This is a genomic window from Fontibacter flavus (assembly GCF_042432905.1).
GTDB classification, from domain to species: Bacteria; Bacteroidota; Bacteroidia; order Cytophagales; family Cyclobacteriaceae; genus Fontibacter; species Fontibacter flavus.
Genome location: NZ_JBHLWI010000055.1, coordinates 1 through 52,493 on the forward strand (window position 1 = coordinate 1; position 52,493 = coordinate 52,493).

General features: G+C 38.5%; 39 protein-coding genes. 22 read left to right on the top strand and 17 right to left on the bottom strand.

Annotated features, from left to right (window positions below; genetic code table 11):
* Positions 1 to 149 precede the first annotated feature (149 nt).
* Complete coding sequence (locus ACFFIP_RS17300; RefSeq protein ID WP_382389001.1) at positions 150 to 1,346, bottom strand: esterase; 1,197 nt, start codon at positions 1,344 to 1,346, stop codon at positions 150 to 152.
* A gap of 177 nt (positions 1,347 to 1,523) precedes the next feature.
* On the opposite strand from ACFFIP_RS17300, the gene ACFFIP_RS17305 reads away from it, so the two are divergent.
* Together ACFFIP_RS17305 and ACFFIP_RS17310 are read left to right on the top strand one after the other, a co-directional pair.
* A complete protein-coding gene (locus ACFFIP_RS17305; RefSeq protein ID WP_382389002.1) occupies positions 1,524 to 2,639 on the top strand; it encodes a site-2 protease family protein in 1,116 nt (371 codons plus the stop codon).
* Between the two features lie 38 nt (positions 2,640 to 2,677).
* The gene (locus ACFFIP_RS17310) at positions 2,678 to 4,000 is read left to right on the top strand and encodes a DEAD/DEAH box helicase (protein ID WP_382389003.1); all 1,323 of its coding nucleotides are present in this window, start codon (positions 2,678 to 2,680) and stop codon (positions 3,998 to 4,000) included.
* On the opposite strand, the gene ACFFIP_RS17315 is transcribed toward ACFFIP_RS17310, so the two are convergent.
* From ACFFIP_RS17315 to ACFFIP_RS17325, 3 genes are read right to left on the bottom strand one after another with little or no spacing between them, the layout of a single operon-like run.
* Complete coding sequence (locus tag ACFFIP_RS17315) at positions 3,993 to 4,571, bottom strand: SRPBCC family protein (protein WP_382389005.1); 579 nt, start codon at positions 4,569 to 4,571, stop codon at positions 3,993 to 3,995. The genes ACFFIP_RS17310 and ACFFIP_RS17315 overlap by 8 nt on opposite strands.
* Before the next feature lie 35 nt (positions 4,572 to 4,606).
* Complete coding sequence (locus tag ACFFIP_RS17320; protein ID WP_382389006.1) at positions 4,607 to 5,953, bottom strand: TolC family protein; 1,347 nt, start codon at positions 5,951 to 5,953, stop codon at positions 4,607 to 4,609.
* Entirely contained in the window at positions 5,950 to 6,627 is a 678-nt protein-coding gene (locus ACFFIP_RS17325; protein WP_382389007.1) for an ABC transporter ATP-binding protein, read from the bottom strand. The genes ACFFIP_RS17320 and ACFFIP_RS17325 overlap by 4 nt, the downstream gene beginning before the upstream one ends.
* Positions 6,628 to 7,173: 546 nt before the next feature.
* Here ACFFIP_RS17325 and ACFFIP_RS17330 point away from each other — a divergent pair.
* Genes ACFFIP_RS17330 through ACFFIP_RS17340 form a run of 3 tightly spaced genes read left to right on the top strand, consistent with a single transcriptional unit; the run spans position 7,174 to position 9,442 of the window.
* Positions 7,174 to 7,695, top strand: a complete 522-nt coding sequence (locus tag ACFFIP_RS17330) for a GAF domain-containing protein (protein ID WP_382389009.1) — start codon at positions 7,174 to 7,176, stop codon at positions 7,693 to 7,695.
* Between the two features lie 56 nt (positions 7,696 to 7,751).
* Entirely contained in the window at positions 7,752 to 8,558 is an 807-nt protein-coding gene (locus tag ACFFIP_RS17335) for a PAS domain-containing protein (RefSeq protein WP_382389010.1), read from the top strand.
* 11 nt (positions 8,559 to 8,569) lie between these two features.
* Positions 8,570 to 9,442 carry a PAS domain-containing protein gene (locus ACFFIP_RS17340; RefSeq protein WP_382389011.1) on the top strand — a complete coding sequence of 291 codons (873 nt, stop codon included), beginning with the start codon at positions 8,570 to 8,572 and terminating at the stop codon, positions 9,440 to 9,442.
* A 287-nt stretch (positions 9,443 to 9,729) separates the two neighbouring features.
* Here ACFFIP_RS17340 and ACFFIP_RS17345 read toward each other — a convergent pair whose 3' ends face one another.
* The 4 genes from ACFFIP_RS17345 to ACFFIP_RS17360 form a co-directional block, all read right to left on the bottom strand.
* Positions 9,730 to 10,056, bottom strand: a complete 327-nt coding sequence (locus ACFFIP_RS17345) for a DMT family transporter (protein WP_382389012.1) — start codon at positions 10,054 to 10,056, stop codon at positions 9,730 to 9,732.
* Positions 10,057 to 10,097: 41 nt separating this feature from the next.
* Positions 10,098 to 11,054: a calcium/sodium antiporter gene (locus ACFFIP_RS17350; RefSeq protein ID WP_382389013.1), complete on the bottom strand. Its 957-nt coding sequence runs from the start codon at positions 11,052 to 11,054 to the stop codon at positions 10,098 to 10,100.
* 128 nt (positions 11,055 to 11,182) lie between these two features.
* Complete coding sequence (locus ACFFIP_RS17355; protein ID WP_382389014.1) at positions 11,183 to 13,609, bottom strand: ABC transporter permease; 2,427 nt, start codon at positions 13,607 to 13,609, stop codon at positions 11,183 to 11,185.
* 54 nt (positions 13,610 to 13,663) lie between these two features.
* The gene (locus tag ACFFIP_RS17360; RefSeq protein WP_382389015.1) at positions 13,664 to 16,066 is read right to left on the bottom strand and encodes an ABC transporter permease; all 2,403 of its coding nucleotides are present in this window, start codon (positions 16,064 to 16,066) and stop codon (positions 13,664 to 13,666) included.
* A gap of 897 nt (positions 16,067 to 16,963) precedes the next feature.
* Between ACFFIP_RS17360 and ACFFIP_RS17365 the strand changes: the two genes are divergently transcribed.
* The 10 genes from ACFFIP_RS17365 to ACFFIP_RS17410 all read left to right on the top strand — a co-directional run bounded on the left by ACFFIP_RS17365 (position 16,964) and on the right by ACFFIP_RS17410 (position 35,426).
* Entirely contained in the window at positions 16,964 to 19,597 is a 2,634-nt protein-coding gene (locus ACFFIP_RS17365) for a ligand-binding sensor domain-containing protein (RefSeq protein ID WP_382389017.1), read from the top strand.
* Position 19,598: 1 nt separating this feature from the next.
* Complete coding sequence (locus tag ACFFIP_RS17370; RefSeq protein WP_382389018.1) at positions 19,599 to 19,997, top strand: response regulator; 399 nt, start codon at positions 19,599 to 19,601, stop codon at positions 19,995 to 19,997.
* Between the two features lie 472 nt (positions 19,998 to 20,469).
* On the top strand, positions 20,470 to 23,625 hold the full coding sequence (locus tag ACFFIP_RS17375) for a VPS10 domain-containing protein (RefSeq protein ID WP_382389019.1): 3,156 nt from the start codon (positions 20,470 to 20,472) through the stop codon (positions 23,623 to 23,625).
* A 27-nt stretch (positions 23,626 to 23,652) separates the two neighbouring features.
* Positions 23,653 to 24,939, top strand: a complete 1,287-nt coding sequence (locus tag ACFFIP_RS17380; RefSeq protein ID WP_382389020.1) for a M24 family metallopeptidase — start codon at positions 23,653 to 23,655, stop codon at positions 24,937 to 24,939.
* Positions 24,940 to 25,205: 266 nt separating this feature from the next.
* Positions 25,206 to 28,250 carry a SusC/RagA family TonB-linked outer membrane protein gene (locus ACFFIP_RS17385; protein WP_382389021.1) on the top strand — a complete coding sequence of 1,015 codons (3,045 nt, stop codon included), beginning with the start codon at positions 25,206 to 25,208 and terminating at the stop codon, positions 28,248 to 28,250.
* Between the two features lie 11 nt (positions 28,251 to 28,261).
* Positions 28,262 to 29,677 carry a RagB/SusD family nutrient uptake outer membrane protein gene (locus ACFFIP_RS17390; protein WP_382389022.1) on the top strand — a complete coding sequence of 472 codons (1,416 nt, stop codon included), beginning with the start codon at positions 28,262 to 28,264 and terminating at the stop codon, positions 29,675 to 29,677.
* 3 nt (positions 29,678 to 29,680) lie between these two features.
* Positions 29,681 to 31,204: a S10 family peptidase gene (locus ACFFIP_RS17395; protein WP_382389023.1), complete on the top strand. Its 1,524-nt coding sequence runs from the start codon at positions 29,681 to 29,683 to the stop codon at positions 31,202 to 31,204.
* 183 nt (positions 31,205 to 31,387) lie between these two features.
* Positions 31,388 to 32,575, top strand: coding sequence for a proline dehydrogenase family protein (locus ACFFIP_RS17400; RefSeq protein WP_382389024.1), 1,188 nt, complete (start codon positions 31,388 to 31,390; stop codon positions 32,573 to 32,575).
* 223 nt (positions 32,576 to 32,798) lie between these two features.
* Positions 32,799 to 34,181 (top strand): M48 family metalloprotease, encoded by a 1,383-nt coding sequence (locus ACFFIP_RS17405; RefSeq protein ID WP_382389025.1) that lies wholly within the window; start codon positions 32,799 to 32,801, stop codon positions 34,179 to 34,181.
* A gap of 249 nt (positions 34,182 to 34,430) precedes the next feature.
* Positions 34,431 to 35,426 (top strand): bestrophin family protein, encoded by a 996-nt coding sequence (locus ACFFIP_RS17410; RefSeq protein WP_382389026.1) that lies wholly within the window; start codon positions 34,431 to 34,433, stop codon positions 35,424 to 35,426.
* Positions 35,427 to 35,515: 89 nt separating this feature from the next.
* Here the strand turns inward: ACFFIP_RS17410 and ACFFIP_RS17415 are convergent, their stop codons facing one another.
* The 4 genes from ACFFIP_RS17415 to ACFFIP_RS17430 all read right to left on the bottom strand — a co-directional run bounded on the left by ACFFIP_RS17415 (position 35,516) and on the right by ACFFIP_RS17430 (position 40,971).
* Positions 35,516 to 37,882 (bottom strand): ABC transporter permease, encoded by a 2,367-nt coding sequence (locus ACFFIP_RS17415; RefSeq protein ID WP_382389027.1) that lies wholly within the window; start codon positions 37,880 to 37,882, stop codon positions 35,516 to 35,518.
* Between the two features lie 273 nt (positions 37,883 to 38,155).
* On the bottom strand, positions 38,156 to 38,854 hold the full coding sequence (locus tag ACFFIP_RS17420; protein ID WP_382389028.1) for an ABC transporter ATP-binding protein: 699 nt from the start codon (positions 38,852 to 38,854) through the stop codon (positions 38,156 to 38,158).
* A gap of 216 nt (positions 38,855 to 39,070) precedes the next feature.
* Entirely contained in the window at positions 39,071 to 39,424 is a 354-nt protein-coding gene (locus ACFFIP_RS17425; protein WP_382389029.1) for a four helix bundle protein, read from the bottom strand.
* 245 nt (positions 39,425 to 39,669) lie between these two features.
* Positions 39,670 to 40,971 (bottom strand): efflux RND transporter periplasmic adaptor subunit, encoded by a 1,302-nt coding sequence (locus ACFFIP_RS17430; RefSeq protein WP_382389030.1) that lies wholly within the window; start codon positions 40,969 to 40,971, stop codon positions 39,670 to 39,672.
* A gap of 289 nt (positions 40,972 to 41,260) precedes the next feature.
* On the opposite strand from ACFFIP_RS17430, the gene ACFFIP_RS17435 reads away from it, so the two are divergent.
* The 3 genes from ACFFIP_RS17435 (at position 41,261) to ACFFIP_RS17445 (ending at position 44,596) form a co-directional block, all read left to right on the top strand.
* Positions 41,261 to 42,649 (top strand): sigma-54-dependent transcriptional regulator, encoded by a 1,389-nt coding sequence (locus tag ACFFIP_RS17435; RefSeq protein WP_382389031.1) that lies wholly within the window; start codon positions 41,261 to 41,263, stop codon positions 42,647 to 42,649.
* A 34-nt stretch (positions 42,650 to 42,683) separates the two neighbouring features.
* Positions 42,684 to 43,994 (top strand): sensor histidine kinase, encoded by a 1,311-nt coding sequence (locus tag ACFFIP_RS17440; protein ID WP_382389032.1) that lies wholly within the window; start codon positions 42,684 to 42,686, stop codon positions 43,992 to 43,994.
* Between the two features lie 197 nt (positions 43,995 to 44,191).
* Positions 44,192 to 44,596, top strand: coding sequence for a GNAT family N-acetyltransferase (locus ACFFIP_RS17445; RefSeq protein ID WP_382389034.1), 405 nt, complete (start codon positions 44,192 to 44,194; stop codon positions 44,594 to 44,596).
* A gap of 54 nt (positions 44,597 to 44,650) precedes the next feature.
* On the opposite strand, the gene ACFFIP_RS17450 is transcribed toward ACFFIP_RS17445, so the two are convergent.
* The 3 genes from ACFFIP_RS17450 to ACFFIP_RS17460 all read right to left on the bottom strand — a co-directional run bounded on the left by ACFFIP_RS17450 (position 44,651) and on the right by ACFFIP_RS17460 (position 48,091).
* Positions 44,651 to 46,378 (bottom strand): tetratricopeptide repeat protein, encoded by a 1,728-nt coding sequence (locus ACFFIP_RS17450; protein WP_382389035.1) that lies wholly within the window; start codon positions 46,376 to 46,378, stop codon positions 44,651 to 44,653.
* Between the two features lie 94 nt (positions 46,379 to 46,472).
* Entirely contained in the window at positions 46,473 to 47,591 is a 1,119-nt protein-coding gene (locus ACFFIP_RS17455) for a class I SAM-dependent methyltransferase (protein ID WP_382389036.1), read from the bottom strand.
* A 5-nt stretch (positions 47,592 to 47,596) separates the two neighbouring features.
* Positions 47,597 to 48,091, bottom strand: coding sequence for a hypothetical protein (locus ACFFIP_RS17460; RefSeq protein ID WP_382389038.1), 495 nt, complete (start codon positions 48,089 to 48,091; stop codon positions 47,597 to 47,599).
* A gap of 254 nt (positions 48,092 to 48,345) precedes the next feature.
* Here ACFFIP_RS17460 and ACFFIP_RS17465 point away from each other — a divergent pair, with 254 nt between their 5' ends.
* On the top strand, positions 48,346 to 48,510 hold the full coding sequence (locus tag ACFFIP_RS17465) for a hypothetical protein (protein WP_382389040.1): 165 nt from the start codon (positions 48,346 to 48,348) through the stop codon (positions 48,508 to 48,510).
* Positions 48,511 to 48,733: 223 nt separating this feature from the next.
* Here the strand turns inward: ACFFIP_RS17465 and ACFFIP_RS17470 are convergent, their stop codons facing one another.
* Together ACFFIP_RS17470 and ACFFIP_RS17475 are read right to left on the bottom strand one after the other, a co-directional pair.
* Positions 48,734 to 49,597, bottom strand: coding sequence for a phosphate/phosphite/phosphonate ABC transporter substrate-binding protein (locus ACFFIP_RS17470; RefSeq protein ID WP_382389041.1), 864 nt, complete (start codon positions 49,595 to 49,597; stop codon positions 48,734 to 48,736).
* A gap of 91 nt (positions 49,598 to 49,688) precedes the next feature.
* Positions 49,689 to 49,985 carry a hemerythrin domain-containing protein gene (locus tag ACFFIP_RS17475; RefSeq protein WP_382389042.1) on the bottom strand — a complete coding sequence of 99 codons (297 nt, stop codon included), beginning with the start codon at positions 49,983 to 49,985 and terminating at the stop codon, positions 49,689 to 49,691.
* Between the two features lie 161 nt (positions 49,986 to 50,146).
* Here ACFFIP_RS17475 and ACFFIP_RS17480 point away from each other — a divergent pair, with 161 nt between their 5' ends.
* The 3 genes from ACFFIP_RS17480 to ACFFIP_RS17490 are packed head-to-tail and all read left to right on the top strand — an operon-like array spanning position 50,147 to position 52,343.
* Entirely contained in the window at positions 50,147 to 50,842 is a 696-nt protein-coding gene (locus tag ACFFIP_RS17480; protein WP_382389044.1) for a hypothetical protein, read from the top strand.
* Between the two features lie 27 nt (positions 50,843 to 50,869).
* Entirely contained in the window at positions 50,870 to 51,877 is a 1,008-nt protein-coding gene (locus ACFFIP_RS17485) for an FAD:protein FMN transferase (protein WP_382389045.1), read from the top strand.
* A 28-nt stretch (positions 51,878 to 51,905) separates the two neighbouring features.
* The gene (locus ACFFIP_RS17490; protein WP_382389046.1) at positions 51,906 to 52,343 is read left to right on the top strand and encodes a DUF4345 domain-containing protein; all 438 of its coding nucleotides are present in this window, start codon (positions 51,906 to 51,908) and stop codon (positions 52,341 to 52,343) included.
* Positions 52,344 to 52,493: the final 150 nt, after the last annotated feature.

Below are 52,493 nucleotides of genomic sequence, written 5' to 3' on the forward strand. Positions count from 1 at the left end.
CATTAGTCGACCAGTATTATACGTGTCAAGGAAAAAATCTAATCAAAAATCCCCAATCATGACTTTAGATTTTCAAAATCAAAAAATTGCAGCATAAAAAAGGCTGCCCTTTTCGGACAGCCCCTTAAATCCCGGTAAAACTTTCCCACTTATTGGAAAAGTTTAGGTGCAAAATCGGAAAGGTATACCCTCCAATTTCTCCAAGTATGTCCCCCTTCAGATTCGACATACTCATATTTCATACCCATACCATCCAATTTTTCCCGGTATTCGACATTGGCATCGTAAAGGAAATCCGTTTTTCCAATGGCTATCCAGTATAATTTATAGCCATTTTCCATCTGGGTTTTCAATGTCCCGTCTATATCACTGTAGACTTTTCCGGTCGCATCCTCTCTGGGCATAATGGCTGCAGAGAACAATCCCATATAATTGAAAGTATTGGGAAAATACCTGGAAACATGCATGGTATGATAGCCACCCATGGAAAGCCCTGCAATGGCTCGGTTGTCCTTGTTGGCTTTTACCCGGTAATTGCTTTCAACAAATTTGATGATATCCATAAAATTGGCTTCATAAGTTCCATCCATGGTCTTTGGCACCATAAATTGGGGTTTATAATAACCCAAACTTCCTTCACCCGGAGCTGCATCCTGGATCACATTGCCATTCGGCATCACTATAATCATGGGCTTGGCTTTTCCTTGGGCAATCAAATTGTCCATAATCTGAGCGGCTCGTCCAAGAGAAATCCATGCTTCTTCATCCCCTCCTGCACCATGTAAAAGATAAAGTACAGGATATTTTTCAGAGGAGCTTTCATACCCTGGCGGGGTGTAAACAGTGATCCTACGGTCCATGCCCAATCCAGGAGAATCATACCAACGGCGGGCAACAGTCCCATGTGGAATATCATTTGTTTTGTACAAATCTGCATGTCCTCCCCCAATGATAAAAATATTGGTGACCGAGGCCACGTCCCTAATTAAAAAAGGATTGTTGGGATCGATGGTGGTAAAACCATCAATGATAAAAGAGTAATTATATAATTCCGGTCCAAGAGCTTGGCTTTTAAACTCCCAAACTCCCTTATCATTCTTTATGAAGTCTGCTTTACCAGGCCCATCCATCTCACCCATAGGGGTATCAATTTTCACTGTGGGTAAAAAATCCCCCGTCACCTGCACAGATTTAGCTTCAGGTGCTAATAATCTGAAAGTAACTGTATTGTCCTCATGGATCTCAGGTGAAATGATTTGTTGTGCCCGAAAAAGGGCTTCCTGGGCCTGAGAGGATAATCCTAAAAAGGCCAGGAAAAGAATGGAAAGTATTAGTCTTTTTCTCATAAATAATTTTTTAATTCTCAATATGTAATTATAACATAAAGAAATTATATTTCCTAAAAAATTAAACCTGATAGGGAACATTGAATTAAAGCAAATGAAAAAACAAAACATCAGGATTTTTCCTGATTTGAAGAATTTAAGCATATTTGGTAATATATTTAGAGCTAAATCCACCATATGTATACAAGAAGAGAATTTCTCATTCATGGGCTCTTATTGGTTTTCACGATCATTGCCACGACTTTAGCTGGCGGTGAGTGGCTATTTGGTAGATCTATTCTTGCCAGTGAAGAACATTTTTTGACATTGGAATACTTTCTGAAATCCACACATTTCTCCATACCATTTATTGGAATTTTGTTTGTACACGAAATGGGACATTTATTGACTTCCATTCGCCATCAGGTGAAGTCATCATTGCCTTATTTTATTCCTGCCTGGCTTGGTTTTTTAGGAGCTCCATCTATTGGTACTTTTGGAGCTATAATCCAAATGAAAAGCTTTGTAAACAGTAGGAAAAAGTTTTTTGACATTGGAGTTGCAGGTCCTTTGGCTGGATTTATAGTTGCATTTGGGGTACTCTGGTATGGTTTTACGCACCTGCCAGAAGCGGATTACATTTATCAAATACATCCGGAATATTTGGATCCCGATTTCAAAGGTCATTCTGAAGAAGAAGGTTATATCAACTTGGAGATGGGGTATAATCTCCTTTTTTATGGGATGGAAAAGGTCTTAGCAGATCCCGAGAAAATGCCCAATATGTCCGAGATCATTCATTTTCCTTATCTTTTTGCCGGCTACTTGGCCCTTTTCTTCACAGCACTAAATCTTTTGCCCATAGGACAACTAGACGGTGGCCATGTGATATTTGGTTTGTTTCCGAAACACCACAAAAAGATTTCACTAATTGCCTTTACCGCTTTCGTGTTTTATGCCGGTCTTGGTATAATCAATCCATTCCAAGACATTGACCGACTATTGATTTCAATTCCCCTGTACATTGGATTTCTTTATATCATTTATAGGCGAGCAAACCTTTCTAATCAAACCAAATGGTCAATCATCTTATTGCTTGCTGCTAGCCAATATGCATTATTATTGTTTTTCCCATTGATAGAAGGATATTCCGGATGGCTTTTTTTTGCATTCCTTTTGGGAAGGGTAATGGGTTTGGAACATCCTGAGGTTAGAGGGGTTCAGGAAATGGATAAACTTAGAAAAATTACCGCTTGGATAGCAATATTCATTTTTATTTTATGCTTTACACCACAACCTTTCATTTTTGCATGATTTAGTCACTAGCACATTTATTTGACTACCTTTGTAGCATGTCAAATACAATAATTAACTACAACAATTTTTTAGCAAAGCTCGGTTTTCAGGAATTCAACAAAATCCAGCTCGATTTTTTCAATGAGGTTGATCATCATCAAAACCTGATTTTGCTTGCCCCAACCGGTTCTGGTAAAACGCTTGCATTTCTGCTTCCCTTGATCAGATCATTAGGGGAAAACAAAAAACATGTTCAGGGCTTGGTGATAGTCCCAACAAGAGAACTTGCCCTTCAAATTGAGCAGGTTTTCAAATCACTGAAAACAAACTTCAAATCAACTTTATGCTATGGGGGTCATTCCATGAGGACTGAACAAAACAGTTTGGCTGAAGGAGCTACGATAGTGATCGGGACTCCGGGTAGATTAGCCGACCATATCCAAAGAGGATCTTTAGAGCTTTCAGAAGTAAAAACAGTAGTTTTGGATGAGTTTGATAAATCATTGGAACTGGGTTTCCATGATCAAATTGAGTCAATATTCGAATCTATCATCGGAAATCCAAAGCACTTCCTTACCTCTGCCACTGACTTGAAGAAATGGCCGGACTTTTTGCCTTTTGAATATCCCCATGAAATCAATTACCTGGATAACACAGTAAAGTCTAATTTAGAACTCAAAGTGCTGTATACCAGTCACAAGGAAAAAGGCGAGAATTTATTGAGGTTACTTTCCAAATTTGATCAGGAGTCCTCTATTGTTTTCTGCAACCACCGAGAAGCCGTGGACAGGTTAAGTATTTTGATGAAGGATTATGATTTTGAGCATGCTGTCCTACATGGAGGCATGGACCAATTGGACAGGGAAAAGAACCTGATCAAATTCAGAAGTGGCACAGTGAATATCCTTGTGGCTACTGACCTGGCATCAAGAGGCCTGGATATCCCTGAAATCAAACATGTCATCCATTACCAACTCCCCCATAAAGAGGAGGCATTTGTCCACAGAAATGGACGAACAGCAAGAATGCATGCGGAGGGGATCAGTTATTTGGTAATTGCGGATGATGAATACGTGCCGGATTACATTGAACAGGAAATTCAAGAGATTTCAGTTGAAGAGGATTTTTCTGCCCCAGCCCCATCCGAATATGCATGTATTTATTTCAGTGCCGGGAAAAAGCACAAAATCAGTAAAGGTGATATTGTAGGGTTACTGACCAAAAAAGGAGGACTTGAAGGTAAAGATATTGGCTTGATCACTATTCTGGATACATCCACTTATGCTGCTGTGAACCGTCACCAATCAAAGAGAGTCATAGAAAAACTCCATAATGAAAAACTGAAAAAAGTGAAAGTGAAAGTAGAAGAAGCTAATTGAGGTTTTTACTTTCAGTAAATGATTTTTCAGCAGCGGATTTAAGTTCCTTTAAGTTTGTAACTAATCCTTTGTCAAGATTATTCTGGAAATAGCTACTAAACAGTTTCGGTAAAACACCTTGAAGACTTTCTTCAACTTTGACGATGGTTCTATTGCCTTTTTCTTCAAAAAACCAATTATGGATGGCCAAAGCTCCAATAGTGGAACCTGTCCAACCAAACTTTGACTTAGTATTAGATGTGTGAATTTCTGATTTAAATGAAAGCCCTCCAGCCTTCCAATCAAATCTTGTCCCTTCCTTTACCTCATCGTAAACATATGTCTCGGTTACATTTTCTTGCCAAGATGGCCAATCATTTATCCGTGTCAAAGTTTCCCAAACCGTCTCAACTGGAGCCTCAATTTCAATCTGATCTTTTGAAATAACTGGAGCTTTTTCATTTACAGGTATATTCATGTCGTCTTTTTGAGGTAAACTTTCAGTGTATTGACTAAACAAGTAATTTTCATGGTAAAAGAAAAAACTGAAGGTCAATACCAATCCCAGCAAAATGTAAATTAGAATCTTCATTTGATTAATTTTTGAATTTCTTACAATAGTTGAATTTAATTATCCATTGATAAATCTAAGTCCAACTCCCCCAAGGCAAACCTTAACATAATCTCTTGAAAATAAAGCGTATACTTAGCCTGAGCGGCGGCAGATTGTGCAGTAACCAATTGTTGATTGGCCTGTGCCAGATCCACGAAATTACTCACCCCAAGTCTGAATCTTTCCGAAATGGCGGTTTGGGCTTCCCTTGCTGCTTCCAACTGTATCCGTGTAGCCTCTCCCCTCTTTACTGAGGCCTGGTAGTTTTCATAAGCCAATTTGACTTCTTGTAAAATCTTTCTTTCTAAAGCTGATTTATCCAATTGTTGATTGTAAAACTGCATTTTTGACCTTGCTACAGTAGCCTTATTATCAAAATTGTTGAAAATCGGTAAGCTCAAACTGAATCCTACTGTTCTTTGTGGGTAAATAGTGAAAAACTGATTGCTAAAAGTTCTTTCATCCAATGTGGTAAAAAAAGTATTGTAATTGAAAAAGGCATTTAACTGGGGAAAATAAGAAGCTTTTGCCGCCATCAATAATTTGTGATTGCCTGACTCCATTAATTGCTGCTCTTTAAGATCCTTTCTATGCATCTTTGCCGTGGCATACAACTCATCCAATGGCATTGTTAATAACTCATGATACACCTTCTCAAGAGAAACCGGTTCAAGTTCAGGTACAGCATTAGGCCCTAATTGCAGGAATTCAGCCAAAGTCCAAAGGTCGGTTTCCCATTGAATCTTGGCATCCAAGGCTACAGTCTCCAATCTTGCTACTTCTGCCTGCTGATTATACAGATCAGATAAGGTTCTTAACCCTGCCTCTACAAAGCCTTCAATTTGTTCCAGTTGATTTTGTTGGTTGATAAGGTTCTGCTCTGCTATAAGGTACAGTTGCTCATCAAGCAGGACCTGAAGATATGATTGGGCTACATTGAACATAACTGTTTCTTTCGCTCTTCCTAAGGCTTGACTACCCGCATCTTCGAGAAGCTTACCCGCCTGTGTGGCATTGATTCTCCTAAGGCCATTGAAGATCGGCATAGTCGCATTGAGCCTGCCGGATACGATATTATTGACCTGATTGGTGACAATCAATTCCCCTTCTACCTGTTGGAATTGTTGCCCAATTTGCCTGAAATTATCATTTGTGAGGTTTACCTTTGGCAAGTGAGACATTTGGGCATTAAGCCTTTCAATCCTCAGCACCTCCTGTTGGTTTTCTAATTTCTTGTAATCAATGTTCTGCCTCAGTCCAATTTGTACAGCTTCTTGAAAATTTAACTTCAGCGTATCCTGTGCATTCAAACTGTCGAAAGCAAAGGTCAATATGCTGCATATTATCAATAACTTTTTCATCTTAACGTAATGTCATTTATGATTTTTCCGTCCACCATCTCAATCAGACGATTACCATATTCCGCATTTTCTCTGGCATGGGTAGCCTGAACGATAGTTGTACCTTCCTGATTGAGTTCTTTGAATATTTGCATGATTTCCTTAGCTTGAGCTGAATGGAGATTGCCGGTAGGCTCATCTGCCAATAATAGTCTCGGCCTTCCTGCTATTGCCCGTGCTATGCCGACCAATTGCTGTTGCCCTCCTGATAACTGTTCAGGAAACAGGTCTTTTTTAGCCACCATATTGAACCGGTCCAAAAGATCTGCAATAATGCTCTTGCGCTCGCTCCCAGATACTTTCCTGTAGAGTAAAGGCGTTTCGATATTTTCATAAACAGTAAGTTCGTCTATCAGGTGGTAGGCTTGAAAAATGTACCCAAACTCGGATTTATGCAACTGTGACTTTTGCTTTTCTTTCATACCATTGACAGATTGGCCATCAAAAAGATACTGCCCTTCAAAATCTTCATCCAGTAAACCGATAATATTCAATAATGTGGATTTACCCACACCGGAAGGCCCCATCAAGGTTAAAAATTCCCCCTGCTCAATATTCAGGTCAATGCCCTTGAGGATGAATACCCGATGGAACCTCGATTCAATAAATTTATCAATATTGCTGAGCTGTATCATATCTTATTCAATAAGTCCGATTTACCTTTAAACTGAAGATGATGTAAGATTTTTTTGTAATGGATTTACTTGGCATTCTCCTACATCCATCTTTCGAAATCCCACTTTAGAACTCCGAAATAATTAATCCCCTTACTCCCTTTTCTTAACTCTATTCCCATGCCATTAAAAAAAGCCCCAAATCACATTTTTGGGGCCTTTTGACTGAAATGAATCACCTTTGATCCGAACAACATTGTTCGCTTGCGGACGAAATTGAATTTTAAAATTAGTATTGGGATAATTTCAAATTCATACCCTTTACATATTCAGTTTGAAAATTCGGAAAAGGTTGAATAAATAATTAAAAATAACTGATTTATGAATTCTGCCACTAATCAATCAAACTTAGGGTTTTATCCAAATAGAGATTATTAGTGCCTATCATTTATTGATATTTGATTGGTAATTTAGGTATGATAAAAAATGATTCCATCTTAAAAGGTTTGGGCCGATCATTTAAAAATATTGAACCAAATAAATGAATTTTGTGCTAGCTTCCGACCAATGATTATCCCGCCTATTCCCCCTTTTGAAAACGAAAGATTAAAACATCTAAGGTCTTTTAAGATTCTTGACACCATTCCAGAATTGGATTATGATTCCATTACTGAATTGGCATCAACCATTTGTCAAACTAAAGTTTCCTTGATTACATTTATAGAAACTGACCGACAGTGGTTTAAATCAAAAGTAGGCATCGAAATAGAAAATGCCCCGAGGGAACATTCATTTTGTGCCCACGCCATCCTCCAACCTCAGGAAATTTCAGTTTTTGACAATTTGAACTTAGATCAAAGATTCAAAGACAATCCTTATGTTAAAACGGGACCAAAATTCAATTTTTATGCAGGAGTCCCTTTGGTAACAGATGACAACCTTCCTCTTGGAACGCTATGTGTTTTGGACTATGAGCACAAACAACTTTCTGACCAAAAGCTTGAGGCATTAAAAAAATTAGCAAGGCAGGTAATGTCTCTCGTTAATTTAAGAAAAACCAAAATTGCACTTGAGGAAAACAAAAGATAATAGAAAATCAACTCGCCTATCAAAATTCAATTTTTCATGCCATCCCGGGCATATTAATGGTGGTGGATTTAGATGGAAATTATTTAGAAGTTATATCTGGCAAAAATGAAGATTTACTTTTTCCACCAGAACTCTTTTTACATAAAAATTTCAAGGATATTCTTCCAAAGGATATTGCTGAAGAATCTCTTTCCATTTTGGTAAAATTAAAGCAAGGAGAAACTTTTGGCTTGATGGAGTATGCGTTAAAAACAATTGGAGGCAAAAAAGATTTTATTGCTCGGTTTTCAAAATTTGGAAAGGACAAAGCTATCATTCTAATCAGCAATATGACTGACTTAAAAGATGCTGAAAGAGAGCTGATCAGAACTAAAGATGTCCTTCAGGAAGCAGGGATAATGTCAAGAATCGGGGGATGGGAAGTAAACTTTATTGATAACACTCAGACTTGGACCGAAATAACCAAAGAAATATTGGAGTTCGAAGGTGAAACAATACCTCCGATAGAAGAAAGTATTAAACTATATGATTCAAGTGAAAGTCTTGAAAAAATAACAAGAGGTTATAATGATGCCATACAAAATGGCAAAAGCTATGACTTAGAACTTTTAGTCAAAACATTCGCTGGAAATAAAAAATGGGTAAGAACTATCGGCAAGCCCATATTTGAAAATGGAAATTGTTTAAAAATTTTCGGGACCTTTCAGGATATTTCTGACCGAAAGGAATATGAAAATCAAATCATATCCCGCTCAGCTGAATTTGAAAACCTCTTCAATACAATGGCCCAAGGGGTAGTTTATCATGATAGTGAAGGGAAAATAATAAGAGCTAATCCAGCAGCTGAGAAAATTCTTGGTTAAGCCTGGACCAAATGCACGGAAGAACATCTGTTGATCCACGTTGGCATGCTATTTATCTAGATGGTAGCCCATTCCCAGGGAATGAACACCCTGCTATGGTCACCTTACGCACTGGTAAGATGATCAAAAACCAGATTATGGGTGTTTTTGCCCCCGAAATCGATGCATACAGATGGATTCTTATCGACTCGGTACCAGAATTTAAAATAGGTGAAAAAAAACCATTTAGGGTCTTTGCATCATTTCATGATATCACCCCTATCAAAGAAATTGAAAATCAACTTAAAGAGAACCGTGCTAATCTTAATCTGATCATTGAAAGTTCCAAAGAATGCATCTGGTCTTTAGATAAAGATTTTAATATAGTTTATGCAAACAAAATGTCTCAAAGACTTTTTAATGAATATTTAGGTCTTCATTTAGAAAAAGATGACAATTTTTTGGCGCCACTTCCAATAGAAAGAAAAGAATTTTGGAGAAATAATTTCAAAAAGGTTTTTGATGGTGAGTCCATCAATTTAAATTTTAACTATGATTATGAGAATTTTAAAAAGTATTTCGAAGTAAGTATCACACCAATTAATGTCGAGGGAAAAATCATAGGCGCCGCAGCTCTTGCATTTGACAAGACTGAAACGACAAAATACTTGATGGCAATTGAAGAGCAAAATACCAGGCTAAGGGAAATTGCATGGATTCAATCACACGTGGTCAGAGCACCTCTTGCACGGCTAATGGGGTTAGTCAACCTCTTACAGGATGAACAATTAGAAACCCTAGAAGCAAACTTCTTTCTCCAGTCAATCTATACTTCTGCTTTGGAGTTGGATGATGTCATCAGACAGACTGTAAATAAAACTGATCGTTTATCTAAAGAATTATAATTCTGGAACTTCAAATATCGTCCAACATTGTCATATGCTTTCTTTATGCATCTTTGTACTGCTTCATCCATAGCTTCAATTCCAGCAATATTTATTTTATGAGAGCACAATGAATTCGGTTTATCTGACTCTAACTTACCTTATAGTTGCTGTTCTTTTAAATTAATTGCAACTCCTTATTATAATTGAAAATCAATCAAAGGGACTATCACATTTTCCAAATATATCATCTATAAAAGTCTGCTTGAAAAACTCAACTTATAATATGGTAAAAAACAGCTGGATAATCAATTAGAAACAGCCTTAAGCCCGATAATTGAACCTATTAATGCAGTAATAAATAATATCCTTAAAAATGTTGCTGGTTCTTTGAACACAAAAATCCCAACCAATACTGTTCCCACTGCTCCAATACCTGTCCAAACAGCATAGGCTGTTCCAATAGGTAATGATTGGGTTGCTTTAATTAAAAGTCCCATGCTGATGCTAAGAGTCACAACGAACCCTGCATACCAAAAATACATGTCAATTCCAAAACTCGATTTAGCCTTTCCTAGGCAAAAAGCAAAGGCCACCTCAAATAAACCAGCAATGATTAAAAGAACCCAATTCATTTATTTTCAATAATTTTTTGATTTTGGAAGTATTAGGCTTTTTACATTTCCAGACCCACCAAATAACCTGTATATAACAAATAAAAGCTGAGTAGAACAAATGCCTGCCAACGGTCCAATCGGTGTTTTTTACCAATGAACATGGCTAAAAAGAGAAACAAGGTCCCTCCCATTATCAGGTAAATATCAGTATTGAATGAAGATTGAAAGTTCAAAGGTCGAATTAATCCGCTAACCCCAAGAATAAGGAAAATATTGAAAATATTGGAACCAACGATATTTCCAATAGCAATATCTGCATTACGTTTCATGGCCGCTACAACTGAAGTCGCCAGTTCAGGTAAAGAGGTACCTGCAGCAACAATGGTAAGACCAATTATTTTTTCACTGACTCCAAGTGACTGTGCCATAGCGACGGCATTATCCACCACTAGTTTTCCTCCGAGCACTAAACCTCCTAAACCTGCAAATATCAAAACCCATATTTTCAATGTGGTATAATCTTTAGCTACTACCACTTCAATATTGGGGTCAGTTTTCAGTTGCGTCGCTACATATACGAGAAAAGCAATGAAAAAGACCAAAAGCAATGCCGCATCATATCTTGAAAGCAATCCTGAGGATCCGAAAAAATAGTTATTGACTAAGAATAATAAGAATAAGGCCGCTAAAAATGAAAAGGGGATTTCCTTCCATACAGTACTTGATTGTACATATAGTGGAGTGATGATGCCGGCAATTCCCAAAATGACAAAAAGATTGAAGTTGTTCGAACCTATTATGTTCCCAAAAACTATATCTGAATAACCTTCTGATGCAGCAACCACGTTAACCACAAGCTCTGGAGCAGATGTCCCAAAAGCCACTATAGTCAAACCAATAGCAAGATCAGAGACCTTGTTTTTCTTCGCCAGTACAGAGGCGCCATCTACCAACCAATCAGCACCTTTGACCAATAGTACAAGACCTCCTGCAAGAAGTAATAATTGAAGAACCATAGCTGATTTAATATTGAAAAGCAGCTATAAAGTTGGTGATTTATCTGTGAATAATTGTGATTTGAATTAATAAATCTCAAAATTAAATTTACAATTTATAACTCCATAAATCATTGATCCAGCTCCTCCTACTCCACCTTAAACGCATCCACCGGATTGATCATAGCAGCACGGATAGATTGAGAACTTACAGTCACTGCAGCAATAATGGTGGCTACCAATCCCGCGAAGAAGAAAACAGACCAGGAAATGGAAATTTTATAGGCAAAATTAGCCAACCAGCTATTCATCCCGAAATACGCGAGGGGAATAGCCAAAATAAAACCTATCAATACCAATTTCAGAAAATCCCTACCCAACAAACTCACTATCCCCCATATACTGGCACCCATTACCTTCCTGATACCGATTTCTTTCACCCTTCTTTCTGTGGCATAGGCTGAAAGACCAAATAAGCCCAAAACAGAAATCAGAATGGCCAATCCTGCGAAGAAACCGAAAACTGTTCCCACTTTTTCCTCTGCTTCATACTGTTGATTAAAACGGTCTGCCACAAAATAATAATTAAAAGGAAAATCAGGTTTCATTGCCTGCCATTCTGCTTTTAGAAACTCTAAAGTCTCTTCTTTTGATTCTGATCTGATTTTTATGGCAACCTCATTGAATCGGTCCTGAGGAATCAAAAAAACCATGGGGCTTATGGGCTGATGTAAGCTTTCAAAATGGAAATCCTTCACTATGCCCACTACATATCCTCTCCGGTTACCGTACAGGAACTGTTTGTCTATGGCCTCTTCTTCATTTTCCCAACCTATAGCCCGGACAGCAGACTGATTCAGAATAAAAGCCTCAGTGGAATCGCTTGCCATATTATAGTCAAAATCTCTTCCTGCCACAATTTTCATTTCAAAAGTCTTAAAAAAGGAATGGCTCACATGTATATCTGCAATCCTCACATCAATAGGAGAAAGCTCACCCCTGACTTCTGCCTGTGCCCCCTGAGCGTCAAGAAGACGACCCGATGGCAACCTGCTGCCTAATGACACTTCTGAAACTCCCGAATTAGAAATCAGCCTTTCCCTCAACATTTCATAATTATCTGTAAACTCTACGTATGCGGGCAAGACTACAATCTCTTCTTTCTCAAAACCCAAATCTTTATCCTTCATAAAATCAAGCTGCTGAATGACAACGAGTACAGCTACGATCAGTACGATTGAAATGGCAAATTGACCAATGACCAGAAAAGACCTGAGTTTTTCATGAATGGAACCTATCTTATAGGTACCCTTCAGTACTTTGACAGGTTGAAACCCTGATAAAAAAAGTGAAGGATAACTTCCTGAAATCAGGCCAACGGCAATTACTAAAAACAATAAAGCTAAGATATAATAAGGACTATCTAAAAAATTTATTTCCAATTGTTTATTAGTAAAATCTCCAAAAGAATTTATACTCAAGGCCACCATGACTAAAGCAAGCAAAAGTGCAATAAAAGTCATGAATATTGTTTCACTCATGAACTGCTTCACTAACAGTGGCCTATCTGCGCCAAGAACTTTTCTAAGCCCTACCTCCATCGCACGCTTGGCAGACCTTGCGGTCGCTAAATTCATAAAATTGATACAGGCTATCAACAATATGAACACTGCAATTGCACTATAGATATAAACATATTCTATACTACCGTTAGGTTCTATTTCTGAATCTAAATTGGAATAAAGATGTATATCCCTCAATGGCCACAAAAAGAGCTTGGTGCCCATCGAAGCTGAAAAACCTTGGGCACTTGGCGGTATATGTCTGTCAATAAAAGCTGGCAACTCAGCTTCTAAATCCTCGGCATCAATTCCCTCTTCCAAAAGCAAATAGGTTGAAAAACTGTTACTGCCAAAATTTTTCATGACGGCTTCATATCCTCCGTAAAACTCTACAACGGGTTCCATGGAAGCCAAGAAATCCAATTGGAAATGAGAATTATCGGGAACATCTTCCATGATCCCACGAACCTGCATATCCATAGACGCAGAGCCAATTTTGACTTCCATATATTCTCCCATAGCAGATTGATCCCCGAAATATTTCTTTGCCATGGATTGAGTCAAAACCAAACCATCAGGAAATGTAAGGGCTGTCGATGGATCTCCTTCTACTAATTTCCAAGAGAACACCTTGAATACTTCAGGGTCAGAAAAAAAGAACTTGCTTTCTTCAAATACATCATCCCCTTCTTTGACGACAAGCTTGACATTCATCAATCTTACTGCTTCCTCAATCTTTCCTTGAAAATCCGATTTCAGCAATGGTCCGAAAGGAGGCGCTGCATGACCCAAATGAAGATTAGCTTCGCCATTTGGGTTAAACCATGCACGGGAAACCCTGAAAATCCTATCACCATGCTGATGATAATTATCATAGCTTAGCTCATGCTGGACAAAAATGAAAATCAAAATACTTGCCGCCATACCGACAGACAAACCCAAAATATTGATCAAAATATAAACTGGGTTTTTCTTAAGGTTTCGGATGAAAATTTTCAGATAATTGAACAACATGATTGTGGGGTTTATTGAAGTTATGCTCTTTGAGTGAATTTAAGATTCCTGACTCTAGTCATCTTTCAAAGTCTTGGCAGGATTTTGTATATATACTTTGACAGTTCTGAATCCAATGGTCATAAAGGAAATCGCCGCAACAATGAAGATTGCAGATAAGTAAACCCAGGCCGGTACATCTGAATGATAAGCAAAGCCCTTTGCCCACTCTTTACTGAACCATATCCCAAAAGCAACAGCCAGAATGGCTGATACAGCCAAGAGTGCAAAAAAATCAGCGGCAAGCACCTTTAATACATCTTCGAACTTTGCCCCAAGCACCTTTCGGATGCTGATTTCTCTTGTTCGCCTTAATGCCACATAAGAAACCAGGCCAAACAAACCCATGATGGCTATAAACACTGCTATTCCTGCAAATACAGTAAAGATCGCCCCAACTCTTTCCTCTGATCGGTACATGCGTGCATATTCTTGATCCACAAACTTGTAATTGAAAGGTCTGTCAGGATATTGACTGGACCATAAAACTTCTAGTTTACTGAGATTTTCAGACGGATTTCCTTTTGGCAATTTTGCGAGAATGACATTTGCTTGTTCAGGGTCAACAACTATGGCTAGAGGCCCTACATGATGGTGCAGGGAATTGAAGTAGAAATCCTCAACTACTGCCTTAATGCCTGAAAGTCCTTCTTCTCCCAAACTCACTTTTCTACCTATTGCATCTTCAGGGGTCCAACCAAGTTCTTTAGCTGCAGATTCATTTAATATCAAAGAAAAATCAAACCCTTTTTCATATGCCTCTGTACGGCTGATATCATTTTCTGAAAAATCCTCACCAGCCAGGATAGTCAGGCCCAGAGTTTTGACTATATCCTGGTCTACCGAATAACCAGTAATCATGATTTCTTTATCATTATCACCTCCTGGGAATATTTTATAGCCAGCTTTTATATGGATAGGCATATCAGCTGCCAATGCTACCTGGCTTGCTACACCTGTTCTCAACATTTCAGATTTAAAGCTCTTAATGGAATTTCTCATGTTGTAATGATAGGATAATGCCACCACTTCCTCCCTGTCATATCCAAGATTAATGGTCTGCATGTAATCCAATTGATTTTTAACTACAATGGTCGATATCAATAGACCGATGGAGACAAAAAACTGAAACACCACCAAAGACTTCCTTAACCAAGCTCCTCCTCCCATTTTGATGTTTTTTCCCAGGGCCTTCAAAGGCTCCATATTGGATAAAATCAGAGCCGGATAAAAACCAGACAAAAGACTGACCAAAATCAGGATAATGGCCATGACAAATACTCCCAATGGCGAAAAAAGCACGTTAAAATCAAAAGGAACTCCTGTTAAGGATTCAAAATTGGATGCTAGAATAAAAAGAGCCAATAAACTGAACAACAAACTGCTGGCAGTCAGTAAAAAGGATTCAGAGATGAACTGACCAAAAAGCTGGGAACGACCCGCTCCCAAAACTTTCCGCAGTCCAACTTCCTTATTCCGTTCTGTAGCTTCAGCCGTTGCCAGATTAACATAATTGATGATGCCGATGAAAATCAACAGTATTCCAACCAGTCCAAAAACATACAGGTAACGGATATCCGTCGTCGGTTTGATTGTTGAAATGGCACTATCCGAAACATGAATAGTGGTTACAGGCTGTAGATGAAAACTGGTTGTAAAACCATATGCTTTCATGGCTTCACCAAAATATTTGTCAGAAATTTGGTCTATTTTCCCCTTTATCTCAGACAGATTGAATCCTTCCTGAAATTTCACATAGGAATAATAATTGGAAGGTGACCATTCGGGGTTTCTTCCATGTCTGTGTGTCTTAAAAGATGCCAAAAAATCAAAATCTATATGACTATTGGAAGGAAAATCCTGCATAACACCAGTCACTAGGTAATCTGCACCATCCACTTTTAGGCTTTTCCCTGTTGCCTCTGCAGCTGAATTAAAGTACCTTTTGGCTGTCGATTCGGTCAAAACTATCTGATCAGGCTCATTCAAAACCAATGAAGGGTTTCCGGTAAGCAGAGTCAAGTCAAACACTTTGAAAAAATTATGATCTGCATAGGCAAATTTGTTTTCTTCCTGATTGCCCAACCCGGCATCCACTAAAACAGAAGAAAATATACTCAGGTCAAAAACCAAGGTTCCTGTCTCCACCTCAGGCACCTCTTCTAGTAAAGTTGGTACCAAGCTGGAAGGTGTTGTACTCACCATTTGACCTTCAGCACCGGAAACAAATTCCTGATTGATCTTATATATCCTGTCATAATCCGAATACATTCGATCATAACTCCATTCATGATGAATGTAAAGGGAGATTGCCAAAAAACTTACTATGGCTATCGTAAGCCCTAAAATATTGATCCCTGAATAGAGCTTCCGCTTACTTAGGTTTCGCAATGAGACTTTTAAATAATTTTTCCACATAAGAAATCAGACTAATAAATGGTTTAAACAGTGATGGACCTACTTACTTGAAAGGCACTTAGCAATCAATCTCAGACCTTACAAAACAAGTAGGTAAGAAACTATAAGATTTATAGGTACTTACCCAGTATTATGCCAAGTACATAACCTTAAAAAAAGCAGCAAAAGGGCATTTTTGTTGATTTTATATATTAAAACACGGACAGTATTGTTCGCTCGCGGTCAATGATCTTTATTATGAAGGCTAAATGAATTTTACTATTACCTGAAGTCTTTAATCCATCTTGGGATCATACTGTGTTACTTTCAAGACTATAAATTACTTCAAATTTCCGGAGGCATTTAAGAGATGTTGGATTGAACGTAATTTGAACTTTATCAAAAAACATGAAGCTCTGAAATATTTTAAAACTTAAAAAATTACTCTTGACAAGCACATAAATGCAGGTTTTTTTTCAACATTAATTTCCTGAATTTTTGTATTTGGAAAATTAGCTTATTGACGCTTTATTACAGATTGTTTCATAAAAATGTTTTATTATTTTCTAAAGGGCATATGACGTCAAATGAAAAACATTTCCCTTTCAATGAAAGGGAAATTGCAATAAATACTTGTTTAACAGCAGATTTTCGACAAAAGAAAAACTTGACTCTCCAAATCTGATCCTCTTCATGTGTTAATATTAGCCATAAATGGCACTTAATTTGTAAAAAGAATTTGAAACACCTGATAAATAGACACTTAACTTAATGAAAAGCAATTGTTTATAGTGAAATTCTCCCTCAAAAACTCGATTTGAATCAATGTGATTTTGTTCACTTAATCTCCAAAAACCAACTACTTCTAAGATTTTGAAAGTTACATTCAATATATTTTCCTACACTTTATACTTGTTAATGGTTTTCCAAAGCCTGGATAGCCTGGCCGACGAAGGCTCAGAGCAGTTAAAGGACAATTTGAAAAAAGACTCTCAAGAATATGTAATCCGATTCTGGAATAACACCAATGGGCTTCCGCACAATACCGTTTATGCCTTGGAAAAAGGCCCTTTAGGTTTTATCTGGATGGCGACGGAAGAAGGACTGACTAGGTTTGATGGCTCTGATATTGAAGTTTTCAATAAAGACAATGTGCCAGAATTAATTGAAAATTCATTCTATGGATTTTTCCTGGTAGAAGGAAAGGGAATTTGGGCTGCAGGAGATTATAGTCTAGCCTTCATTTATAAGAATATCGTCAAAGTAGTGGACTGCCATGAAATCACCACTGATTCCTGGATTACCGCTGTGACAGAGGATCATCAAGGCAATTTATGGGTAGGCACAAAAAACGGCCAATTATTTCAATTGATTGATGACAAATTTGCTCAAGTCCCAAATTGGCTTCCAAAAGAAGATGTTAGCATTCAAAGCCTTTATAATTCAGGCAATCAAATGTTTATTGGAACTGACGAAGGTTTATATTCAATGAACCTTGACTCTTTTGAATACAACAGGATAGGACCAAAAGACCTAAATACCAGGATTATTTTCACTGTAAAGGATCAAGTTTATATTGGAGCGCCTAAGACAGGGGTTTTAAGTTTAGACAAGTCAGAGAACTTGACCACAATCATTCCTGACAAGGATCTTGCATTTCTTGATTACAGGAATCTTAGAGTGGATGATAAGGGAAATATTTGGGGGGGTACTGAAAAAGGCGAACTTCTGATTATAGAAGATGGTAAAGTCAGTAAAATACCTTTGTTAGAAATAAGCGATATTTCTATCAGGAAATTATGGGTAGATGAGGATATGATATTCATTGGAACCCAAGGAAAAGGATTGGCCGTTGTAAGAAAATCAACGATCCAAAAACTTGATCATGCCCTACTATCCAAGCAAAACATCAGACCAATATTCATTTCCCCAAATGGTACGAAATGGATTGGAACAAAAAGCAATGGTCTTTTCAAGCTAGATGGAGAAAAGACCATATCATTCACTACCAAAACCGGATTACAAAGTGATGCTATTGTGACTATTGGCGGTGATGATGAAAAGATTTATGTTGGCACAAGAAACGGCATGCATCTAATCAATGCAAAAAACAATAAAATAGAGCGTAACTACTATGCTGAGAACGGTTTTCCCGGTGAGCATGTCAATACCATTTTTCAAGCTTCAGATGGCAAAGTTTGGTTTTCCATTGCCAATAAGGGCATATACTACCTTGATGATAAAGGGGAAGCAGTAAAAGTCAATTTACCAGAAAAGCTACAAGCTGTCAGTTACATTACTGTTCAGGAAACAAAATCAGGTGAACTCCTTTATGGTTCAATCAGTAAAGGTCTGGTCAGGATAAAAGGAGGCGTATTTCAGGAGCATATTGATCTGCCATTGACCCCAGGTGAAAATATTATTTACAGTATTTTTGAGGATCATGACGGATCTCTTTGGCTGGGTACTCAAGGTGGTCTTTTGTGGTACAATAATAAATCTTTCAAACACCTGACAAAAAACAATGGCCTAAACGCCAACGGCATTTACTCCATCATGGAGGATCATCATGGCAAGATTTGGCTAAGCAGTAATTTTGGCTTACAGAGGATTGCGAAAGAGGAACTTACCAAATTTAAATCATCCGATGATCAATTTTTTTATGTAACTTCTAATTTTTATGGCCATGAAAATGGAATGAGTAATGAAGAAACCAACAGCCTTATTTATCCAAGTGCAACAATGGATAAAAATGGGACGATTTGGTATCCTACTATTGAAGGTATCAGTATAGCTGATCCAGGATCTATTCAAGAAGATCGCTCCCAATTAAAATTTCATTGGGACATACTTAGATTAGGTAATAGTTTTAAAAATATACTACCTGGTCAAGATGTGATTGAAGTTCCAGCTGACATTGATTACTTTGGCATAACATTCAGTAATATCAATTACCATAATCCTGAACAAGTGGCTTTTTATTACAGAGTCAAGAATCTTTCCGAAGACTGGATTTACCTAAGTGATAGAAAAGAGCTAATCTTTAACAGTTTGAAGCCCGGTAATTATTCCCTGGAAATTAAGACAATTGAATTGGGCAATATTGAATCAGTCCATAGCTTAAATATTAAGGTATTACCTTTATTTTACGAGACATATACCTTTAAATTGATATTGGTTGTGATTGGATTATTATTGGCCATGTTTTTGGTACAATATTATTTAAAAGTCCGTATTGGAAAAGATCTGGAAAGAATGGTAGAGCAAAGGACCCATGACTTAAATGATACCAATCAAAAACTTGAGAGTGCCATGTTGGAAATAGCAGCACAAAATGAAACTTTGAAAAATATTACATGGCAACAGTCACATACCGTAAGAGGGCCTCTTTCAAAAGCGATGGCAATTGTTCAGATGTTGATGAATTATTCAAAGTATCACGAACTACAAATGAGTAAGGAGAAGCTATTCTTGGAACTTGAAAAAACGCTTGAGGAATTGGATAAAATGATCAGAGAAATCAATAAGAAATTTGAAGGTTTGAGGAAGTAAGATGGCAGCGAAAGTTTTGATAATAGATGATGATCCGGTTGTTCTTCTTTTACATAAAGTCATTTTAAAAGAAGATTGCGGTGCTGATATGATCGCATGTTTTTCCGAGCCAGTTAAAGCATTGGAACATATTATTACCCATCAAGAAGAGATTGATAAATTCGTAATCTTATTGGACATCAACATGCCGGTTATGAGCGGATGGGAATTAATGGATGCACTTTATAAAGAATTAGACCACTCCCAGCTTCATGTGATTATCGTCTCCTCATCAGTCAGTATTGAAGACAAAGAAAAGGCAAAAACATATCCATCCATAATGGATTATTGGGAAAAACCCATTTCTAAGAATAATTGTATTTCATTAAAACAAATATTAGAATCCCTAAATGCCTGTTAATGGAAGCTTAAAACTTTTCTGGTAAAGTAAATGTAAAGGCATTCAAAATGCTGACATCTTTTGCTTTTCTTTCACTTTTCGGCTCAAAAGTAAATCTGTTAAAAAACCCCGGTTTTTTCTGAAAGAATGTCTTCATATAAAACCATTTCAGAATAATTAATTGTATTTAATTGAAAACATAAAACACTATAGAGCTAAAACAAAGTATTTAATTTTATATTTAGTTACAAATGAATATTTTTTAGAATATTATTTCGGTCAATCGGGTATTAATCTAAAAAACAAAATATAATTTGGTTACACTTAAACAAATATCGGACCGCTATAACCGAAATTCATGCCGTTAAAAGATTATTTTTTTATTTAAAAATTATCATTTCATATCTTCATTTGAGCTCACGATACCTATTCAAGAATTTCTAGCCTTTATTCTTAAATAGTAATCAATAACATTTACCCAGTCACTATTGATATGAAAAAAATCTATCAGATTTTAAGTCTATTATTGGTTTTCAGTATTAGCACTTTTGCCCAACAACAAGTAAATGGTTCCTATTTTAACCAACTTGATTTTAGATTTATTGGTCCAGATGGAAACCGAACCATTGCAGTCAGAGGAGAACCCGGCAATAATATGGTCATGTATGTTGGTATGGCTTCAGGAGGCTTGTTCAAAACCGAAGACGGGGGCGGTACCTGGAATTCCATTTTTGATGATCAGGATATCTCTTCAGTTTCCGCCTTGGCACTGGCACCAAGCGATCCCAACCAGGTTTGGGTAGGTACAGGTGAAACATTCCTGATCAGGCCTGCACATGCCATGGGGAACGGTATTTATAAATCCACTGATGCCGGTAAAACATTCCAGAACATGGGATTAAAAGAAACTGCAAGGATAGGGCAAATTGAAGTTGATCCGAGAAATCCAGATGTGGTTTATGTAGCGGGTTTGGGCCATACTTATGGCAAACAAAAAGACAGAGGTGTATATAAAACAATTGATGGCGGAAAAACCTGGGAAAATGTACTTTTCGTCGATGAAGGAACTGGAGCTGTTGACCTGGCTATGAATCCCAAAAATCCCGATATTGTATTTGCAGCATTTTGGTCAATAGATATCAAAACATGGGGTCTTAACAGTGGAGGACCAGGAGGAGGAATTTACAGAACAAAAGATGGGGGAAAAACCTGGGAATCAATGAAAAACAACGGCCTGCCCGGTGGTGACAAAAACCCTGTTGGCAAGTCCTCTGTTGCCATTTCCTACAGCAATCCTAACGTGGTTTATGCCCTTTTTGAAATGGACAGTCCTCAATTATGGAAATCCACAGATGGTGGTGACTCTTGGGAACTGACCATGATCAACCATACCATCAATGAAAGAGCACCTTATTATACAAGGCTAAGAGTTTCCACAGACGATCCTGATGAAATCTATTTCGCATCTGTAAGGTTCAGTACTTCAAAAGACGGAGGAAAAACCCTCGCTCAAGCAGGATACCGTGCTGGTGGTGACAACCATGACATTTGGGTTGATCCTTTGAATGCCAACAGAATACTGGTAGCGCACGATGGTGGAATGGGCATGACCTGGAACAAACAGCAGACCTATAAGCAATTTGTCTTCCCAAATGCACAGATGTACCATGTATGGACTGATAATCAAGTGCCTTACAATGTTTACGGAAACAGGCAGGACGGATATTCTTACAGAGGTCCGAGCAACAGTAGACAGGGAAGTATTCCATTGGGCCTTTGGCATGCTGTAGGCGGTTGCGAAAGCGGATGGGCTATTCCGGATCCTGTGGACAATAATATTGTCTGGTCGGGCTGCTATGACGGTGGTCTCCAGGTGTATGATTTGAGAACAGGTCATGCAAGAGATGTAAGGGTATGGCCTGAAGCAGGCTATGGCTGGGCTCCTGCTGACCTCAAATACAGATGGCATTGGTCCTTCCCTATTTTCATCAGCCCACATTTCCATAAGCGAGTTTATGTGGGAAGCCAATTTGTCCATATGACAGAAGATTATGGACAAAGCTGGAAAATCATAAGCCCTGACCTCACCAGAAATGATAAAAGCCATCAACAATCATCCGGCGGTATCGCTACTGATAATCTTATGACTTTTGATGCATCAGTCCTATTTGCTATTGCAGAATCACATTTGGAAGATGGCTTGATCTGGGTCGGATCTAATGATGGATTGATGCACATCACCAGAGATGGTGGTAAAAACTGGGAAAACATCACTGCCAACATTCCAGGCAAGCCGGAATTGGGCACTATTTCCAGTATAGAACCTTCAAGACATCGGGCAGGAACAGCTTATGTAACAGTTGATGCCCACCAATTGGGTGATTTTGACCCTTATGTCTACAAGACATCGGATTATGGCAAGACCTGGGTGAAAATATCTGATGGCATAGAAAAATCAGAATCCTCATTTGTACACGTAACCAGAGAAGACCCTAAGGTTCCAGGTTTGTTATACACTGGTACCGACAAAGGGCTTTATATCTCTAAAGACGACGGCAAAACCTGGTTCAGATTAAGGAACAACCTACCTCCAGTTCCGATTTATTGGCTTACCATTCAGGAAGAATTTAATGATATGGTCATTGGAACTTATGGTAGAGGATTCTACATCTTAGATGATATCACTCCTATCAGGGAATTATCAGCCGAAATTCTTTCTAAAGACATGCATTTATTCAGCCAAAGACCAGCATACAGGTTCCAGGAGGTTCAGGGCATCAAGACCGAAGGAAGGTCTATGACCACGGGAAGCAACCCGCCTTATGGCATGGATATTAACTACTACCTCAAATCACCTGCTAAAGAGGTGAAGATAGAAATATTGAAAAAAGACGGAACACTAATCCGCACCATTTCAGGCAAAAAAGAAGCTGGGGTCAATAGAGTATGGTGGGATTTGAGACATGAACCGACTTTGCAGCCTAAGTTATTGGTAGCTCCGCCTGACAAGCCTTGGGTTAAACTGGAAGGCAGAGAATTCAGACCATTGGTGACTTGGGACCTAGATCTCTACAGAGGTCAATTTGGACCAAGAGTAGTACCTGGCGATTATGTCGTAAGGGTAACCGTTGACGGGAAAACTGAATTACAAAATGTCACCGTACTCAAAGATCCAAATACAGCAGGAACATTGGATGATATTGAAAAACAAGTGTCCTTCTCCCTGAATTTGAATGCAGCTATGAATGAAGTGGTAACCACCATCAATGAAATTGAGGAAATACGTAAAGAATTGGAAGAGCTTGTAGTTTCAAAAGATGATCGTGAACTCCAAAATAAAATCAAAGAACTGGAAGCTAAAATCCTAAAAGTAGAGGGCGAGCTCTTTGACATCAACCTGACAGGTGCAAGAGAGGATGCTTTCAGAGCTCCAATGAAACTCTACGGAAGAATCAGTGCCCTTGCCAGTGATGCCGGAGGCTTCGGTGCAGACTTCAAGCCAACCAATCAGCAAGTTGAGGTATACAATGTCTTCAGAAAGCAACTGGATGACATTCAGGTCCAATATAAGAAGTTGATCAATGAAGAAATCCCGTTATTCAATCAGTACCTGATTTCCAAAGACCTGGAGTTAAGACTTAAAAAATAAAAATAACCACCAACCATAAAACACATCATGAAATTTAACAGAAGATCCTTTATCAAGGCAGCTTCACTGGCTCCTGCCTTAACCCTGCCATTTGTCTCCTGCAGGTCTTCAGAAGATAACAAAGGAACTACTGGGACAAGTGAATTACCTGATGCATTCAAAGGCCTCAGCAACATGACCCAAGGAGTAGTTCCAATATCTAGAGAAGAAAGGATGGGAAGAATTGCCAAGGCTCAGGAACTCATGAAGCAGGCCAAAATCGATGCGCTTTTCTTGGAACCTGGAACCAGCATGAAATATTTCCTAGATTTTGATTTCTTTCTCTCAGAAAGGATGGTAGCAGCTGTTATTCCCGCCAATGGAGACATCATGTACATCTGTCCAAAATTTGAGGAAGATAAAGTCAGCGAACTGGTAAAGTTTGGCAGTGAAGTGAGGACATGGGAAGAACATGAAAGTCCATACGCAGTTGTCAAAACCATTTTAGTAGACAAAATTGGCCGTACCGGTACTTTGGGAATTGAAGAAAGATGCAGGTTTTTCTTGTATGAAGGAATCAAAAGTGAAGCCAGTAGCTTTAATTATGTTTTGGCTGATAACATCACTGCCGGTTGCAGGATGTACAAATCGGATGCTGAAATCGCCTTGATGAAAAAAGCGAATGAAATCACCATCGCTGCATACCAAGCACTTTTCAATTCTCTTAAGGAAGGCATGACCCAGGATGATTTCAGAAAAATCGCATCTCAAGCACATCAGGCACTAGGAGCTACAGGATCTATAGGCGCCAATTTCGGTGAATGGTCTGCTTTCCCTCATGGCAGCAGCACTCCTCAAACTTTAAAAGAAGGTGATATCATCTTAGCAGATGGTGGCTGTACCATTGAAGGCTATAAATCAGATATCAGCCGCACCATTGTTTTTGGCACACCAACTGAAAGACAAAGACAAGTATGGGATTTGGCCAAAGAGGCACAGTTTGCTGCATTTGAACTGGCAAAAAAAGAAGGCACAACTTGTGAGGATTTAGATGCTGTGGCCAGAAAAGTCATCAGTGATGGCGGTTTTGGTCCGGACTATAAATATTTCTCCCACAGATTGGGGCATGGCATTGGCATGGACGGTCACGAATGGACAAACCTTGTACGAGGAAATAAAACACCTCTTCAAAAAGGAATGTGCTTCAGCAATGAACCAGGTATTTATATCGTGGGAGAATTTGGAGTTAGGGTTGAAGACTGTATGTACATTTCAGACAATGGACCGGTTTATTTCTCTACACCTGGATCCGCTATAGACAGTCCATTTTCTTAAAAAATCAGCCTTAGGGATATAAAACTTTATATCCCTAAGGCCTACTCATTTTAAAAATTATTGATCAAATTTTTCAAACTAATTATACTATTTCATTTTTATTTTTAAATTTTCCATAGTTATTATAACTATATTTAATTTATAATATTTTAAATAAAATTTATCCGATTTATTTTTACACCTATTGTATTATCCTGTGATAAACGGCTTTGATTCAGGTATATTAATCAGGATCTTGGTATCAGATTAACCAAAAAAATTCCATTATGAAGAAAAATTTACTTATGGCTTTTATAGTCCTGCTCCATGCGGCGACTGTTTTTGCCCAGTCACGGACCGTAACAGGAAGAGTGACTTCAGCCGATGAACCTGACGGAATCCCAGGTGTCAACGTATTAGTGAAAGGTACCAGCATCGGTACAGCAACGGATTTGGATGGCAGGTATTCCATTGCTGTCAATTCTCCAAGTGATGTTTTAGTGTTTTCTTTCGTTGGTTATTTGAACCAGGAAGTAAGAGTGGACAACCAATCCATGATCAACATTACACTACAAAGCGATACTAAAAACCTTTCGGAAATCGTCGTGGTAGGGTATGGTGAGCAGGATAGAAAAACACTGACCAGTTCCATTTCTTCTATTAGTGGTAATACAGCTGAAAACCTACCGATCATTTCTCCTGATCAGCTGATCCAAGGTAGGGCTGCCGGAGTGGTTGCCAGTTCAGAATCCGGAGAACCAGGCGGTGGCATGAACATCAGGATCAGAGGAACGACCTCCATTACTGGTAGCTCTGACCCACTGTATGTGATTGATGGTGTGCCTATTGTAACATCAAATATTGCTGCTACAACTTTTGGTCAGCCAGCAAACCCGCTTGCAGATTTGAACCCAGGTGACATTGAATCTCTTGAAATTCTGAAGGATGCTTCTGCCACGGCAATTTACGGTGCCAGAGCTGCAAATGGTGTGGTTTTGATCACAACCAAAAGAGGTAAAAAAGGTAAACCAACTGTTAATGTCAGTATGTATGGAGGTATTTCCAAACCTTGGAAAAGTCCAAACGACTTGAGAGTTGATGGCCCTACATTTGAAAGACTGCAGAATGAGTCTGCTGCCAACAACTGGATAGACAGATATGGATCTCTAACAGCGCTAGACGGTCAAGGCAGGCCTTATACACCAAGATTTGCAAACCCTGATCAGGCAATTGATACCAATTGGTTTGATGAGATATTCCAGACTGGCGGCGTTCGTAATTTGGATGCCTCTATTGCAGGCGGTGACGATAAAATCAAATATTTCCTTTCAGGAAACAACTTCTCTCAAGAAGGTTTGGTTAAACCGGCTTCCTTTGACCGAAACAGTGCCAGGTTGAACCTTGACTTTATGGTTTCTCCTAGATTAAAAATTGGTACGAGTTCCACTTATTCCGTAAGTACCAGAAATAGATCCCTAAATGGTAACGCTATTGAAGGTGGTCTTTCCACTGCCTTCTTCTATCCAAGTAACTATCCAATTTATAATCAAGATGGCAGTTATTACAGACCATTCTGGGAAAACCCTGTGGCAGTTGCAAACGAAACTGATTACTTGATGAAAACCACAAGATTCATTGCCAGTGTGTATGCAGATTGGGAAATCACAGACGGATTGGTATTCAAAAGTACCTGGAGTATTGACAATAACCTCGTAGAAGAAGATAGATATTTCAACACATTCCTTGCTGCAGGAAATGCCATCAAAGGATCTGCTCAGGATTTTGTAACAACCAGCAATAACTGGATTAACGAAAACGTGCTTACTTATCAATTTACTAAAGGAAGCAGCGACTTCAATATTTTGTTGGGAAATACGCTACAAGAAAACTCTTTTAATCGAACCCAGGCATTTGGACAGGGTTTCCCTTCCAATTCCTTCAAAGAGATCGCTTCTGCAGCGGTTAAAAACGCAAGCAGTACATCCAGCGCATGGGGTATCGCATCCTTCTTTACCAGAGTAAATTATGGGTACAAAGGTAAATACTTATTAACTGCTAACATGAGAGCTGATGCCTCTTCAAGATTTGGTGCAGACAACAGATGGGGGTATTTCCCTTCTATTGCCGGTGCTTGGAGAATGATAGAAGAAGATTTCATGAAAGATCTGAATACGATTTCTGATTTGAAATTTAGAGCAAGTTATGGTATCACGGGTAACCAAGGTGGTATCGGAGATTTCCAAGCATTAGGTCTTTGGGGTGGCATGAGAGGCGGACTTAACCTTGGCGGTATCGGTCAGCCAGGTGGAGCGGCTTCTTATGTGGATGCTCCAGGTATCACACCGAACCAATTGGCCAACCCTAACCTGAAATGGGAAACTACCGCACAGTTGAACATTGGTTTTGATTTAGGCCTATGGTCTGATAGATTGACCATGACCTTTGATTACTACAATAAGCAAACCAAGGATCTTCTTCTTGACGTACCGGTTCCTAAAACTTTGGGCTATAGCATCTTGACCCAAAACTTTGGAGAAATGGAAAACAAAGGTTTTGAATTAGGAATCAATGGTACAATCGTGGACAAAAAAGACCTGACTTGGACTGCCAGCTTCAATGTATCAAGAAACAACAACTTGGTTAAAAAACTTGCTTTCCCATTCACTACTTTCACAAGGGATTATGTTAGGGTTGAGGAGGGTTATCCGATGAACTCCTTCTATGTTCACGTAGAAAAAGGTGTAGATCCACAAACCGGTAACATCATCTGGGATACCATGGGTGACGAAACATTCAATCCTAACATCCACAGACAGATTTACGGCAGTGCAATTCCAAGATATGTGGGTGGATTTACCAACAACATCAACTACAAGAACTTCGATTTGATGGTATTCTTCCAATTCAGTGAAGGTAATGAAATCCTGAATTATGGAAGATTCTTCTTCGAACATGGTGGGGAAAGAACTACGGGTTATTCTGCACAGCAATTAGGAAGATGGCAACAACCAGGTGATATCACTGATATCCCAAGAATGGCTTCCATTAACTATAGTGCTGATTTGAGGCCTTCCAGACACGTAGAAGACGGTTCATACCTAAGATTGAAAAACATCAGCTTGGGCTATTCAATTCCAAACTCACTAACTTCCAGAATTGGAGCTAGCAGGGCAAGAATTTATGTAGCGGCACAAAACCTTTTGACTTTCACCAATTACACAGGTTTGGATCCAGAAGTAAGTACGAGCCCTTCAAATTTAGTATCAGGAGTGGACATCGCAGTTATGCCACAGCCAAGAACAATCACAGCTGGTGTTAACTTGACATTCTAATTATGACAATCATGAAAAATCTTAAATATAAATCTATTTCCATGGCCGTCCTGCTTTCTGTAGGTATTGGTTTTGGATGTAATGTACTGGATCAGCAGCCTCAGTTCCAGATTGCAACAAGTGAGGCTTTCTCTAACCCAATCAATGCTGAAGCTACCCTAAACGGTCTTTATAATGAAGCGCAGTTGGTGTATAACTGGAGAGTTCAGACCATCGGAGATCTAGCCTCAGATTTGGTTCAAAGTATCGATACTTGGGATAACTTCAACGTCATCGATGAGTTCCGTCAGACGCCTGACAATACAGAGATTGATGATATGTATACCCAAATATACAGGACCATCGATTTGGCGAATAACATTATTGCATTTGCGCCAACAGTGCCAGGATTAGAGCAAAGCCGTATAGATGATATGCTTGGTCAGGCCTATACCTTCAGAGGTATGATGTACTTTGAATTGGCTAAATATTTCGGTGGAATTCCTAATAAGTACGGTGAACTTGGTGTGGTAATTGAAACTGAACCATCAGCTGGTGTTAATGAGAACTCTTATAAATCAAGAGCTTCTCTTCAGGCTACTTGGGATCAAATAAAAAGCGATTTGGAAGCGGGCGAAAGACTTTTGCCACCCACTAGAGCAAGTAACTTCTTAACCAGATCACGTTTGGTAAAAGCTGCCGCAACTGGAATGTTGGCCAGATACTACCTTTACATCGATCAATGGGCGCAAGCTGAAACTTATGCCTCACAAGTAATTTCTCAGGGAAACTACACTTTAACTAAGCCATTTTCCAATATTTTCAGAACTGAGTTCTCCAGCGAATCAGTTTTCGAAATGGATTATAATGTGGTGGATTTCAGTGGTCTGAGACAGTGGTATTATCCTGCCAGCTTAAATGGCCGTGGAGGTCTTTCCTTCCATCAACCATTTGCCGCAGAATTGTTGGCCAGACAAGGTACAGATTCAAGAAGTGATTTAATTGACTTCAATCCTGCATTTGGTGGCGTATACTACTCTACCAAATTCAACCTTTTGCAAAATGCAAGTAACGTACCTGTAATCAGGGTGGCTGAAATGTATTTGATCAGGGCTGAAGCCAGAGCTCGCCAGAATAATATATCCGGTGGCCTATCTGACTTGAACATGGTGAGAAACAGAGCTGATCTTCCTGATGCAACTGCTTCATCAACTGATGAGCTGGTTAATCTGATCTTGGATGAAAGAAGGTTTGAGTTTGCTATTGAAGGTCATAGATTCTTCGATATGACCAGGACCGGAAGGGCTGTGAATGTATTTGCCAACCTACCTAGAACTACTGGCGCCAGCCTTTATTCTATCGGAACAGCTGATAAGTATGTATTCCCAATACCAACATCTGAATTGCTCACCAATTCAAACATGGTCCAAAACCCTGCTTACAGATAATTAATGATGAAATATTTGAATACTATAGCTGCAGCACTTCTCATGATGTGCTGCAGCATCACTTACTCCATGGGGCAAGGAATATCAGCAGCCGCTACCCCTAACCAATTGATGATGTCAAAATTGGAAGTAAGTGAAAAAAACCACTCCATGCTGATCAACAACAAGACATTGAATTATAAAACCACCGCTGGTTTTATGCACATGTCCAATGAAGAAGGAAAAGACAAAGCAAGATTTTTTTTCACAGCTTACACGCTTAACAACGTGTCCAATCCTAAAGACAGGCCCATAACCTTCATTTTCAATGGAGGCCCTGGTTCATCTTCTGTTTGGTTACACATGGGAGGTTTAGGTCCAAGAATGATCAAAATGACTGATGATGGTGAGGCAACACAACCTCCATATGAAATCATCAACAATCCTAATTCTTGGCTGGACAAATCTGACTTGGTTTTTATTGATCCTATTGAAACCGGATACAGCAGACCCGCAGAAGGTGAGGACAAAAGACAGTTCCTTGGCTATGTGGAAGATATCTCTTCAGTGGGAGACTTCATCAGAGCTTACGTATCAGAATTCAAAAGATGGAATTCACCAAAATTCCTTTCCGGAGAAAGCTACGGTACAACCCGATCTGCCGGACTATCAGGTTATCTTCAGGATAGATATGGCATGTACCTCAATGGAATCATCATGATCAGTGCAGTGACCAATTTTGCCACTCTAAATTTTAGCAGAGGTCATGACCTGCCTTATATCATGTATTTACCTACTTATGCTGCAATAGCAGCTTATCATAATGCCCTTCCAAATAAAATCACTGATGTTGATGCATTTATAGAGGAAGTAAGGCAATATGCTAAAGGTGAATATGCCAGCATGTTGATGAAAGGTGACCAATTGACAGCAGCTGATAAAGCTAAACTTGCTGACAAACTGCACCAGTATACGGGTCTTTCTAAAGAGTATTTGGACCATACCCATTACAGAATCCAAATCAGCAGATTTGTCAAAGAACTGCTAAGAGACAAGCAGCAAACAGTAGGTAGACTAGATGGCAGGATATTGGGGCTCGACTATGACCATGCAGGTGAAGGATATGAATTTGACCCTAGCTACAGCAAAGCAATCTATGGACCTTATAGCATGGCAATCAATGATTACATCAATAGAGAGTTAGGCTTCCAAACCAATCTGGCCTATGAAATCCTAACCGGGAGGGTTAGACCTTGGAATTACAACAATGTTCAAAACCAATATTTGAACAATTCTGAAACGTTAAGATTGGCCATACATAAGAATCCTTATCTAAAAGTCATGTTTATCAATGGCTATTATGATTTGGCAACTCCATTCTTTGCTACTGAATACACCGTAGATCACATGATGTTGGCACCTGAATTGAAAAACAATATTTCAATGAAATATTACGAATCAGGTCATATGGTGTATATCCATAAACCATCTTTGGATAAAATGACCAAGGATGTACGGGAATTTTACGATGAAGTACTCAGGAAATAAGCTTTTATTCCCTGTATAGTAATAAAAACGCTAAAACCAGCACTATCAACCTATGGGTTTCTGACCCAAAAGGCAGCCTGTTTATAACAGGTTGCCTTTAAAAAAAATTAAATTCCGCAAATCAACTCTGCCCTTTTTTACCCAACAAAATCAATTACAATTCCCCAGTCAAATTCTTCTCTAATGGAATCCCCAACCCAACTATCAAGTCTATTCAATAACCTGGAAGTGGCATTTGCTTCCCGGTCAGATAAGGAATTACAGAAAATGCATTTGATCTTTTCGGCCATGAACAATAGTACTTTGGTCAACTTAGGGATCAAACTCACCAACCTTGCCATCAAGATCCATTTTCCCATTAAATGGATCATGAAAAACACCATGTTTGGCCATTTTTGCGGAGGTGAAACCATTTATGAATGTGAAAAATCTGTAAAAAACTTGGCCAAATACCAGGTAAAGGGAATTCTTGATTATTCAGTGGAAGGAACTGGAACAGAAGAGAGTTTTGAATTTGTCAAGAACGAAGTACTTGAAACCATTAAAACAGGTAAAGATAATGATGCTATTCCCTTTGCTGTATTCAAAATGACAGGATTGGGGGATTTTGAATTAATGACCAAAATCCAGGACGGCAAAAAATTAAGTCAAACTGAAGAAACTGCATACCAAAACTTAATCAAACGTGTGGACAGGATATGCAAATATGCTCACGATTCCGGCACAAGATTACTGATCGATGCAGAAGACTCTTGGTATCAAGACACCCTTGATAAAATAGTCTACGAAGTTATGGAAAAATACAATCAAGAAAGGTGTGTAGTATTCAACACCTATCAAATGTACAGGCACGACATGCTCGACAGGTTGAAAAAAGCCCACCAAAAAGCTCAAGAAAAAGGATATGTTCTCGGAGCAAAGTTGGTTAGGGGAGCTTACATGGAAAAGGAAAGAGAAAGAGCAGAAAAATTGGGTTACCCAAGCCCTATTCAGCCGGACAAAGCATCAACAGATAGGGATTATAATGCTGCTTTGGAATATTGCGTTCAAAACATTGATACCATGAACTTATTTTCAGGCTCTCATAATGAAAACAGCAATTTGCTTCTTACAGAACTGATCCATCAGTATGATCTGCAAAAAAATGATGAACGGATATTTTTTTCCCAATTATATGGCATGAGCGATAATATTTCATTTAATCTCGCCAAACAAGGGTATAACGCAGTTAAATACGTGCCTTATGGGCCTGTTGAAAAAGTCATGCCTTATCTCAGCAGAAGAGCAGAAGAAAATACATCAATCGCTGGTCAGTCCAGCCGTGAACTTGATTTGATCAAAAAAGAAATTGAGAGAAGGAAAAACCAGTAAAAATGTAAAGAAATATGTTAGTTTACGATTGTAAAAAGGCTATCCGGAACGTTTCGGTAGCCTTTTTCATTTTAGTAAATTTAAAATTTTTAGCTTCTCCCTTTAATACCGATGTCGCCCACAGAAACTCATCCGACAACTTAATGTTAAATTTTAATTGAATTTATAAAAACCAAATTTTAATTATATCGTAAACATTTTTAGTTACCAAAAATTTTAGACTATGAAGACTTCAAACATTTTCCTCATTCTATTTATATTTCTCTTCTCCCCTACTATTACGCAAGCTCAGGAAACAATTGAAGTCTATGCCAAATTGCTTTACCCTGTTCTAGATCATAGTGCCGGAGATACAGTTAGAGTAAATGGGGTAAAAAGCAATCCTACCACTGGTAAAAAACAATATTTGATCAACTCTCGAATAGTAGGTTCTTCAAAATATGTGAATGAAGACAGGTTAAATATTTTTGATGAAAACTTGGACTTTTGGGAAAGAATTTGGTTTGAATACAGAGCTGAAGAGGTCAATAAAAATGGTTGGGAAAAAGACAAAAGACAGGAACTGCATGAAGATGCCATAGATTATTATTCCCAGGCATTGGCCAATAATATGGTTTTTCAAGATGATTTGTTGTATGATTATCTATATCAGCTGCTCTACCACATCCACCCCACTCCCCTAGTCAAAGATAAAACCACAAATTTTAGCTTGGTTATTTTAAACTCAACTGAACCCACAAGTTTTGCCTTCGACAATGGCATGATTGTACTCACCGCTGGTCTGATCGCCAGTACAAATTCAGAAGAAGAACTGATCAATATCCTTGCACAAAATGTTGCTCATAGCGTAATGGAACATAACCTTGTCAATCTCAATCGTGCAATCAAACAAGAACGAAGGGCAAGGATTTGGGGAACAGTGGCCGCTGTGGCCTCTGCTACTGCGATGGCCGTGGACCAAGCCCAAAATGGTACCTTCCATGATTATACGCTTGCGGCTGATTTAGGTCTTTCTGTATATTTTCTTTCCGCAGGAACTTTGGGAAATATAGGAGCCCAATATACAGATTTGCAAAAAAGAACAGCTAAAGTTATTGGAGAAAATTATCTAAAGACTTATCCGGAAACTGTTGTTTTAGACGATTATTCATTTACCAACCAAATTGCCAGTACAATAAGTTTTACCGCATGGCAGGAATACCACCTCAAAAACTACAGCTATGCACAGATGTTGGCCCAAAAACTAAACACGCTGAATATGGCTACTGATAAGGACTTTCTTTTGCTGAGTAAAATTCAAAGAAAGATTTCCGGTGACAGAAACTCCAATCAGTTGGCTTTGGAATATATAGAAATGGCCAAAAAGAAATCAGTTAACCCTCTCCCCGAACTTTACCAAGAGGCAGGAATGATTTACACTAGGCTTAACGAATCCGAAAAAGCCAATGAAGCATTTCTCAAGTACCGAGATGAATTAATGACGTTAAAAGCTCAGGGCAGTCAGGTAGAAGCAGAGTTAGACCGCATCAATCAGTATCTGCAAAGAAAACCATCAAGAACTCCCCCTCTTGCTGAAAAAGGAGTGGAAATCCCGGAAGAAAATTGATGGCGAAATGATATTCATATATTTAAGGCTTTCCATTGGTTAAATTACAACTCTAGGGAATGGCCTTCAATCATGAATACAAAAAGCAATTCAATGCACTTTAAAAAAATTGTCATAATTGATGCAATTTTAAGATATTCTCATTTAACACCTCAAAATCCCAATATATCAAAATTATTGATATCGGGATTTTTTCAAATATTTGTTGTATATTTTTACACTTATTCAAAATATTTTTAAGCTTTTCTCATGTATACCAAACGGCACTACAGTCTATTGATGACGTTCAAATGGTCTAAAAAACCATTTTACTACGGTCTGATTTATTCAGGACTCATCACCTTAATATTTGAATTGACAAAATGGGAATTTACTTTACCTTGGGAACCGATTTCCGTCATTGGTATAGCCGTTGCTTTTTATCTAGGTTTCAAAAACAACAGTTCATACGATAGAACTTGGGAGGCAAGGAAAATATGGGGAGCAATCGTTAATGACAGCCGAAAATTTGCAACTGCAGTTTTGACAATGTTGCAAACAGATGATGGCACGGATTTATGGGAGATCAAAAAAAAACTGATTTATAGACATCTTGCCTGGATTATTGCTCTAAGATATGCCTTGAGAATTCCTAAGTCATGGGAGCATAAATATGGTCCTCCAAATTTGGTTTTCGTTCCTCATTATGCTGATATACTCAATAATGGCCTAGATAAAGAGTTGTCCGAATATCTTTCCAAAGAAGAACTGGATTCGTATAGAAATAAATCAAATCTGCCCTCCCAACTTTTAAAAAAACAAAGTGAAGAGATTGAAGCATTATTCAAAAAGAGCTTGATTTCTGACTACAAACATGTGTGGCTTCACCAAATCATTGGCCTTTTGTATGACAATCAAGGTATGAGTGAACGTATCAAAAACTTCCCTTTACCTAGGCAATATGCTTCTGTTGCTTTATGGATGAACTACGTCTTCTGTGCCTTAATTCCCCTTGGCTTATTGGATATCTTCACCCAATCCAATGAACTTTGGATCTGGATGACCATTCCCTTTTCCGGTTTGATTATCTGGATTTTCTTCCTGATGGAAAAAATAGGTGATTATTCAGAAAACCCCTTTGAAGGCAATTACAACGATGTGCCCATCTCTTCTATCACAAGGGCAATAGAAATTGATTTAAGGCAAATGATCAATGATGAGCAAATCCCCAAACCTTATCCAGTAGAAAATGGGTTTTTGATGTGAAATTTAAGCTTGAACTTTGGAGTTTGGACTTTAAAATTTGGTTCTTGAATTTTGAATTTTGGGTCTTGGGATTTGAATTGTGTGCCTTTTCACTCACTTTTCAACGTATTGGCAGGATTAATATGAGCGGCCTTCAAAGCTTGTAAACTCACTGTCAAATAAGCGATAGATAGGATACCAAAAGCTGCCAATAGGATAAACCACCATTCAAAATCAATCCTGTAAGCGTATCCTTGAAGCCAATCTTGGATCAAGTAATAGGAAATACCTGACCCCAATATGATTGAAACAGATACAATTGCGATAAATTCCTTATTGATCACATGAAGGATTGAAATTGTGGAGGCTCCCAAAACTTTTCTAATACCAATTTCTTTGGTTTTTTGTTCTGCGATATGGGCTGATAATCCAAAAAGCCCCAAGCATGAAATCAAAATGGTAAGAATACTGAAATATTTAGCCAGTTCTCTCGTTCTTACATCATCCTTGTATAAGGTGGCATAATTTTCATCCATGAAACTGTACTTGAAAGGAAAGAATGGCTCAAAAGCTTCAGTCACTTTTTTGACTTCCTGCAAAGTTTGGCTGATATTTTCAGGGGAAACTTTAATAAAAGCCAATGAAGCAAATGTTGGGTCTAAGGTAATGATTACGGGCTCTATACCTTGGTGAAAACTTTGGAAGTGAAAGTCCTCTACAACACCCAGTATTTGGGTTTCTTCATTCCAGTTGAAACTGTTTACAGTTGGGTTGTCCTTGGTAATAAGGTCATAAGCCCTACGGTTAAGTATAGCTTTTCCTGTGGAATCAGAAATCCTCTCTCTTGAAAAATCCTCCCCCTTAATAAGGTTCAAACCCAAGGTCTCAATAAAGCCATGGTCCACTCTCATGATTTCAAACAATGCTGTAAAGTCAGGATCTTTTCCCTCCCAAGTAACATCACCTGTATTGGAACTCCTGCCAAGCATTGAATGCGTAGATCTGGTTACGCCCAGAATTTCAGGAAATTGTTCCAGCTCAGCTCTATAAACATCAAAATTTTCAAATAATTTTCCTTCAAGTTGCACGATCAATAATTGGTCCTTATTATAGCCCAAATCCTTGTTCAAAGCATAATTAATCTGTTTGTAAACAACTATGGTGGCGAGTATCAGCATGGTGGCCAATACAAATTGGAAAACCACCAACCCTTTTCTAGCCATCACTATTCCTCTCCCTGATTTTGTTAAGTTTTTAAACACTGAAACAACTTTGGTGGCAGATAAATAAAAAGCAGGGTAACTTCCTGCAACAATTCCGGTAATAACTACAACTGCCAACCATTGGCTCCAAAAAGCAAGGTTTTCGTAAGGAACTGACATAGATTTATCTGCCAGCCTATTAAAAATAGGTAGGGTCAGTTCAACCATCACCAAAGCTGAAATTCCAGCAACCAAAGAAATAACTAGGGATTCCGTTAAGAACTGAAAAACGAGTTCTTTTTTCTCTGCCCCTGCTACTTTTCTAACCCCAACCTCCTTGGATCTTTTTTGAGATTTAGCAGTAGAAAGGTTCATGAAATTGATACAGGCGATCAACAGGATAAAGATACCGATGACCGCAAAAAGCCTGACAAATTCAATTCTTCCTCCTTGTTGTAGTCCATCTTTAAATTTGCCATGGAGGTATAAATCCTTTTCCGGAAAGGCAAATAATTTTACATTACTACCTTCATTCCTTTGAGCAATAAAATCCTCAATCTTATCTGAAAACTCTTGCCCATTGGCATTCTTATGTAATTTGACAATAGTGCTCGGTCCATTATTTCCCCAGCGTTGAAGCCACCCATTGTATGGCTTGTCAAACATAAACTTGAACGGAAGAATATATTCAAATCTATTACTGGACAATTCAGGGTCAACATCAACAACTCCCATCACCTGAAAAGAAGCCTCACCATCGGTTTCCTTCAATACTACAGTTTCACCTACCACATCTGTTTTACCAAAAAGTTTAATTGCCCCTTCTTTACTCAGTACAATATGACTGATTTCAGTTAGAGCCTGATCTCTGTCACCATTCAAAAATTCATATTGCAGGATATGAAGGAAATCTGGATCTGCATAGAACCCATCCATGCTTATTCTATTTTCCCCGGCTACCAATAAAGCAGATTCATTCCAGGAATAGCATGCGGATCTTTCCACCTCTGGATACTCTTCTTTCAGCGCTGCAGCTAAAATCCCTGGTGTTGAAGTTGTGGTAAAAATATCCGAACCATATCGCTGATGCTCCATGATCCTATACACCTGATCCATTTCTGCAAATGATTGGTTCATTTGCAACTCACTTTTAACCCATAAACCAATAGAAATGGTAGCCCATAGCCCCAAAGAGAGTCCAAATAAATTGATGAAAAAAGTCAATTTATGTTTGGTAAATCCTCGTAACGCGATTTTGAAGTAATTTGAGTACATAGAGAATTTGGTTTCAGATTGTCAATTTTAATTGGTTCCGCCACGGCAGACAGGTGTTTTGTTGTAATAGTTGTCAGAATTTCATTCGAAAATCTATTAAATCAATATGATCTTCCAGAATTCTTCGGGACAAACTCATAAAGGATCTATCTCCGCATCTCTCCTTCCGAATTCCGAAATTCAAGTCTCTTGGTTCTTGTCTTATAATTCTCTGTCCGAAATTCGCATCTCACTTGATCTTGAGTCTTAAGACTAATTTCTCGTTTCTAGCATCTAAATATGAAACTGCTCCCTGATGTTCTCTGTCACCACTTTACCATCAAACAGGTTGATAATGCGGTGTGCATAATTGGCATCATGTGGAGAGTGGGTAACCATCACGATGGTAGTTCCTTCATTGTTCAGTTCTTCCAACAGCCTCATTACTTCTTCTCCATTGGCTGAATCAAGGTTACCTGTAGGCTCATCCGCCAAAATCACAGAAGGCTTGGCCACTATTGCCCGGGCAATAGCCACTCTTTGCTGCTGACCACCGGACAGTTGCTGTGGAAAGTGGTCTTTCCTATGCATGATATTCATCCGGTTCAGTACTTCTTCCACCCTTCTTTTACGTTCATCGGAAGGGGTTTTCAGATACAGTAGTGGAAGCTCTACATTTTCAAATACAGTAAGTTCATCGATCAGGTTAAAACTCTGGAATACAAATCCAATGTTTCCCTTTCTCAGCTGGGATCTTTGTCTTTCTGAAAATTTAGCAACCTCTTGACCAATGAAATGATATTGGCCGGCTTCGGGATTATCTAATAAGCCTATGATATTTAGCAGCGTAGATTTACCACATCCTGAAGGCCCCATGATGGCCACAAATTCACCCTTTTTGATTTCGATATTGATATCGTCCAAAGCGGTGGTCTCTACTTCTTCAGTTGTGTAGAGTTTTTTAAGATTGACTGTTTTGATGATGTTTTCCATGGGTAGTTTTTTGTAGTAGTTTCATTTATTAAAGACAATGATTTTCATTTATAAATTGCTTGGCGTTGGATGACCGATGTTGAATGACCGATAACTGATGTTGGATGTCCGATGACCGATGTTGGATGTCCGATGACCGATGACCGATGTTGGATGTCCGATTTCAGAAGAAAAAAGGACATTAATACGTATTCCTTCATACTGTCTTCATATTCATTATTTTATTTTTGAGCGGAATGAACCTAACATATTCATTAAATGAAAGGCTTCATCATAAAGAGTAGAGAATTCTAAATCATTTATATAATTCCTCCTTTTTGCTTTATGGAGACATGTGACTACTTCTGCCAAGGATCTCATAGCATATGCCAAGAATTTTCTGAATTCAGGATTCGATTGCGCTATTGATCCTTCTGCAATATTTAATGCTATCGAATCCGAAGCTCTTCTTATTTGGGACAATAAATTGTATATTTCCTCTTTTGGAAATCTTTTACTTACCTTAAATACATCCTCTCCAAAATCCATTGCTTTATGCCAAATAATTAATTTTTCAAATTTAAAATTCATAATGAATTGATTATCAGTTTAAAATTCGATTTACAAAATGAATTAAACTGATTTTCATTTAAACTTCAACTTCGAGCTTTAACTTATCCGATTAAGTTTTAATCAACATATTTTTATTTTTTTAATTTGAATAAGCATCCATCAATTTCTATTATCTTCACTTTCGAAAAGGTGTTCTTTTTTTTCCTTATTGTTTTTCTAATGTAGAACATCCCTTCATCCGACATCGGTCATCCAACATCCGACTACTTCAAATTCAACACCTCATTTTTCCCAAAATTCTCATACCCGCTTACAATGACCTTTTCTCCCGGCTGAAGTCCTTCAAGAACCTCATAGAATTCTGGGTTCTTTCGACCTAATCTAATATTTCTCCTTTCTGCCTTGCCGGATTCCTGATTAACCACAAACACCCAATTGCCACCCGTATCCTTATAGAATCCTCCTGCTGCTAACAGCACCGCCTGATTGCTTTCTCCGAGCTCAAGCCGAATTCTGACTGTTTGGCCTCTTCTTATCCCTGTAGGAACTTCCGAAGTAAAAAACATATCCACTTCGAACCGACCACCTGAAACAGTTGGATAGATCTTGCCAATTTCCAATTCATATACACTTCCTGAAAAGCTGAATGTGCCTTTCAAACCTGTATAAACTCTTGCTAAATACAGTTCATCTATCGGAACCCTTACTTTATACTTATCTAAAATATCTATCTGACCGTATCGCTGACCTGCATGAATGGATTGACCAACTTCAATCTGTTCGGTAGATAGTTGTCCGCCAATAGGAGCCCTCACCGCAAGGTTATCTAGAATATGTCCTACTCCATCCAATGATTGGTTCATTCTCCTTTCAGAATCTTGAAGTTGTCTCTTTTGAATTACTCTAGAATTGGAATCATTCCGGTAAGCTTCATAAGTCAATTTTCTTCTTTTGGTATTGTATTCATATTGTTCCTTCACTTCTTCAAATTCTCTGTCAGAAATGAGCTTTTTGGAATGAAGCTCTCTAAAACGTTCGTATTGAGGTTTTAACAGGCTGATCTGATAATCAATCTCTGCCAACTGTGCCTGTTGATTCAGGTCATTTTGATCCAGTTGAAGTCGAACTTGTCTCAGGTTATTGATTTGAAAATACAGACCGGACTCCCTTTCCATGACTTCCAACTGCAATTTGGAGTTGGAGAGAATCAAGATAGTATCACCGGGATTGACTATGGCACCTGATTCTCTGACTATCTCCTGAATATTGCCCCCCTCCAAAGCATCAAGAAAAAACACTTCTCCCGGCTCAATACTGCCACTTACTGGTATATAGTCGGTAAATTCACCCTCTTTTACAGTAGCCAATGTTACCCTCTCCATATCCACATTCATAGAGGATCTTGAATCGGAGAAAATTACCTGGTATAATACAAACCCAACCAGCAATATTCCTCCTGCTATCATGGCCATAAATTTTGGCGTCCAGGTCTTCTTCTCAATTTTTCTGTCCATTGTCAAAATATTCAAATACTGATGAATATCCATTTGCCAATTATATGCCATGCTAAAAACCTTCAAAAAATGCCTGTTTTGGCACAATAGTTATTTTTTTGAGACAATTATCGAACAAAAATGTCCGCCAGCGACCAAAACCGTGCAACTGTTGCGATCATTTTACCATCTACATAAAAGAAGTCTTATATAAAAAACGGCCTAAATGCTTTCTAAACATTGATTTTAAAAAAACCATGTCCATTTATTTCATTTTCGGAACAGGTTTTGGCATTTATCCTCATTAGATAGGATAAGTATAAAGTACCACTATCAGCAAAACAGGCTTAACCCAAATGCTATGAAAGAGCAAAAAACAGGTAAAATTCTCATTGTAGATGATAATGAGGATTTATTAAAAGCTGCCAAAATCTATTTGAAACGCCACTTTGCGCAAGTGGACACAGAAACCAATCCCGGGATATTGCCCATCTTGATGGCCAATGAGCAATATGATGTGATCATGCTCGATATGAATTTTACCAAAGATGTCAGTAGTGGGCAGGAAGGGTTTTATTGGTTAGATCGAATTTTAGAAATGGATTCCTCTGCCGTGGTGGTATTGATCACTGCATATGGCGATGTGAATACTGCAGTAAAAGCCATCAAAGAAGGAGCAACAGATTTTGTACTTAAGCCCTGGGAAAATGAAAAGTTATTGGCTACCCTGAACGCTGCCTTGCAACTCCGCCAAACCAAATTGGAAGTAAGTGAACTGAAAAACCAACAACAGCAAATCTATCGGGACATCGACAGTAAGTTTAAGGATATTATTGGACAGAGTGATCCTATGGTGAAAGTCTTTGAAACCATAGAAAGAGTGGCAGGAACTGATGCCAATATCCTGATATTGGGAGAAAATGGTACTGGAAAGGAACTGATAGCACGCGCCATTCACCGGAATTCAAAAAGATATCGCGAAGCTTTTGTCAGTGTGGACCTGGGTTCTATTACCCCTACCCTTTTTGAATCAGAGCTATTTGGACATAAAAAAGGTTCATTCACCGATGCCAAAGAAGATAGGGCAGGAAGGTTTGAACAAGCCAATAAAGGCACCTTGTTTTTGGATGAAATAGGCAACCTTCCTATGCCATTACAGGCCAAATTGTTAGCCGCCCTTCAAAATAGAGAGGTCACCCGTGTCGGTGCCAATAAACCAATACCTGTCAATATCAGGTTGATTTCGGCCACCAACATGCCTATTCACAATATGGTCTATGACAATAGCTTTCGGCAGGACTTATTATACAGGATCAATACTATAGAAATCACGCTTCCTCCACTCCGGGACAGGTTGGAGGATATACCACTCCTGGCGGATCATTTCATCTCCATCTATGGCAAAAAATATAACAAAGACATCAGAAAAGCAGGAGAAGCACTGATCAAAAGAATGCAGAAATACCATTGGCCCGGAAATATCAGGGAACTACAGCATAGTATAGAAAGGGCGGTCATCATGACCACACACAGTGTTCTTCAGCCAGAAGATCTCTTTATGAGCAAACAACTTCTTCCGGAGAGAAACGAAGAAATGGTATCCTTAGACCATTTGAATATTGAAGATGTAGAAAAGATACTGATCAGAAAAGCACTTCAGAAACACAATGGACACATTACAAGGGCAGCTGATGAGCTGGGACTTACCCGATCATCACTTTACAGGAGATTAGAAAGATATGGGCTTTAAATCTTTCGCAATAGGAATTACAGTTAGGGTACTGATGATGGTAATCATAGCGTACCTGAGTATTTATTTTTACTTTAAAGGCGATTCCCTGATTCAGGTAACAATTTTTTCATTTGTGATGATTTTCTTAATCATCAACCTGATCACATATGCTACCACCACTAATAGAAAGATTACCCGATTTTTGGAATCCATCAGGTATTCTGATTTCTCATCCTCATTTACCAAGGACAGTACCTTAGGAAAATCTTTCCGTGAAATGAACATGTCCTTCAATGAAGTGATTGAAGCATTTAAAAAGACCAGGGCTGAAAAGGAGGAGCAGATGCTCTTCCTTCAGATCATGATCCAACATATCAATACTGGTATCCTTTCTTTTGACAGCAAAGGAAAAATTGGTGTCATCAATGGAGCTGCCAAGCAATTGCTCCAGATTCCTCAGTTCAAAGATATCCATGACCTGGGTAAATTATCAGTTGACCTTTTACAGAATGTGCTTCAGCTAAAACCGGGAGGATCATTTTCTATCAAGATCAATTCTGAGCTCCATCTCAACGTGCAATCAGCTGCATTTAAAATGGAAGGACAAAGCTGGACCCTTTTATCTTTCCAAAACATCAAATCAGAATTACAAAAAAACGAACTGGAAGCCTGGCAGAACCTGACCAAGGTGCTGAGGCATGAGATCATGAATTCTATGACACCCATTGCAAGTTTGGCAAGCTCCTTGGGAGTCATTCTGGAAGAAGATGTGAAGGAAAGTGATGAGGGTGAGCTATCTCTTGACAAAGAAAGCTTTTTGGACCTTTCTGAAGGCTTGGAAACCATCTCCAAAAGAAGCAATGGTCTGGTCGATTTCGTCAATGCCTATAGGGATTATACCAATATTCCACAACCTAACTTAAAAGTATTTCCTGTCAAACCCTTATTTGAAAATATCCGGGTTCTTTTAAAAGAGGAGCTAGCAAAATCCCAAATCCAACTTGTCTGTGACCTTGCTCCTTTGGACTTTGAAGTCATTGGCGACCAGGATTTGATCCAGATGATTTTGATCAATTTGGTGAAAAACGGAAAAGAAGCCATGGAAAAATCCTCTGACAGACGAATTATTTTAAAAGCTGGCTTGGATGTTCATTCTCATCCCTTTATCCAGGTAATTGACCACGGTGAAGGCATTGTTCCTGAGGCCCTGGAAAGGATATTTGTACCCTTTTACACCACCAAAAAATCAGGTTCGGGAATCGGACTGGCAATTTCGAGACAGATCATGAATCTGCATAAAGGAAGTTTGGAGGTGAATTCAGAACCAGGAAAAAAGACAGTATTTACTTTGCTTTTTAAATGAAATTTTAAAATTCTTTGCCTACTTTTTCAAGACCATCAAAACTGTTATACAATGGAATCTGTAATATTCCAAACCGCCAGCACTGAAGCCGATCTTTTGGGCATTCTGGAACTTCAGTCAGAAACCACCTTGAGCAGATTTCTTCATTTGAGGAAGGTTTTGTTACTGTAAAACATGATCTGCAGTTGCTTAAAAAAATGAATGATTTGGCTCCCCATGTCATAGCAAAAGATGGGGAAAAAGTGGTGGCTTATGTTTTGGCTATGACTCCGGCATTAAAAGAAGATATACCTGTCCTAATTCCCATGTTTGAACAATTTAATGTTTTAACATACCAAGAAAAGTCACTTTCCATGTGGAATTATCTGGTAGTTGGGCAGGTTTGTGTCAGTAAAAATTACAGAGGACAGGGAATCTTTGACAAAATATACCAGTACTACAAATCCACTTACAGAAATCTGTTTGATTTTGCAGTCACAGAAATAGCCATCAATAATCCAAGATCTATCCGTGCCCACCAAAAGCTGGGATTTAAAGAAATACATAGGTTTACAGATGAATTACCCATGGATTGGAGCATTGTATTGTGGGATTGGAATTAAGGTCAAATTCCAATCCCGTAATTTTATTGGCAATAGGTATCCCTGTGCCAATGCTTATTTGATCCTTGATGATACAAGGGAAATATCAGCTGTACTCCAGGCAGAAGAAAATCGTTTTTTTACCTCATGTGCCTCCAATGTCTTTCCTGACTTTTCCATTGCCAACATCAATCCATAATATGCCCACCCATTATTCGGATACTCTTCTAAGTCTTTTCTGAAAACTGATTCAGCATTCTGATAATTCCCTGCTTCCAAAAGCACTGCCCCCAAATGATGACGCGTGGACAAAAACCAATCAGGTGGTTCATTATACAACAATTGGTCCTCAAGAGTTGATGCTTCTGTCAATTTAGCAATGGCTTTATCATATCGGTTTTTACTTGCCAAGATTTCCCCTTCAAGGACCAAAGCGGCAATTCTGAGTATAGATTGAAGAGAATTAATACCCCAAATGGTTTTGTCTTTCAGGTAATCTTGGTTGGATAATTTCTTCAATATTTGAAGTTCACTTTCCGCTAAATTTATGTTCTTTTTTCCCAAATAAGCCATTCCTAAAGCATAATGCCTGATTCCTTCTTGATAATCCGTCCCTTTATCCCACAAAGACAATTTTAATATTTCATCCCAAAGACCAAATTTCACACGAACGAAATAAGGAATTGTTGAAAAATGCTGAATAACTTCCAAGCCCTCCTCTTCCATGAGCTCAAGTTCCAAATGGTCGTATAATCGGTCAGCCGCAAAAACGGCCCATTTGCTATTTCCTTCCAAAATGGCTGTTCCGGCCATAAAGTGATAATTGTGCGGAAAATAGGCTAAGGGATATGTTCCTTGCGCTTTACAGGTTTCAATGTAAATGCTATCTACTTTGGCTGCCCGGAGGTTAGATAGGGTTCCTTCATGATAATTTCCTGTTCGGATATAAATATGAGATGGCATATGGACCAAATGACCCGCCATTGGAATAAGTCCTTGGTCAAATTTTCTTGCAGAATTTAGCCCTCGTTCAGGATTTTTTGATCCTTCCACCGCATGAATGTAAAGGTGGTGAGCCCCTGGATGCTCAGGGTGTTTAGCCAATACATCTTCCAAAATCTCCAAAATCAGATTGGTATTTCCTTTGGGATTGCCGGCTTTATCCCAAAGATCCCAAGGTTGAAGATCCATTAATGCTTCTGCATATATTGTCCCTGCGTCAGGGTCATCAGGATATTTTTCCCAAACCTTTCCCATTGCTTGGGCAAAAGCCTCATCCAATTCTGTTCTGTCTTCTCTGGCCTCTCCTGCATACCTCTTATCCATTGCCATAATAAAGGCAGCTTCCTTAGCTGATACATGATTCAGTTTTGACTTGGCTTTTTGAATGGCCGCAAAAGCCAATGCATTATGATCAGGTTCCATTCCGGCATTGTAATTGGGTCCCAAAACATAAGCCTGACCCCAGTAAGCCATTGCAAAATCCGGATCCAAAGTTGCCGCATATTGAAAAGACCGCTCAGCCTCTGCATGGTTGAAACCATAGGCCAACAAAAGCCCTTGGTTGAAATACTTCCTTGCCTCATCATTGCCGGTTGAAACCGGAAAGTCCAAAAGATCCATTCCCTCCATAAAAGGAGCCTTGCCTTCGGAAAAATCCCATTTCATTCCGGCAGGAACAAAACAAAGACTCATGGCCTGCTGGAATGGATCTTTTTCAGAAACATCCTCCTGAATGGGTTTTTGGCAGGAAAATACAATGCACATCAAACCACATGTGAAAATCAGAATCTTTTTGTCCATAGTGTGTGTTAGTCAAATCTTTAATATCACTCAATCCTTTACTTTCTACATGACTGAAATGAAATCTTTCAAAATGTAAATTACACAGACAAAATCAATCATCAATCTCCTCTAATTCTATTAAAGAAGCCTGAGTGTTTGTACAATTTTTGCTGACTACAAAATAACAGTTCATCGGGTCATGTGGCAGACGATTTTCAGTCACATTGTTGAATCCTGCCTGCCTCATCATTCTATTGGCCCTTTCCGTTCCCCACATCGTACCCAATCCCATTCCACCTTGAGCCAAAGAAACAGAGGTACAATGCATAGTGGATATACTGTAAAGCAATCTTCCAAAAGGATGATCAAGGTTATTGTATACTTTTTCAGAAGCATCTATATCCTGCATCAGAAATACTCCATTGTCCTTAAGGCAGTCATAAATGGTCTTCAATACCAAATCCGGTCTTGCCTGATCATGTATGGCATCAAAAGCTGTAATGAGATCAAATTCCACATCAGGTCTAAAAGAAGTCAGATCTGCTTGATGAAAAAACACATTTTGAAGTCCTTTTTCTTCGGTACTTTTTCTGGCTTTTTCTATTGGCTCCTTGCAAAGGTCTATGCCAAGAAATACCGAATTTGGAAATCTTTCTCCTAATTGAATCAGTGCCCTTCCTGAGCCGCAACCAACATCCAAAACCGAAATTCCTTTTTCCAATCTTTGCGTGATACCCGGAATCAAGGTAAGAATATGGTCAAATAAAGCTCCAATAATGGTCTGCCCACTATCTTCTGCCATGACTTCATGAAATCTTACATACTCGGAATAAGGAATACCTCCACCATTTTTGAAGCAATGGATTACTTTTTGTTCCACACCAGCAATCACTGGTATGTACTGGGCAAAAAGGGCAATATTGTCCCCTGGGAATTTCCTGCTCAGAAACATGGCATGTTCCATAGGCAAATGGTAATAGGTAGAACTATCATCTACGAAAACTATTTTACCTACAACCATGGCATTGAGCCATTCCCTTACATAGCGTTCATGTAAGCCGGATTGATCAGCAATCTCTTTGGATGTAGAAGGTTCCATACCAGCCATAACATCAAACAATCCCGTCTGATGACCAATCGAAATCATGATGCTCATGGCTCCCTGATTGATCATTTCAACAAGGGATCCGGCAAAACCCTCAGCTTTCACCGGATCAATTTCACAGGCCATGCACATTATTTGGTCAGTTTGATGGTCATTTGAACTTTATAAACCCCTGAGTTTTCGCCGACATAGGTCATTTCCCAGGACCAATCCAATTCCAGTTCATTTGCCGAAATGTTCTTCACATTGTAGAAATATCCATTTTCGCGCAGATCCAGAGAGTTCAAATGGAGAACGGTCCTTCCATTCTGCAATTTCCAAATACCGCTCACCCTTTCTCCATTTACCAAGGCTGAAAACATTTCCTGCGGAGCAATCATGATTTGAGGTTCGTACAAATCAATCGGACCTAAAAAGTTATAAATGAGGTAATCCTCAGCAGCAGCAACAGCGGAAGTTGAATTGCTTCTCAAAACCTCCACTCCAAATTCTTCCAGTGATTTTTCTTCACCATCTACCTTGAGCGATAGAAAGTTTCCCTCAGTAGCCTTCCATTCACCAATAATAGGATTCACTTCGGGAAGATTTTCCTCAGAATCACATACCCCCAAACATATACAGAGCATTAAAAAACACAGTGGTTTAACAATTAAATTTTTCATGATACTAATAATTAGTTGGTTTAAAATGGTCAATACCGAAAATCTCATCGGTTCTTCTTTCCGGGATGATGGGTAATAAAAAATGAAAGTTGCATGGGCTGGAAAAAATCACATGAAAATGTGATACATGACATCCTCGAATACCATTCGGAACTAGGCCTAATCCTAAAAGTATCGCTTACGATGACAACTTAGAACCTTATTTCAATGGGTGCATAGTGATCACAGAGAGCAGTAATGTGGCAGGAGGAACTATTGAAGGAACCATGTCAGGAACCCTTTATTATTACTCTAGTACAAAAAGTCTAATGAAACAAGCAGAAACTGCTGATATGAAACATACAGGTAATAAGATCTCTTCGGATGAAGTAAGATTCAAATAACAAATCAAACGAAAAAAGCTGTCCCCATTTGTGAGACAGCTTCAGTTTTTATATTTCGATCTAACTTATCCTTAATTGTGATCTATAGATAAATTACAATTCAATCTGGCTGAATGAATTTTTTTACCATTTTCTCTTTCTGACCTTTTTTCCCAGCAATACTACGGGACAGGCTTTGATAAAGAAATGTCTTACAATTCAAGCCAAAAAAAAGCTCCTTTGATTATTTTAGAAAGTCCAGATAATAAGCCAAGCTTACTTTCTCAAACCTGGAAGCATGCTGCGCTTCCACCCATCCTGATTTGATGGTCTCAAAGACAGTTGGTTCGGTTTGATGAAGTCCATGCAATAATACCTCGATATCATGTTTAACCCTCTCCTCTATTGCCTTGCTCACCAACACGGGACCAAGTGGAATGGTATCAGAAATCCAGAGTATATTGATTTCATCTTTTCTCTTTCCTAGCGCATGTAAATCATTGGCCCCAAAAGCAGCCAGATCGGATTCACCGGAAAGAATGGACTCCAGTGCCTTCATATGATTCCCTGAAAATTGAATACTTTTGAAATGTTCATTCAAAGGAGTAAGATTTTTGAATTCCAGTTGCTTAACAGGAAACATAAAACCGGAAGTTGATTTTTCATCTACAAAGGAAAAACTCAAATTCTTTGAATTCTTCATTACTCCATCCCAATCTGAAATTCCTGATTGCTTGGATGAAGCAATAACAGAACGGTAGCTTGAGGTGGATCCTGAATCATCAATCAAGGCTCCGGCTATGTCAAAATCCTGGGCTTGTTCCATATATCCCAAATAGCCGGATGTACTGATAAATACTATATCCACTTTTTTTTGTAGCATGGCTTGAATCAGTTCATCTACTGAGGGAAAGGAAACCGTAACAACTTGATATTCATCTTCAAGCTTTTCCTGTATCAAACTGGATAATGGCAGCAGGTTGTCCATCCTGTGATATAAACCATAGGTATAGGTACCTAATGTGAGGAATTTCTTTTCATCCTCTGCATAGGAAGCCCTTAAAGTCAGGGCAAATGTTGTGGCAAGTATTAATGAGAAAATTTTCATATTGATGTCTTTATGATGCGTGAAAATTTTATGGATAAAGGAAAAGGGTCTCCGACAACTTATGATCAGATACCCTTATTACAATGCTTTGTCAGACCAAAGTCTTTTCTTCCAATTGTTGTATGATAGCTTCCAAATATTCATGCTCTTCATGATTTTCTGCGGTACTTCCAGGACACCTGTTTTCAAGGTTAGGTAAAATCACAAAATCTTCAATAATGGCATGTTGTTCCAAAAGGTAAAAGAGCTCATTCGACAATAACTTTAATCTTTTAACATCTTCTTCTTTAGGTTGGTCAAGATTGCCTGCCAATAACGTGACTTTTCCAATCAGATATCGCAAACCTTTATGTGGTAATAAATAGGGATTTAACCTTAATTTTTCCATTGTGCTATTTTAAAATGATTGAAAGCCAAAAGATGGACAAACCTCCAAATTGGTTGCAAGCTGTTTCTAAAACCACATATTGATGTGATTCCTGAACACCAGGTCATATCCAAATGCAACTATGGGCGTCCAAATGGCATCATGATGGAAAAAAATGAATCATGAAAAAAGTACTGTTATTTCTTATCGTCATGTGGCTTTTCAACCTTTTTCAAGGAAAAGCCCAATCCCTGTTACCTCCACTGGAGGAAATGCCCATGTCCAAAAATGCTTATGTAATGCTAAAAGATGGGACTCAAATAAGTGGAGAATTGGTCAACACCACTTATGGACGTGGTATCAATAGAGTGGTAATCAGAGACGATTCCGGCAACAAACACGAATTGAAAGCCGGTCAAATCTTTGAACTTGGGATTTTTTCAAATGCTCTGGTAAAAGCCCAATATTTCAACGAAAGTTCAGCTTCTATCAAAGCATTGTTGAAAACTGACAGAAGCGCCGTCAAACTCAATGATTTTGTAGTATTTAGGAATGCCCAATTGCAGGGTGGTAAAGAATTGTTGCTGCAGCACCTCAATCCACATTTTGATGAAAAGATCCAGGTATATCATTCTGTCAATTCCAGAAAAACAACTCCCCTTCGTAAAGGATATATCACTTTAACCGGCGAAAGACAACGTGCTTATCTGGTTTCTAAAAATGGTTCGGCAACCTTCAAGATCAAAAAGGGAAGTTATAAAAAATCCTTTCTCCGGTTATTTGAAGATTGTCCTGAAATGCTGGATATCAGAAAACCAAAATTTAAAGATTTCGGAAAGCATATCCTTTATTACACCGAAAACTGCCATGCTGGTTGAGACAAATTATTTGTAGAAAGATTAATAATGAAATTCCCAAATTCCACATACTATTCTCTGGGCTTGGCCGTTATTCTTGCAACTTCGATTGTTTGGTTAAACTTTAATAGTACGAAAAAGCCCAATGTTTTTCTGGAAGGAAAAGCACTGGGCGTTTTTTATGCCATTTCGTATGAAGGCGATCCTAAATGGGAAAAATCTTTGGATTCCTTAATACATGAAATAGATCTTGCAGTAAATCTTCAGCTACCCTCTTCAGAAATATCAAGATTTAACCGTTTTGGTTTTTTGGAAAATTATTCGCCTCATTTTATCCAAATTATAGAGACTTCCACTTTCTACCACTACCTATCCGGCGGTGTTGTAAGTCACACTATGCTACCATTGATTAACGCTTGGGGAAATGGCTTTTCAAATAAAACTCAAATGACCAAAGCCAAGGTGGATAGTTTAATTTCTTTGTGTGATTTGAGAAATATCGAAATGGGTACCCATGTCATCAAATCCAGTCAAGACGGTATTATGCTGGACTTGAATTATTTGGACAAGGGATACTTGATCGATTTGTTGGCCAATTTTTTATTGAAAAAAGGAATCCAAAACTTCCAGATTGAATTTGGTCTGGATGGATTTACCCACGGCAATTCAAATAAAAAAAGCAACCTCAATTTTTTAATCAAACTGCCTGAGGAGTTTAAAAAAGAATATTTCTTCATGATAAATGATCTTCTTAAAAACACTGCCTATTCAAGTTCCGGAAGTTTGGAAAAATTCTATGTGGACGAATACGGAAATAAGCATTCCCATCTTATAGACCCTAGGACAGGTTATCCCATTACAAACAGTATTTTGACCACACACATCATCTCTCCAAGGTGTATCAAAGCCGATGCCGTAGCTACAATGTGCATGATTCTGGAGCTGGAAGATGCTATCAGCATGATCTCCAATGACCCTGAACTAGAAGGCATCATTATTTATAATAAAAACGGAAAACTTCAGGCCTGGCTCTCTCCAGGGATAAGAAAAATATGAACCCTCAAAAAAAATAATTTATATCACAATGAAAAAATCTCAATACATACTGATTCTAAGCAGAGCATTTATTCTTTTATCTGCAGGTAGCATTTTCCTGGTAAGCATTCTGGCTATGGTTGATCCTCAAAAAGTAATGGACCTGGTTCAGGTAAATCTTCCGAATACGGATGCTTATAGTTCGATCAGAGGAGTTTATGGAGGAGTTGGATTGACTATATTCATAACACTGATATATTTATTGGTGAAAAACCCAATACAAGGATTGTCATTTTTGGTCATTTTTTGGGGGTTCTACGCACTATCCCGGGTAATGACCATTCTCATGGATGGTTATTTAGGCGACTTTGGAATTCAATGGCTAATGATTGAATTTTTATTCTTTTTAATAGGATTAACCATACTTACGGCACACCTCATTACGAGAAAAACGAATGAGCTCCTTTATATCATGACGGATAAATAAAGCTGTAAGTAAAGCTAAAACCAAAACAAAAAGGGGCTGTCCGAAAAGGGCAGCCTTTTTTATGCTGCAATTTTTTGATTTTGAAAATCTAAAGTCATGATTGGGGATTTTTGATTAGATTTTTTCCTTGACACGTATAATACTGGTCGA

What these genes read in the sequence shown, in the direction of transcription:
- ACFFIP_RS17325 (WP_382389007.1), bottom strand. Translation starts at nt 6,627, where the DNA reads ATGATACAGCTCAGCAATATTGATAAATTTATTGAATCGAGGTTCCAT.
- ACFFIP_RS17400 (WP_382389024.1), top strand. Translation starts at nt 31,388, where the DNA reads ATGGAATCCCCAACCCAACTATCAAGTCTATTCAATAACCTGGAAGTG.
- ACFFIP_RS17310 (WP_382389003.1), top strand. Translation starts at nt 2,678, where the DNA reads ATGTCAAATACAATAATTAACTACAACAATTTTTTAGCAAAGCTCGGT.
- ACFFIP_RS17320 (WP_382389006.1), bottom strand. Translation starts at nt 5,953, where the DNA reads ATGAAAAAGTTATTGATAATATGCAGCATATTGACCTTTGCTTTCGAC.
- ACFFIP_RS17445 (WP_382389034.1), top strand. Translation starts at nt 44,192, where the DNA reads ATGAATGATTTGGCTCCCCATGTCATAGCAAAAGATGGGGAAAAAGTG.
- ACFFIP_RS17485 (WP_382389045.1), top strand. Translation starts at nt 50,870, where the DNA reads ATGAAATTCCCAAATTCCACATACTATTCTCTGGGCTTGGCCGTTATT.
- ACFFIP_RS17405 (WP_382389025.1), top strand. Translation starts at nt 32,799, where the DNA reads ATGAAGACTTCAAACATTTTCCTCATTCTATTTATATTTCTCTTCTCC.
- ACFFIP_RS17415 (WP_382389027.1), bottom strand. Translation starts at nt 37,882, where the DNA reads ATGTACTCAAATTACTTCAAAATCGCGTTACGAGGATTTACCAAACAT.
- ACFFIP_RS17450 (WP_382389035.1), bottom strand. Translation starts at nt 46,378, where the DNA reads ATGGACAAAAAGATTCTGATTTTCACATGTGGTTTGATGTGCATTGTA.
- ACFFIP_RS17360 (WP_382389015.1), bottom strand. Translation starts at nt 16,066, where the DNA reads ATGTGGAAAAATTATTTAAAAGTCTCATTGCGAAACCTAAGTAAGCGG.
- ACFFIP_RS17350 (WP_382389013.1), bottom strand. Translation starts at nt 11,054, where the DNA reads ATGGTTCTTCAATTATTACTTCTTGCAGGAGGTCTTGTACTATTGGTC.
- ACFFIP_RS17410 (WP_382389026.1), top strand. Translation starts at nt 34,431, where the DNA reads ATGTATACCAAACGGCACTACAGTCTATTGATGACGTTCAAATGGTCT.
- ACFFIP_RS17375 (WP_382389019.1), top strand. Translation starts at nt 20,470, where the DNA reads ATGAAAAAAATCTATCAGATTTTAAGTCTATTATTGGTTTTCAGTATT.
- ACFFIP_RS17420 (WP_382389028.1), bottom strand. Translation starts at nt 38,854, where the DNA reads ATGGAAAACATCATCAAAACAGTCAATCTTAAAAAACTCTACACAACT.
- ACFFIP_RS17435 (WP_382389031.1), top strand. Translation starts at nt 41,261, where the DNA reads ATGAAAGAGCAAAAAACAGGTAAAATTCTCATTGTAGATGATAATGAG.
- ACFFIP_RS17380 (WP_382389020.1), top strand. Translation starts at nt 23,653, where the DNA reads ATGAAATTTAACAGAAGATCCTTTATCAAGGCAGCTTCACTGGCTCCT.
- ACFFIP_RS17385 (WP_382389021.1), top strand. Translation starts at nt 25,206, where the DNA reads ATGAAGAAAAATTTACTTATGGCTTTTATAGTCCTGCTCCATGCGGCG.
- ACFFIP_RS17345 (WP_382389012.1), bottom strand. Translation starts at nt 10,056, where the DNA reads ATGAATTGGGTTCTTTTAATCATTGCTGGTTTATTTGAGGTGGCCTTT.
- ACFFIP_RS17470 (WP_382389041.1), bottom strand. Translation starts at nt 49,597, where the DNA reads ATGAAAATTTTCTCATTAATACTTGCCACAACATTTGCCCTGACTTTA.
- ACFFIP_RS17305 (WP_382389002.1), top strand. Translation starts at nt 1,524, where the DNA reads ATGTATACAAGAAGAGAATTTCTCATTCATGGGCTCTTATTGGTTTTC.
- ACFFIP_RS17440 (WP_382389032.1), top strand. Translation starts at nt 42,684, where the DNA reads ATGATGGTAATCATAGCGTACCTGAGTATTTATTTTTACTTTAAAGGC.
- ACFFIP_RS17390 (WP_382389022.1), top strand. Translation starts at nt 28,262, where the DNA reads ATGAAAAATCTTAAATATAAATCTATTTCCATGGCCGTCCTGCTTTCT.
- ACFFIP_RS17425 (WP_382389029.1), bottom strand. Translation starts at nt 39,424, where the DNA reads ATGAATTTTAAATTTGAAAAATTAATTATTTGGCATAAAGCAATGGAT.
- ACFFIP_RS17355 (WP_382389014.1), bottom strand. Translation starts at nt 13,609, where the DNA reads ATGTTGTTCAATTATCTGAAAATTTTCATCCGAAACCTTAAGAAAAAC.
- ACFFIP_RS17365 (WP_382389017.1), top strand. Translation starts at nt 16,964, where the DNA reads ATGGTTTTCCAAAGCCTGGATAGCCTGGCCGACGAAGGCTCAGAGCAG.
- ACFFIP_RS17300 (WP_382389001.1), bottom strand. Translation starts at nt 1,346, where the DNA reads ATGAGAAAAAGACTAATACTTTCCATTCTTTTCCTGGCCTTTTTAGGA.
- ACFFIP_RS17475 (WP_382389042.1), bottom strand. Translation starts at nt 49,985, where the DNA reads ATGGAAAAATTAAGGTTAAATCCCTATTTATTACCACATAAAGGTTTG.
- ACFFIP_RS17330 (WP_382389009.1), top strand. Translation starts at nt 7,174, where the DNA reads ATGATTATCCCGCCTATTCCCCCTTTTGAAAACGAAAGATTAAAACAT.
- ACFFIP_RS17430 (WP_382389030.1), bottom strand. Translation starts at nt 40,971, where the DNA reads ATGGCATATAATTGGCAAATGGATATTCATCAGTATTTGAATATTTTG.
- ACFFIP_RS17460 (WP_382389038.1), bottom strand. Translation starts at nt 48,091, where the DNA reads ATGCTCTGTATATGTTTGGGGGTATGTGATTCTGAGGAAAATCTTCCC.
- ACFFIP_RS17370 (WP_382389018.1), top strand. Translation starts at nt 19,599, where the DNA reads ATGGCAGCGAAAGTTTTGATAATAGATGATGATCCGGTTGTTCTTCTT.
- ACFFIP_RS17455 (WP_382389036.1), bottom strand. Translation starts at nt 47,591, where the DNA reads ATGGCCTGTGAAATTGATCCGGTGAAAGCTGAGGGTTTTGCCGGATCC.
- ACFFIP_RS17480 (WP_382389044.1), top strand. Translation starts at nt 50,147, where the DNA reads ATGAAAAAAGTACTGTTATTTCTTATCGTCATGTGGCTTTTCAACCTT.
- ACFFIP_RS17340 (WP_382389011.1), top strand. Translation starts at nt 8,570, where the DNA reads ATGCACGGAAGAACATCTGTTGATCCACGTTGGCATGCTATTTATCTA.
- ACFFIP_RS17490 (WP_382389046.1), top strand. Translation starts at nt 51,906, where the DNA reads ATGAAAAAATCTCAATACATACTGATTCTAAGCAGAGCATTTATTCTT.
- ACFFIP_RS17335 (WP_382389010.1), top strand. Translation starts at nt 7,752, where the DNA reads ATGGTGGTGGATTTAGATGGAAATTATTTAGAAGTTATATCTGGCAAA.
- ACFFIP_RS17395 (WP_382389023.1), top strand. Translation starts at nt 29,681, where the DNA reads ATGATGAAATATTTGAATACTATAGCTGCAGCACTTCTCATGATGTGC.
- ACFFIP_RS17315 (WP_382389005.1), bottom strand. Translation starts at nt 4,571, where the DNA reads ATGAAGATTCTAATTTACATTTTGCTGGGATTGGTATTGACCTTCAGT.